This window comes from Mesorhizobium sp. Root695 (genome assembly GCF_001428185.1).
Classification (GTDB): domain Bacteria; phylum Pseudomonadota; class Alphaproteobacteria; order Rhizobiales; family Rhizobiaceae; genus Mesorhizobium.
The window spans coordinates 1-55,488 of sequence record NZ_LMHO01000042.1 but is presented as its reverse complement, the minus strand read 5'-3'; the positions used below and the strand labels follow the sequence as shown (position 1 = coordinate 55,488).

Here is a 55,488-nt window from a genome sequence, read left to right as displayed (position 1 = left end):
AGCAGTCGGCAACAATGCAACAAACAAGTTTGTCGCAGAAATGAACAAGCCTGAGGCATGACCGGGTTCGCCGAACACCGCCGTGTCGCGACCGTGGCCCTGGTCGTCGCCAGCTATGACGAGGCGATTGCCTGGTATGTTCAGCGGCTGGGTTTCCTGCTTGTCGAGGATGTCCATCTCGGCGGCGGCAAGCGCTGGGTCACCGTCGCGCCGGCCGACGGCCAAGGCGCCAGGCTGCTGCTGGCCGAGGCTTCCGACGAGGCACAAAGCAAAAGCATCGGCAACCAGACCGGCGGCCGGGTGTTTCTGTTCCTCGAGACTGACGACTTTGCCCGCGACCATGCGGCAATGCTGGAAAAGGGCGTCGAATTCCGCGAAGCACCGCGCTTCGAGCCCTATGGCACGGTGGCGGTTTTCGCCGATCTGCATGGCAATCTCTGGGACCTGATCGAGCCGAAACGGTAGGCCTGCGGCCGGCTTTTCCCCGACAAGGGAAAGCGGCCGAACCCCTGTTGCTTTTTCCCAGCCGTCAGCCTATATCGCCGGTTCTTGAACGCGCCCATCGTCTAGCGGTCAGGACACCGCCCTCTCACGGCGGGAACAGGGGTTCGATTCCCCTTGGGCGTACCAAGGATTTCAACGACTTAGTCGCACAGATCCAAAAACTATCGACTAAAGGTCAAATAAGCCGCCGCTGGGAGCGGTTAATAGCCGATGGCGACTTGCCCTCCCTAGGCCCGCGAAGTTCATTTCGCTCCCGACTTGTTCAGCGTGGGAGCAAGTTAGGTCGCCTGGCTGAAACGGCTAACGAATTGCTCGGCGGGTAGGTCGAAAGCGGCCTCTTCATGTTTGATCCGTTCGATCGGCCATTCCCACCAACGAATTTTCAGCATGGCCGCGATAGTATCTTCGGAGAAACGATGTTTGATAACCCGCGCAGGGTTGCCGGCGACTATCGCGTAGGGCGGCACGTCCTTCGTGACCACACTGCATGCCGCAACCACGGCGCCATCACCAATAGTGACGCCCGACATGATCGTCGCTCGTGCCCCTATCCAGACATCGTTTCCGAGAACAATCGGACCCTTGGTCCGCAGGTATTCCATCGTCTTCTTTGTCTTGAGTATCTGGTCCTGCAAGCCAAAGTTTGACGCTGTCTCGGTTGGATGGTCGGCATGGCATATGAACAGAACCTCCGCCGCGATGGCGCAGAATGCGCCTATATTCACGGGGGATTTGTCGGAGAGGAAGAGGAAAGACCCGCTATGGACTCCATGCGAGTATCGGCCCAGCGTTACAAATGGAGGCAGCGGGACTTTCGGCCCTAGAATCCCTTTTCCCCGAAGCCATATGGCTAATCTCGACATACAAACCCCCACATTCAGCTCTTAAAGTAGCCACTTCCAGGCTCGCCGGGTCGCAGCGAGTCTCTAGATATGGCCAACCAGCTGCCGGCGATATTTTTTATAGAGCCACTCCATGCGCTTGTACCAAAGCGGCCTTTGTTTGTCTGGGTTTATGGACGTCAAGAAGGCCCCAGTGTGGGTGCCCTGCTCAACAAAAGGCCTCTCGAACCAAAGCACCTCGACGCCAAGCGCCGCATCGGCATGATCGATCTCGTGACCGATCGGCCCGGACATCTTGCGTTCATCAAACCAGGCGCACCTCTCCGCTGCCACGGAGCGGGTGATGATATAGGAATCGGTGGCTTTGCCGTGAGGGGCCGGATAGAGATGCTTTCCGCGTTTCAACTTGAACGCCGAAATATAGTAGGTGCCAGCGTTGCCGATATAGATGGCGGCTTTGCGATTTGGATCGCCGAGCTCTACCAGAGCCGCGTTGAATTTTGTATTGAAATTGGTCGCCAGGAACACGTCGTCCTCTAAGACCAGACAGTAGGGCTTGTCGGTCTTCAGAAAATCACGCCAGATCCCAATGTGTTTCAAGGAGCAGGACAGTTCCGCCATCTTGAGAGCACCTGGCGTGGTAAGCTTTTCAACTTCTTCATCAGTAATATCCGAAATATCCCAGTTAAGATACCAAGTGGCGGGGATGCCATGGCGATCGACCTGCTTCGCGATGTGCTGTTCTCGGTCCTCATAGCCCTTCTTGACGTGGCAAACGCGCACATAGACTTGGTCGGCGGGAAATCTCGGCATATGACCCATATAGCCACTGGCGTTTTGGAAGTCTACGCGCACTGATCGTCCGCAATCACAAGGCGTATTTCGGCCTGCAGTGCTTGCGCTGCACGGCATGTTGCAGCAAGTTGGCTGCATGAAGCAACTGGCCTTGGCCCTCCTCGTCTCCGTGTCTCTGATTGCCCAGTGTGGTCCGTCCTTCTCCAAGGACAGGAAGATCACGGGCACAATCCGTGGCTTCGAATGCGGCGACAATTGCTACCTGACCATCGTCGACCGCAAGAAGGCCGAGCAAGTGGGCCTGTGTGCCGCGCCCGAGTGCGAAAGCTGGAACGAGCAAACCGTGATGCCGTCCCGCTACAAGGGAAAAAGCGTGACGGTTACAGTCGGGCAGGGACAGCAGGTCGATGACAGCGGCAACGTTATGGGAGAGATGATGGCCTTCAAGAAAATCAAATTTCTCGACTAGCGTGCTGGGATTGGACGCAATTCGGTTTCGACCGAAGACCGCTAATCTCTCAGGTCTCCCTCAATCGCCCGATCCGGGTCGCGTTCGTGACTTCTGGCGCTGCGGGGCCGATTGCATTAGCATCGCGTCATGGGTCCTGAGGCACGGCTCCAGCGGCGCGCAGAACGCCGGGTGTTGGGCGGATCCGGACGGGCAGTCGATGCCTCGGAGGGAGACCAATGCAGAAATTGCAATCGCAGGGCGTTCATCACATCACGCTGGTCGGCGCCGGGCGCCAGACCTCGATCGATTTCTGGGAGGGCGTGCTCGGCATGCCGTTCATCTTCGAGCAGCCCAACCTCGACAAGGCGAGCGAAAGCCATCTCTATTTCGATCCGGGCGACGGCCGGCTGATCACCATCTTCACCGATGAGAGCCGCACGCTGGAGAAGCGCCGCACGCCGACCGATCCGGGTTGCGTCCACCATATTGCCTTTTCGGTGTCGCGCGTCACCTTCTTGCAGGCGGTCGCCCGGCTTGACGAGCGCGGGATCAAGCACAGCGGCGTCAAGGATCGAGGCTTCATGGATTCGATCTATTTCGAGGATCCGCTCGGCCTGCTGATCGAACTCGCCTCCTACCGCTTCGAGCCGCCGGCGGGCTTCACCCATGCCGACGTGCTGATGGAAGCGCACCGACGGCGGGTCGCGCGCGGCGACTACAACATAGCGGAAGTGCATCTCGCCGATGCGATCCAGACGCTCGTCGAGCGTTCCCGCGCAACCCTGTCGGATGACCGGGCAGCGAAGAACCCATACTGAAGAGACCAGAGGAGGAACACATGGCCAAGACAGCGACGAAGAGTGCTAGGAAACCAGCGGCTAAAGCAGCCGCCAAGCCGGCGGCGAAAGCCGCGGCAAAGCCGGCGGCCAAGGCAGCCGCCAAGCCTGCCGCGAAGGCCAAGGCGAAGCCGGCGAAGAAACCTGCCGTGAAGCTCAGCATGCTGAAGCCCAGCGTCAACAACATGACTGTCCGGGTATTCGCGCGCGCGGCCGGGCTGGACACCGCCGAGACCGATGCCTGGGGCCACACCCGTTCGCCGGAATTCATGGCGCGAAACCCCGCCCATTTGACGCCGATGATCGAGGACAAGGGCCTTCCCAGAGGCGTGTTATGGGAAAGCTGCGCCATCATGCAATACCTCTCCAACAAGCATGGGCTGGAGAAATTCTATCCGAAGGCGCCGGCCAAGCGGGCGATGGTCGACAGCGCCATGTTCTACCTGGTCGGTACGCTCTACCCCTATGTGGCGCGGGCCACCTATCCGGCTCTCGGCTTCCCGCACTATGCCGGCGAGGTCGGCCACAGCGACGCCCACCCCGACAAGAAGTCGGAGGCCCAGAAGGCAGCCATGGCGGCGATTGCCGAGCCGCTGGAGGTGTTTCACAGCTTCTTCCGGGACGGCAAGCCGTTCATCGGCGGCACGCACCCGTCGATCGCCGATATCCGCCTGGCGGCGACGCTCGAATTCCTGGCGGTTATCGACTATCCCCTGCCCAAATGGGCGAAGGAGTATATGGCGGCGGTCGAGAAGAAGCTCGGCAACGCCTATAGCGAGCCGGCCGGCGACGTGCGCGGCTACATCGCCCATGTGAAGTCGCAGGCCAAGGCCTGAGCTTAAGGATTCGTTAACCTAAGCCCTGTCTACTGGAGGCAATTCGCTTTCGGGCCGCGACCACGGATGTACTGGCGCGGAACGTCGTAGCGATAGGAAAGGTCGGCGCAATGCCGGCCTTTTTGCTTTTCGAGCGCCACCTCTTTGTTTGACGCAATTCCGGGACGGAAAACCGTTTCGCCCTTTTCCTGGAATTGCTCTATCGCCGGGGCGGGGTCGAGCAGCGATCGGGCCACGCAGGCCTCGTCCGGTGTCGCCTTTTTTTGGCGTCAACTTTTGCCGAGAGAGATATTGTCATTGCCGGCATTGGCCCTACCATCCAGTTCGGCAAGGATGTCGGTCAGGCGTGAGACGAGGGTTGGCGATGAAAAGCGTTGCGAGGCGGGTTGCGGTTGCGGGCGTGATGCTGGCGGGCGCCGTTCATCCTTCAAATGCGGCCGAACTCAACACCATGAACGATGTCGGGGCCGCCATCCAGGCATGCTGGACACCGCCGGCGGACGCCGGAACTGCCAGCGTCACCTTGAGCTTCAGCTTCAAGCGGGACGGCACGCTGATTGGCCCGCCGAGGCCGACAGCCATCAAGGTGGATGGCGATGCCAAGGCGAAAAAATCGTTTGTCGACGCCGCGACAGCGACTTTGCAGAATTGCCTGCCCCTGACCTTCTCATCGAAGCTGGCGCAAGGGATCGCCGGCAACGTGTTCACGTTGCAATTCGCCTCTCCCAAATAACTCACGAGCGGCGCAAGCCGCATTGCCAAGGTGCGCTCGGCCCGTGCCGCACGGCTCAATGGTGACTGCGCCTTGCCTCGGCATGCCGGGCAAGGTCGGGCGTCTCGAAGACGTAGTCGTTCCAGGCCGATTCCGGAACCTGGCCAGCCAGATAGCATTCCAGCAACAGGCTTTGCTCGGGGTTGAGAGGCCGTGGCGCGCGCTCATGATCCAGCCCCAGCGAGTGAAAAAGGTTTCTTGTCAGGTCCGAGACCGTGAAGTGGATCGACATCTGTGTTCTCCTTTGGCCATTCAACGCCGGAGGCCGGGCAAAGGTTTCAAATGCGCCTGGCGGTAACGGGGGATTGATCCTGGGTTCGTCGCTGCGGACTCTCGACAATCGTCGTCGCATTGTTTTCGGGTTCGTCTCAATCTTGAAATAAAAATATAATATCGAATTTACAGGAGGTGACCTAATACAATATGTGAAGGTATATTTAGGTTCAAAATCTTGCAAAAATTAGACGTTACTCATTTGGTCTAAGCTCACCGAAGTCAATGTTCGCAATTCCAGGTTCTCAGCAAGAAGGACCAAGTCGTCCCGATGATCCGTTTCTGGCCTCTCATGATGATCGCTCTGATATCGGTGTCGGCGGTTTTGTTCGGCACGCTTTCGTCCTACGCGGACAGCTGCGGCGCAATCAGAAACCAGTTGCTTTCGGCCGGCCGCAGCGGCGGGGCGAGCCCGGAGCTTGCCCAGCTGCGCCGGCAACTCGCCGCCATCCAGAATATCGAGAGACAGCGACAGTGTACGGCGAAAAGTTCGCTCGGTGGCCTCTTCAATGCCTGCGCCGACCTCACCAGGAGCCGCACGGATGTGCAGCGCCGGATCGCTGCCGCGGCGAATTCGGGTGGGGATACAGCGGGCCTGCGAGCGCGGTTCGTTGCACTCGGCTGCGCGCCTTCGGCAAAGCAACAACGGCCCACACCCCCACACCAGGGACCCAATCGGCGGGTGCGGCGCGCAGCGGCAATGCGATGCTGTTTTGCGTGCGCCTGTCGGACGGGTACTTCTTCCCTGCGCCAAAGTCGCAATTCGCCGCCAGCGGCGATCTGAAGGAGACGGCCGATCAGTGCCGCTATATCTGCGATGATCCCAGCGTCGAGCTCTACACGTTGAGCGACGCCAGCCTCGAAACCGACCAGATGGTCGCGCTCGATACGCGCAAGCCCTATACCGAGCTGCCGGCCGCCTTCAGATACCGTGATGACGCGAATTTCAAGGCATGCGACGTCAAGCGCTACTACCAGCGGGTCACCGAACTGCGCGCCAGGACGGTGACGCCCGCCGACATGAGCAACGCCATCATTCCGCTGCCGACAGCAAAGCCGGATCTTGGCACCCCGGATCTCGGCACCCCAGATCTTGGCACCGTGGCAGCCGTTCCGGTGCCCGATGCCCAAGCCCCGGGCGCCGCCCAGCATCAGTCGATCGAGGCTGGCAAGCGGCCGGTGCGTGTGGTCGGCCCGGCCTTCTTCCCTGCCGACTGACCATCATTGACGGATGACCTGCTGCCGTAAGCCTTTTGCGATCCGGCTGGATCCTGAAATCTGCCTGGAACAGAGAGGCGCTCACGGCGTTGTGATCGACATCAGCCAGGAGAAACGCCATGGCCACGTTCAGGGAAATGCGGGTGCTGGAGATCGTCGAAGACGGCTCCCTGACCGCCGAACAGAAAATCGCTGAACTGCGCGAGATTGAATCCGAGGCGCGCGGGCTTCAGCGGGCTGCCTCGGAGAGCCCGATGGCCGACGATGACGGCTGGCAGGACGATCTGCGTCGAGTTCGTCTCGCACTCGACAAGCTCGGTGCGAAAGAGCCGAAAAAGGGCGCCGCCTCGCTGTGAACGCAGGTTCACCGAAAGCTAGTTACGAAAGCTATTTACCGATCGTTTTCCTGTAATCTTATCCGAAGGCGGTTCCCACTTTTAGGGATCATGCTTCTAGTCGCAGATCATCCGAGCTCTCTTGCCGGGTTCGCTGACGTTCCTGCATGTGAGTGGTTTCGCCGGGGCGGACAGGGACGCTGACGCGGGCGACCTCGTCTGGTGCCGCCTGGGCGGCGCGGCGTGCGTCATGACCCGGCGCTCTGAAGACCGCCCCGGCGGCTGTGGCGCCACCGGAAAGACGCCGTTTTCGACCTCGGATGGCCCATAGTCGACGTTCGGTGGCGGACGATCCCAAAAACGCCGGACATCGAGCGGTCTCGGGATGACGACGGTCCCGTCATAACTGCGCGAGCAGCCGCTGCCCAAAAGCAGCGCCAGCCCCATGAAAAAAGGCACAATCCGTCCACGCATCAGCAATACCCCTGCCGTTGCTTATATAGCGGCTTTGCTCCCGCCGACAACGGGTCGGAACAACGCATGCCGCGCCGGGCGATCTGTCTAACCGGCCGTTAAGGTTAGCGGGTCGTTAATGCTTCTCGGGCACATTCCGCCGACGAACCGCGGGGGGAGGGTTCGGCCTTGGTTTTCGGGGTGGGGACGGCATGGCGGAAGCAGACGAAACAATCGGCGCGCGCGGCAAGCGCGGGCCTCGCAAACCCACAGCGCATGGCGACGATGCATCGTCGTCCGCGACTTGCATGGATTCGACCGATACGCTTCGCCAACTTGTCGAAGCCGGTTCGGACTGGGTCTGGGAGACCGACGCCGAACTGCGCTTCTCCTGGCTTTCGGAAAACTATCAGGCAGCCACCGGCATCGATCCGGCAAACGTGCTTGGCCGGTTCCGCTTCGACTTCCTCAACCAGGTCCTGAACGGTGACCGCACTGGCGCCGCGCATCTGGATGACCTGCAGGCGCACCGGCCTTTTCGCGACTTCGTCTATGAGTTCAAGGGTGGCAGCGTCGATTGCCGCTGGGTTTTGACATCGGGCTTTCCAAGGTTCGACGGCGAGGGAAGATTTGCCGGCTATCGCGGCATCGGGCGTAATGTCACCGCACTGGCCGGCGCCTTCAAAAGTCAGGAGCAGGGACCATCGGCGGATGGCGAACCCGACCAGCATCTGGCCGATCTCGAGCGGACGATAGACGCCATGCACATGGGCGTCGTGCTTCTCGACGCCAGGCTCGACACGCTGATCGTCAACAAGGCCTATCGCGACCTCTCCAGGATTCCGGACGGTGCCGTGACCGTCGGCGCACCGTTCAGCCTGTTGATGGAACTCAACCGCCGCAACGGTATCTATGGCGACATCGGCGAACAGCAATGGCAGCGCTACCTCGCCGCCCGTACCGAGGAGATTCGCGCCGGCTCCGTCGCGCCGCGCGAGTTTGCACATGCCGACGGCCGGACGATGATGTTCTCGGTGACGGCGCTGTCCGGGGGCAAGCGGCTGTTGACCTATTATGAGGTCACCGAGATCAAGAATCGCGATGCCGAGATCGAGAGCGCCAACGCCAAAATCGCAGAGACCTTCGCCAATCTCCGCGCCATGGTCGACCAGATGCCGATCGGTGTCCTCGTCCTCGATGCCGATATGCGCGCCGAAGTCATCAACCGTGCCTTCTACGATTTCTGGCAGATCGACGCCCGGCGCGCCGTGATCGGCTGCAGCTTCCGCGATCTTATGGACGCCAGCCGCGATATCGACCCGTATGGTTCCGACGATGCGACATGGCAGCAGCACATAGCCGAGCGCGAGGCGGAAATCAGGGCGGGGACCACCGGATCGCGGCAGTTCCCGCGCAATGACGGCCGCACGCTGATCTCGTCGATGGCGCCGCTGGCCGGCGGCAGGCGGCTGATCTCCTATGTCGACGTCACCGATATGAAGGACCGCGAGGCCGAACTTGCCGACGCGCTGGAGAAAGCGCGACTGGCGGAAGCCGTGATCAACGCCGTCAAGGATCCGATCTTCGTCAAGGACGACCATCTGCGCTTCGTCTTCGTCAACGAGGCGTTCGCCGCCTTGTTTGGCCAGACGCCGCTAGCCATGCTCGGCAAGCCCGGCGGCGATTTCCTGTCAACGAACGACACCGCGCTTTTCGAGCAGAGCGAACGGGACGTTCTTGCCACCGGACGCGCTTACGAAGTGGAAGAGAATTTCGAGGCCGATGGCGCCAGCCGCTCGCGCATCGTCAGGAAGAGCCGCGTCGGCATGGCCAGCGGCCGCAACTACGTTGCCGGTTTCCTGTTCGACATTTCCGAAATGAAGCGCCGCGAGACGGAAGCCGAGGATGCTCGTAAGAACCTTGCAACCGTGCTGGAATCCCTGCCGGCCGCCGTCATCATCTACGACCGCGACGACAAGTTCGTCTTCGCCAACCGCAAGCTGCAGGACACGCTGCCGGCGCTGAAGCCGTTCTGGCAGCCCGGCCGCACCTTCCGCGAAGCATTAGAGTTCGGCCATTCGGTCGGCTATTTCCGCTCGTGTGGCGATCCCGAGCTCGACAAGCTCTACGAGGTCGATGCCGAACGTTGGTCGGACGGCGTGCTGGCGCGCTACCGTCTGCCAAATTCGTCCTACGAGCGCCTCAATGCCGATGGGCGCTGGTACCAAGTCTACGACATGCGCACCGATGACGGCACGTTCATCGGCGTGCGCGTCGACATCACGGATATAAAGAGCCGCGAGGCGGCATTGCGCGACTCGATGCGCCAGATCGATCTGTTCCGGCACGTGCTGGACGAGTTGCCGGTGGCCGCCTTCATCAAGGCGCAGGACCTCAGCATCGAATTCGTCAACAAGGCCTGGTGCGCGATAACCGGCTTCGCCAAGGAGGATGTCATCGGCCGCACCGACCGCCAGCTATTCGGCGCGCAGGACGCCGATGGCTACAGCCAGGACGACACGCAAGTCGCCCTGACAGGCGCCGGCAAGGAGGTCGAGGAACCCGTCACCCATCTCGACGGCACGGTTCGGCAATTGATGACGCGCAAGAGCCGTCTGGTGGCGCTCGACGGGTCAGTGCATCTGGTCGGCTCCAGCACCGACATCACCGACGTCAAGGCGCGCGAGCGCGCGCTTGAAGAGAGCATGCGCGAGAACGAGGTGTTCCGCAGCCTGATCGACAATGTGCCGGTGTCGATCTACGCCAAGCGCTCCGACCTCAGGCAGTTCTACGTCAACAAGGGCTGGTGCGATCTCACCGGCTTCAGCAAGGAAGAGGCTATCGGCAAGACCGACATCGAGATCTTCGGGCCGGATGGCCAAGCCTTCGTCGACAGCGACCTTGCGGTCCTGCGCACCGGTGAAACGCAAGAAGTCGAAGAGACGGTGACGGCGGCCGACGGCAGCGTGCGACATCAGTTTGCTCGCAAGGGGGCGATGATCGCCTCCGATGGATCGCTCTATCTGATCGGCTCGACCACCGACATCACCGAGTTGAAGACGCGCGAGGCCGAACTGCGCGAGGCCCGGCAGCGCGCCGTGCTCGCCGACCGCGCCAAGTCGGAATTCCTCGCCAATATGAGCCACGAGATCCGCACGCCGATGAACGGGGTGCTCGGCATGGCCGAACTCCTGGCCAAATCGGACCTCGACCCGAAGCAGAAGACATTTACCGACATCATCGTGAAATCGGGCAACGCGCTGCTCACCATCATCAACGACATCCTGGACTTCTCCAAGATCGATGCCGGTCAGCTGGTGCTCGATCCGGCGCCCTTCAATCTTGCCGAGGCGATCGAGGACGTCGCGACGCTGGTATCGACACGCGCCAAGGAGAAGGACCTCGAGCTCATCGTGCGCGTCGAGCCCGGGCTTGGCGACCATTTCATCGGTGACGTCGGCCGCATCCGGCAGATCGTCACCAACCTGCTCGGCAATGCGGTGAAGTTCACCGACGAGGGCCATGTGCTGGTCGACGTGACCGGCGAACGGGTTCCGACGGGAACCAAGCTGACCATCTCGGTCACCGATACCGGCATAGGGATCCCCGCGGAGAAACTGAAACTGGTGTTCGAAAAATTCAGCCAGGTTGACACCTCTTCGACGAGGCGGCATGAGGGCACCGGACTTGGTCTTGCCATCACCTCGCGGCTGGTCGAACTGATGGGTGGCGACATCGGTGTCGAGAGCGCCGAAGGCAAGGGCTCGACCTTCTGGTTCACGGTGACGCTGCCCAAGGCCGGACAACAGAATGCGCAGCGCATCATGCCGGTGGACGTGACCGGCGCGCGCGTGCTGATCGTCGACGACAATGCCGTCAACCGGGCCATCCTGACCGAGCAGATGACATCGTGGACCTTCGATTCCTGCGCCGCAGAGAGCGGCGCCGAGGGCCTCAAGGTGCTCGTCGCCGCCGCCGCCTATGGCGTGCCGGTCGACTGCGTCGTGCTCGACTACCAGATGCCTGAGATGAGCGGCGCCGAAATGGCGCGGGTCGTGCGCAACACCGCCGGCCTCGCCGAGACGCCGATCATCATGCTGACCTCGGTCGATCAGTCGCTCGCCAACACCAGCTATCGCGATCTTGGCATCGATGCCCAGCTGATCAAGCCGGCGCGCTCTTCGGTGCTGCTGGAAACGCTGGTCGCCACCATCCAGCGGCATCGCCACAACACGAGCGGCAGCGACGCGCTGCCGCTCGCAGCCGACGTCGCTGCGAGCAATGTTGCGCGGTCACAGCCCTCGGCGCCGTCCGAACAGCGGGCACTGCTGCAACCGCCTTCGATTCGCCCCCGGCCACCCGTGACGGGGGGCGGCGACAGGCTGGATATCCTGGTGGCCGAGGACAATGAGGTGAACCAGATGGTGTTCACCCAGATTCTCGGCGAGACCGGCTATGGTTTCGAGATCGTCGGCAATGGCCGCAAGGCACTGGACGCCTTCGGCCGGCTCAATCCGTGCATGATCCTGATGGACGTCTCGATGCCCGAGATGAACGGGCTCGAGGCAACCGCCGCCATTCGCCGGCTGGAGGAAGAGACCGGCACGCATGTGCCGATCGTCGGCGTCACCGCGCATGCCCTGAAGGGTGATCGCGAGCGCTGCCTGGAGGCCGGCATGGACGATTATCTGCCCAAGCCGATCAGTCCCCGCGCCCTGCTCGAGAAGGTCGAGCGCTGGATCGGCGTCAGCCGCCAGGCTCAGCGCAACGCCGGCTAAGGGCCGACGTCGCGCCGGTTCCGGCCGGTTGCGGGGAATGCGGCGAAGATTCGCGCCCCCGCCAGCGGCCAAGACTATGGCGCGATCGCACCATATCAAAGGCGGCAACCAGCCGAGACAATGGGGACATTCGAATTCCGCTCTTTCCAGTTACGGGCGGGAGCAGCGACCGCCGGCATGAGACAGCGTCAACCTACCCCAACGGACCTGTTTTCGGCGATGGCCCGGCCACGACACCGTCTGGCCGAGTGCAACGCGCTCCCGTCCGGATTTTCTTTGCCGAGGCGGCAGCCCCGAAACTTCAGGCCGGTCTCGGCCTGAAACGGCGCAAGTGCCTGATTCCGGGAGCAAAGCCGGGCTCAATCGGGAGTGCCGGCTGGCCGGCGTTTTCCCCACCCCGATGACGCGTTACCGGGGTGACATCAAACTGTCATGCGACTGTAATAATCGAAGGCTATTGGCCTCAGCGGGCGCCGAGAGGAATGGCGCCGAGAGACCATCTTCCGAACAGGAGCAGGCCACATGAGACATTTCATCCGCTCGGCGGCCGTTGCAATTGCAATGGCCGCGGCGTCCACTCTCACCCTTTCCGCTGCAATGGCCGCGGACATCTCCGGTGCTGGCGCTACTTTCCCCTATCCGATCTATGCGAAGTGGGCTGATGCCTACAAGAAAGAGACTGGCAACGGTCTCAACTACCAGTCGATCGGCTCTGGCGGCGGCATCAAGCAGATCAAGGCCAAGACTGTTACCTTCGGCGCCTCCGACGCGCCGCTGAAAGGCGAGGATCTCGAGTCTATCGGGCTTGTACAGTTTCCGATGGTGATGGGCGGTATCGTCCCCGTCGTCAATCTGAAAGGCATCAAGCCGGGCGAACTGGTTCTCGACGGCCCGACCCTCGGCGACATCTTCATGGGCAAGATCACGCAGTGGGACGACGCCGCGATCAAGAAGCTCAATCCGGATGCCAAGCTGCCTTCGCAGGCGATCGCGGTGGTGCATCGCTCCGACGGTTCGGGCACCACGTTCAACTTCAGCTACTATCTCGCCGACGCCAACGCCGACTGGAAGTCGAAGGTCGGCGTCAACACGGCTCTCGAGTGGCCGGTTGGCATCGGCGCCAAGGGCAATGAGGGCGTTGCAAACAACGTCTCGCAGACCGGCGGTGCGATCGGCTATGTCGAATACGCCTATGCCAAGCAGAACAAGCTCACCTACACTGACATGATGAACAAGGATGGCAAGAAGGTTGAGCCGACGGCGGCAGCGTTCTCGGCCGCGGCCGCCAATGCCGACTGGAGCTCGCAGCCGGGCTATGGCGTGATTCTCGCCAACCAGCCAGGTGCGGAATCCTGGCCGATGACGGCGGCGACATGGGTTCTTCTGTACAAGAAGCCCGATGATGCCGCTGCCACGGGTGAAGCGCTCAAGTTCTTCGCCTGGTCCTATGCCAAGGGCGACGAGATGGCCAGCGAACTCGACTACGTCCCGATGCCTGACAACGTGGTCAAGAGCATCGAGGACACCTGGGCCAAGGACGTCGTCGGCAGCGACGGCAAGCCGATCTACTCGGCCATGTAATCCTTGACGGGGAGGGCGCCTTCCAGGCGCCCTCCCGATTTTCTTTCGAACGCGAGGGCTAGATGACTACCGTTTCCGAAGCCATGCCATCGTTAGCCGCCATGCAGGCCAGGGAAGCAACGGTGCGGCGCTTCGCGCTCACGGATGCGATTTTCCGGGCGGCCACACGCTTCTCCGCCATTCTCGTTCTGCTGATCCTGGGTGGCGTCGCGATTTCGCTGTTCGTCGGATCATGGCAGGCGATGTCGACTTTTGGCGTGTCGTTTCTGACAACCGAGAGCTGGAATCCGGTTACCGAGAAGTTTGGCGCGCTGGCGCCGATCTACGGTACTGTCGTCACCGCAGCCATATCCATCCTGATTGCGGTGCCGATCGGCATCGGCATTGCGATATTCCTGACCGAGCTGTGCCCGCGGCCGCTGCGCCGGCCGATCGGCATCGCGGTGGAACTTCTGGCCGGCATCCCGTCGATCATCTATGGCATATGGGGCCTGTTCATCTTCGCTCCTTTCGTGCAGACCACGATCCAGCCTTTCTTCATCAACCTTTTCCATGACGTCCCGGTATTGTCGAGCCTGTTTGCCGGCCCGCCCTACGGCATCGGCCTGCTGACATCGTCGATGATCCTTGCCATCATGGTGCTGCCCTTCATCACCTCGATCACCAAGGACGTCTTCGACACGGTGCCGGCGGTGCTGAAAGAGTCCGCCTACGGCATTGGCTGCACAACCTGGGAGGTTACGCGCCGCGTCGTCATTCCCTACACCCGCGTCGGCATCATGGGCGGTGTCATGCTGGGATTGGGCAGGGCGCTTGGCGAGACCATGGCGGTGACCTTCGTCATCGGCAACGCGCATCGCATCAGCGCCTCGCTGTTCGCGCCCGGCACGACGATTTCGGCGACCATCGCCAATGAATTCACCGAGGCCGATGGCGAGCTTTACACGTCATCGCTGATTGCTCTTGGCCTGATCCTTTTCGTCATCACCTTCCTGATCCTTGCCATCGCACGCTACATGCTGATGCGCATCGATCGCCGCACCGGAGCCTGACCGATGTCGACAGCCACATCGCTTCACCGCCGTCGCAAGACGAGGAATTCCTTGATGATGACGCTTTGTCTGGTCGCGGCGGGCATCGGACTTGCTTGGCTGGCGCTCATTCTCGGCGCGCTTCTCTACAAGGGCCTCGCCGGCCTCTCGGTGTCGGTGTTCACCGAAATGACGCCGCCGCCCGGCGATGCCGGTGGCCTGCTCAACGCCATCTATGGCAGCGTGGTGATGACGGTCATCGCCGTCATCGTCGGCACGCCGATCGGCGTGCTGGCAGGGACCTATATGGCCGAGTATGGCCGCTTCTCACGCCTCACCACGATCGTGCGCTTCATCAACGACATCTTGTTGTCGGCGCCGTCGATCATCATCGGCCTGTTCGTCTACGAACTGCTGGTGCGGCCGATGGGGCATTTCTCGGCCCTTGCCGGTTCCGTCGCACTTGCCATCCTGGTCATCCCGGTTGTCGTGCGTACCACCGAGGACATGCTCAATTTGGTGCCGAACGCCTTGCGCGAGGCCGGCACCGCGATCGGCGCGCCGCGCTGGGTGGTCATCAAGTCGGTTGCTTACCGCGCCGCTCTTTCCGGTATCGTCACCGGCATATTGCTGTCGATCGCCCGCATCTCCGGCGAGACGGCACCGCTGCTCTTCACAGCGCTCAACAACCAATTCTGGTCTAGCAATCTCAACGCGCCGATGGCCAGCCTGCCTGTCACCATCTTCCAGTTCGCGCTCAGCCCTTACGAGGAATGGCAGCAACTGGCCTGGACCGGTGCACTCATCATCACATTGACGGTTCTCGCGCTCAGCATCGTTGCTCGCAGCCTGACCGGACGCAGAGAGGACAAATGAGCCAGATGTTGTCTCCAGACATGACGATCGCCGCCGAGGCCGCAGCCAAGGTCAAGATCGAGGTGAAGAACCTCAACTTCTACTACGGCCAGAGCAAGGCGCTGAAGGACATCACGCTGTCCTTGCCCGAGCGCAGCGTCACCGCCTTCATCGGGCCTTCGGGCTGCGGGAAGTCGACGCTGCTGCGCGTCTTCAACCGCATCTACGAACTCTATCCCAACCAGACCGCCGAGGGTCAGGTGCTGCTCGACGGCCAGAACGTTCTCGACCGCTCGCAGGATCTCAACCTGCTGCGGACCAAGATAGGCATGGTGTTCCAGAAGCCGACGCCGTTCCCGATGTCGATCTATGAAAACATCGCCTTCGGCATCAGGCTCTACGAGAAGCTCAGCAAGTCCGAGATGGACGGCCGTGTCGAGCAGGCGCTGAAGCGCGCGGCACTCTGGACCGAGGTCAAGGACAAGCTCAGCGCCAGCGGCCTCAGCCTCTCCGGTGGCCAGCAGCAGCGGCTCTGCATCGCCCGCACCGTGGCGGTGAAGCCGGAAGTCATCCTGCTCGACGAGCCGGCGTCGGCGCTCGATCCGCTGTCGACCGCCAAGATCGAGGAGCTGATCGACGAGTTGCAAGCCGACTACACGATCGTCATCGTCACCCACAACATGCAGCAGGCGGCGCGCGTGTCGAAGCAGACAGCCTTCATGTATCTGGGCGAACTGGTCGAGTTCGACCGCACCGAGAAGATCTTCACGTCGCCCCGCGAGAAGCGCACGCAGGACTACATCACCGGCCGCTTTGGCTGAGTTCAGGCATACGAGGGATAAGATCATGGGCGAACATACAGTCGCTTCTTTCGACGAAGATCTCGGTCAGATCAGCAGGCTCATCAGCGACATGGGCGATCTCGCCGGCTCGATGGTCGGCGGTGCGACCAAGGCGCTTTTGAATTCCGACAACGCCCTGGCACAGCGCGTCGTCTCCGACGATGCGATCATGGATGCGCGCCAGCGCGAGCTCGACGACCGCGCCATCACGTTGATCGCCAAGCGGCAGCCGATGGCCGACGATCTGCGCCATGTCGTCGGTTCGATCCGCATGGCCGGCGATCTCGAACGCATCGGCGACCTTGCCAAGAACATCGCCAAGCGCGTCGGTACCGTCGGCCTCAGCGTAACGCCGCGCGACCTGTCGCATTCGATCGACGGGATGGCGCAGCTGGTGCTGATCCAGGTGCAGGGCGTGATCGAGGAATATGCGGCGCGCGACGCCGCTGCCCTGGCGAAACTGCGTGCCGACGACGAACGCATCGACGTCAAGTACACTTCGGTGTTCCGCGAACTCCTGACCTACATGATGGAAGACCCGCGCAACATCACGGCCTGCACGCATCTGCTGTTCTGCGCCAAGAACCTCGAGCGCATCGGCGACCATGTGACCAACATCGCCGAAAATGCCTATTATGTTTTGACCGGTACGCAACTGCCCGCCAATCGTCCGAAGCAGGACGAAACGGCGATGTCCGCGCCGGCGGCATGACGACAGGGGTGACCAGTCGATGATCGCGCCACGCATCATGGTGGTGGAGGACGAGGAGCCGCTAGGCGTGCTGCTCCGCTACAATCTCGAATCCGAAGGCTACCAGGTCGAGGTGGTGACGCGCGGCGACGAGGCCGAGATCCGGCTGCAGGAGAACGTTCCCGACCTTCTCGTGCTCGACTGGATGGTTCCGGCGGTTTCCGGCATCGAACTCTGTCGTCGGCTGAGAATGCGCCCCGAGACCGAGCGGCTGCCGATCATCATGCTGACTGCGCGCGGCGAGGAGAGCGACCGCGTACGCGGCCTGTCGACCGGCGCCGACGACTATCTGGTCAAGCCGTTCTCGACGCCGGAATTCATGGCCAGGGTCAAGGCGCTGCTGCGCCGCGCCAAGCCGGAAGTGCTGTCCAGCGTGCTGAAGGTCGGCGACATCGTGCTCGATCGAGAATCGCACCGGGTCTATCGCAAGAAGAGCGAGATCCGACTCGGGCCGACCGAGTTCCGCCTGCTCGAGTTCATGATGCGCCATCCCGGCCGCGTGTTCTCGCGCAGCCAGTTGCTCGACAATGTCTGGGGCGAGACGATCTACATCGACGAGCGCACGGTCGACGTGCATGTCGGCCGGCTGCGCAAGGCGGTCAACAACGGCCGCATGCCCGACGTCATCCGCACCATTCGCGGGGCAGGTTACGCGATCCGCGAGGACTGAACCCGCCCGTCTGAATTCACGCCACGTTTTTGCCTGCGACGCTTCCTCTCGCCTGCGCGCCCGGCGCGAAAATCTCCTGGTCGACGAAGGTCAGCGCGCGCATGGCGCAGCCTTCGCGGATCAGCGGCAGTTCGTTCGGCTCGGTGTCGAAGGAAATCGATTTCGAGTGCTGGCCGCCGGCGGTCTGGGCAATCGCCTCGCGCAATGCGGGCTCGATCAGGTCGAAGGCGGCGGCGCTGACGCCGACCATGGCAACGGGCGCCGGATCGATCAGCGCGAACAGGCTGCCGAGGCCGTAACCGAGCGCTTCGCCAGCCTTGCGATAGGCCTCGCGCTCGGGGCCATCCTTTTCGCGGGCCGCGGTCGCCAGGGCGCGCATGTCGGCGTCGCTGACGTCGGCGACAGGTTCTGCGTCCTCGCCCAGCTGCCTTGCATTGCGCCAGATGGCGTAGTTGCCGGCATAGGCCTCGACGCAGCCACGCCGTCCGCAGCGGCACAGAGCGCCGTTCGGCTGATGGATCATGTGGCCGAACTCGCCGCCCGAGGAATGGGTGCCGGTGAACAGCTCGCCTTTCAGCACCAGGCCCATGCCGATGCCGTGCGACAAGAGGATGGCGATGAAATCGTCGCGGTAGCGATCAGGATCGCGCCAGCGCAGCGCTATCGCCATCATGTTGCAGTCGTTCTCCACGGTGGCGGGAATGCCGAACTCGTCTTCGAGTATGTCGGCGAAGGCGATGTCGGTGTGCGGCGTGATCGGCGACCAAAGCATCGCGCGAGCATGGGTATCGGTGATGCCCTGGATCGCCAGCGCGATACGGGCGACGCTGCGGACGTCAAGATCGGGATCTTCGAGGCGGCGCCGCACGATGCCGACGCATTCGCCGATCAGCGCGTCGCGCGACATTGTCTGCGTGTCCAGCCGGCGCTGTTCCTCTGATATCACCTGGCCGGCGTAGTCGATGACGGCGACGGAGAGGAAATTCAGCGACAGCACCACGGTCATCACCGCCGCCGCTTCCGGATTGAGGCTGAGGCCGACCTGCGGCCGACCGCGTCTGAGTGAGCCGGCTTCGCTTGGCTTGCTTTCGGTCAGGATGCCTTCACCGATCAGGTCGGACGAGATCGCCGAGATGGTCGAATGGCTGAGGCCCGTGGTCGCCGCGATCTCGGTGCGGGACGGCTGTCCGGCGCGGCGCACGGCCGCAATCACCATCGCCCGGTTGCGCCGGCGCAAATCGTCGTGGCGGATTCCGACCGACATGTTTCTTCACATCCTCCGGGTCGCCGCGGTTCTTTCCTGCTCCTGGAACGCTGCCGTCAACGCGGTCAAATACTGGCAGAAGCGGTCGGCCCTGTCATTTATTTATTCCGAGGCTCGAAAAAAATTCGGAAGGACATCAAAATCCATCAGAATCGATGTTGACAGCGTTCGGGTGTTGGACCAGTATTTTTTCGAGGCTCGAAAAAATAGAGCCTCTGTGCCGGCCTTAGGGTCAGTCTGGTCGCGCCATACGCGGCGCAGGGAGGATATTATGAAAAGATTCACAGCCGCCATCCTGGCGGGTGTCGCCATGTCGCTGACGCTCGCGTCGGTCGCGCAGGCGAAGGACAAGGTCATCGGCGTCTCGTGGTCCAACTTCCAGGAAGAGCGCTGGAAGACCGACGAGGCTGCCATGAAGACGGCGATCGAGGCAGCTGGCGACAAGTACATCTCCGCCGATGCGCAGTCCAATCCCGGCAAGCAGCTTACCGATGTCGAAAGCCTGATCTCGCAGGGCGCCAACTCGCTGATCATCCTGGCGCAGGATGCCTCGGCCATCGGCCCGGCGGTGCAGAAGGCGCTGGACGAAGGCATTCCGGTCGTCGGCTATGACCGTCTGATCGAGAACAAGGACGTCTTCTATCTGACCTTCGATAATAAGGAAGTCGGCCGCATGCAGGCCCGCGAAGTGTTCAAGGTCAAGCCGGAAGGCAACTATGTCTTCATCAAGGGCTCGGGTGCCGATCCGAATGCCGACTTCCTGTTCTCGGGCTCGATGGAAGTGCTCAAGGAAGCCATCGACAGCGGCAAGATCAAGAATGTCGGCGAGGCCTATACGGACGGCTGGCTGCCCGCCAACGCCCAGAAGAACATGGAACAGTTCCTCACCGCCAACGACAACAAGGTCGATGCCGTGGTCGCGGCCAATGACGGCACCGCCGGCGGCGTCGTCGCGGCGTTGACGGCCCAAGGGTTGGCCGGCACCGTGCCGGTCTCGGGTCAGGACGGCGACCACGCCGCGCTGAACCGCATCGCGCTCGGCACACAGACCGTGTCGGTGTGGAAGGACGCGCGCGAACTCGGCAAGAACGCCGCCGAGATCGCCTCACAGCTCGCCGATGGCAAGAAGACGAGCGACATTGCCGGCGCCAAGGACTTCACGACGCCGGGCGGCAACACCGTCAAGTCGCTGTTCCTGACCCCGGTTGCCATCACCAAGGATAATCTCAACGTCGTCATCGACGCCGGCTGGATCAAGAAGGACGAAGTCTGCGCGGGCGTCGCCGCCGGCAGCGTCGCGGCCTGCAACTGATCTGGATCACTTCGAAATATCTGAACGCCGCGGCCCAAAAGCCGCGGCGTTTTCTCAAATAGATTTGTGTTTCCGCATCACGCAGATAGCTTCTAGGCTGGGTCCGGCATCCGCGTCAGACGGCCAGCCGGTGGGAGGAAATCATGACCGACACGACGTCCAACCCGCAGGCCGACACAGCGCGTGCCTCGGAGCTCGGCGCGGTCGCCCGGTTCCTGAAGGCGACCGAGATCGATACCCGCATGCTCGGGATGATCGGCGCCCTGCTGATCATCTGGATCGGGCTACATGTCATTTCCAGCCTGCGCCTCGGCGTCAATCCTTTCGATTTCGACAGCCGCACCTTTCTCACGCCGCGCAATCTGTGGAACCTGTCGGTGCAGACATCGGCGGTCGCCATTATGGCCTGCGGCATGGTGCTGGTCATCGTCATGCGCAACATCGACCTGTCCGTCGGTTCCGCCGAGGGCCTGATCGGCATGGTGATGGGCTTTGCCCAGGTGCATTTCCTGGTGCGGTTTGTCGGGCTCGAACTCGGCAATCCGTGGATCTGGGTCCTGGCATTGGTCATCGGCCTGGCGCTCGGCCTGCTGATCGGAGCCTTTCAAGGCTTCGTCATCGCCTATCTCGAAGTGCCCGCCTTTATCGTGACGCTGGGCGGCCTGCTGGTCTGGCGCGGTGCCGCCTGGTGGGTCACGAGCGGCCAGACGGTGGCGCCGCTTGACGCCACCTTTCAGCTCATGGGCGGCGGGCCGGCGGGCTCGATCGGCGCGACCTGGAGCTGGGTCGTCGGGATCGTCGCCTGTCTTGCCGTGGTGTCTGCACTGTTCAACGGTCGAGTGCAGCGCAAGCGTTTCCGGTTTCCGCTACGTCCGATCTGGGCCGAAGCGCTGCTCGGCGTCGTCACCTGCGCCGTCATCATTGGCGCGGTCTGGCTCGCCAATTCCTATCCCTGGCCGATCGGCATCGTGAACAGGTATGCGGCCGCCAACAACATCACCGTTCCCGAAGGCGGCCTGTTCATCGCCCATGGCATCGCCATACCCGTGCTGATGGCGATCGCCGTCGGGCTGGTCATGACCTTCATCACAAACCGCACCCGGTTCGGCCGCTATGTCTTTGCCATCGGCGGCAATCCGGAGGCTGCCAATCTCGCCGGCATCAACACGCGCTGGGTCACCATGAAGGTGTTCATGATCATGGGCGTGTTGGCCACGATCGCCGCCGCGATCTCCTCGGCCCGGCAGAATTCGGCGACCAACGTGCTTGGAACGCTGGACGAGCTGCTGGTCATTGCAGCCGCCGTCATTGGCGGCACGTCGCTCGCCGGCGGCTCGGGAACGATCATCGGCGCCATGCTCGGCGCGCTGCTGATGCAGTCGCTGCAGTCCGGCATGGTGCTGCTCGGCGTCGATTCGCCGCTGCAGAGCATCGTCGTCGGCGCCGTGCTGGTTGTCGCCGTCTGGCTCGACACCGTCTATCGCAAGCGCGTCTAGGAGGCATGGCCATGACAGACAAGATTGCTCCTGCAGCCACCGCACTGATCGATATGCGCAACATCTCGATCGCGTTTGGCGGCATTCGCGCCGTCGACGACGCCTCGATCGATCTTTTCCCCGGCGAGGTCGTGGCGCTGCTCGGCCATAACGGCGCCGGCAAGTCGACGCTGATCAAGATCCTGTCCGGCGCCTACAAGCGCGACTCGGGCCAGATCTTCGTCAATGGCGAGGAGGCATCGATCTCCAACCCGCGCGACGCCAAGAAATACGGGATCGAGACGATCTACCAGACGCTGGCATTGGCCGACAATGTCGATGCCGCCGCCAATCTGTTCCTCGGCCGTGAGCTGATGACCGCCTGGGGCACGCTCGACGACGTCGCCATGGAGGCTGAGGCGCGCAAGGTTATGGGCCGGCTCAATCCCCGCTTCCAGCGCTTCAAGGAGCCGGTGATCAAGCTGTCGGGCGGACAGCGGCAATCGGTGGCGATCGCGCGCGCGATCCTGTTCAACGCACGCATCCTGATCATGGACGAGCCGACGGCAGCGCTTGGCCCGCAGGAAACGGCGCAGGTCGGCGAACTGGTCAAGCAGCTAAAGTCCGACGGCATCGGCATCTTCCTGATCAGCCACGATATCCACGATGTGTTCGAGCTTGCCGACCGGGTCTGCGTCATGAAGAACGGCCAGGTCGTCGGCACCGCGCGCACCACCGACGTGACCCAGGACGAAGTGCTCGGCATGATCATTCTGGGCAAATGCCCGCCCGGCGCCATTCCCGGACCAGGCGCGCTGAAGATCGCTGCCTGAAGCCTTCCGGCTGACGCCGCCCCTCTTGGCCAAACAGGGTGCAGGATCGCTGGTTGCCGCCCATGTGATATGCCAGCCGTCAGGATGGCTTGGCCTTGCCATTGTGTTGGCACGGCGAGTTGCTCATAAAGGCCCGACATGCTCAGGGACCGCATCATCCGTTGAAGAAGCTTTTTCCAATCGTCGCGTTCATTGCCGTTGCGCTGATCAGCATGACGATGGCCGGGTTCGCCTATTTTGCGACGCAGGAGGCCGCCCGCATCAAGTTCGATGCGACGGCCGACGACGCGCTCAACCGGATCGAGAGCCGCATCGACCTGCACTTGTCGCTGCTGCGCTCGATGCGAGCCCTGTTCGACGCCCGCAACGGCGATATTTCCGGCAACGAGTTCAAGGCGTTCTTCAAAGCGCTCGATGTCGACAACAATTTTGCCGGCTTGCGCGGTATCGGCTATCTCAGGCTTGCGAAGACCGGAGACGAGGCGGCGGTCGAGCGCGATATGCTGCACGACCATGGCGTCAACCATCCAATCTTTCCTGACACCACGCAGCCCTGGCGCGCGCCCATCGTGCTGTTCGAGCCGCTAGACCCGTCCAACCAGAGCTGCATCGGCTACGACATGTTCAGCGAACCGGTGCGGCGGGCGGCGATCGAAAAGGCAATGTCGGACGACGACCAGCACGCCAGCGGGCTGGTGCAGCTGGGCCAGGACACCGGTGCCGCGCAGACGTTCACCGGCTTCCTCGTCTTCGTGCGGCTCAATATTGAAACCGCACCCGACGTCATCAATGCGTCCAGATCCTCCACGGCCGGTTTTCTCTATGCGGCCTTTCGGGCTCGCGACCTTTTCCAGACCGCGCTCAGCCGGTCGCCGCTGCTGCCGGTCAACACCGAAATCTACGACGGCGACGGTGCGGTGAATGGCGATAATCTGTTGTTCCGGTCGGAGACGCCCCCGGCTTCGACCTTCGGGGACAGACTGCTGGTCGCGCGCAAGATCATGGTGGCCGGCCGGCCATGGACTGTCCTGTTCCGGCCGACGAGCGCCTTCTCGCAGCCGTCGTCGCGCGCCGTTCCGGTGATGCTGGGGCTATTCGGCCTGTTGCTGGCGGGCGCCATCGCGCTGGTGACGCGGTATCAGGAGCGGGCCTATGAGGCGGCGTCGCGCTTGCACGAAACGACGGAAAAGAGCCTGCTCGAAAAAGACCTGATGCTGCAGGAGATGAAGCACCGCATCAAGAATTCGATCACCAGGGTTCTGGCGATCGCACGCCAGACGGCATCGCGTGCCACCGACGTCAATGAGTTTTCCGAATCTTTCTCGGCCAGGCTGCAGGCGATGGCGGCGTCCCAGGACATGCTGACACGCTCGCGGTGGCAGAAGGCCGATCTTGGCGATCTCCTGCGCATCGAGTTGGGTCAGGTGTTCGGCAAGGAGTTGCCCGAAGGGCTGTTGTCGGGACCACAAGTGCTGCTCGACGAAACCACGACGCAAGCGCTCGGCCTGACATTCCACGAGCTGGCGACGAATGCGCTGAAATACTGCGAACCCGGCGATTCGCTCAAGGGAGATTGGTCTCTGAAGGTGGACTGGTCGCTGGAAGGGCGTGGGCGCGACAGGACGCTGGCTCTCAACTGGCGCGAAACCGGACAGAAGAAACTCGAAGCGCCCGCCAAGACCGGATTCGGCACCAAGCTGATCGATCTCAACGTCACGCGCGAATTGCGCGGCACGATCAAGCGTGATTTCCGGGCCAATGGGCTGAATGTGGAAATCAGAATCCCTCTGGCAAACTGACGGCGATCGTCAGGCGGCCAGCATCAAACATCGAAAATCCGGAGACCGGCGGACCGGTCTCCGGATCGACGTTTCGATTATCGCTCGAACTAGTTGCAGCGCGCCGTATAGATCCGGCCGCGATGATCGCGATACTGGCAATAGCCATTGCGCAGGTTGCGCACCAGCAGGCCGGAACCGGCACCGACTGCGGCGCCGATCAGCGCGCCCTTGCCGCCACCGACCAGACCGCCGACACCGGCGCCGATCAGGCCGCCGCCAACCACGTCCTGTTCGGTCGAGGTGCAGCCACTGACCGCGACCACAGCAACCATGGCGATAAGTATCTTCCGCATAGAGTCACTCCTCACTTTTTGTCCTCACTTTAAATAAGCTCCGACCGCGATTTAGCATGAAATGGCGCCCTTTGCCCGCCTGAATTTATTGTTGGCTAAGATAGTCTTTTTCGGGGCGCGTCAAGTTCGACGCAACCACGATATTCGAAATCTCCAAGGATGCGTCGAGACTACCGTCCCGGCCGACCTTCCACACCACCTGATCGTAGTCGTCTTCGAGCGCCGGGTCGACCGCAAGGCATTTGGCGACGATGTGCTGAGCCTGTCCTTCAACGTCGCCCATGGCGAACGGGCGTTCGGCGACACATTGGTCGGCGGTTTCGAAAACGCTGACAGGGATCTGCAACTCACGGCAATCGGCCATCGTGTTCGAGCAGCCGATGACCAGCAGCAATGCAGCAATGTGTTCCATGACGATAATGTCCTCTCGCCACGGTAACGGTCCACATTCCGCAAAGTTCCTGCGCTGCGAGACCTACCGGCGAATTAACATGGGATCGACCAAGGCCGCAGGTGGCGCGGACGTCAGTAAGCCAGTTGGAAGAGGACGACCGCGACGATAGCCGCGGCCAGACCCAGAGCGACAAGGTGCAACGAAGCGTGAGGAACAGGAGGCAGCGGTGGCGCGGATGCCTCGGAGTCTTCAAACTCGCCCATGGACATCCGAGCGGCCTGTTCCAGTCTGTTCATGCCGGCTACCGTCAAGGCATTCCTCCCGCACCATGCTGCAAGTCCTGCTGCGGAAATGTCCGAAGATGCAACAGGTTCCGGCGGTATTTGGGAAACACAGCATCGGCTTTTATGGTGAACCGCCGGTTAAGAAACTGGCGTAGATGCGGGTCGCTCAGTCCGTCTCGAAATTGCCGTGCGGAACGACAAGGCGGTATTCTAGGCGACCAGCCGCGATTTCAAGCGTCGCCTTACCATTCAGCGATGCCGGCACGACCCGTTCGAGTGTGACACTGCCAAAGCGCTTCTCGCTACGCCTGTTATCATTGGCTCCGATCGCTTCGGCCCATGTCAGAGACAGGGAGGTCCCAGTGTGGTCGGCGGTCAGGTTGGCTGTAACCTCGACGAATCCATCGGGCCGCGACAGGGCGCCATAGCTCACCGAGTTGACGGCGAGTTCATGCATGGCAAGGCCGATATGCAGGGCAGCGTTCGGATTGAGATAAGGGTTTGCCCCCTGAAAGCGCAGGCTTCTCACCGGATCCCCGCCGTAGCGGCCAACCTGGCCCGATACCAGTTCGCGAAGTGCGGCACCCCGCCAGTTGGAAGAGGTGACGAGATCCTGAGACGAAGCCAGCGATTGCAGCCGGCCGCGAAAGCGTGTCAGGAAATCACCAATGCCGTCGGAATAGCGCCCGGTCTGGGTGGCTATGCTTTGAATGATCGCCAGCAGGTTTTTCGAGCGATGGCTGACTTCGCGCAACAGCGTCGTCAGGGTCTGCTCACGACGTTTCTGCTCGGTCGTTTCGACCATCGTGGTGACGACGCCTTGCACCGTGCCGCCATCGCCATGGTCGGCATCGATCCAGACGTAAAACCAACGGATGCCATCCTCGACGGGAACGCTGATCTCGAGACGTTGCGGGTTGCCGGATGCGATGACGTCGCGCTTGGCTTCGCCAATGCGATCGGCCTGCGCCGCCGGCAGTATGCCGTTGCCGTCGGCAGTGTCCGAAACCCAGGGCGCGCGCATGTTGCGCGCCCATACGGTTTTCATCTCGCGATCCTGATAGAGAACAGAAATACCGGCATTGTGCAACGCATGGAGAAGAGCCCGTCCAAGCTGCATGCCGCTTTCGGCAGGATGCAGGGCGATGACTTCATCGCTTTGCACGTCGTCTTTCCTATCTCCGGTTCTGGAACGCATAGGCCAATCTGTCCACCCAACTCAGGCTGAACGGCTCACTGTTGAATGGGTTCCCAAAAGAGGTTTCCCGAAAATCAGCCGCCAAAAACGGTCCGCCGGACGGTGCCCTTTGCAGGATACCGCCCGGCGGTGGCTGGAAACCGTTTGAGGGGTGCGGCTTCCAGTGTTCGGTCGCCGTTCGTCCTCACGATGCCCGTTTGAACAGGCCCGCAAGAAGCGAAATGACCAGGAAAGCGAGAAAGATGAAAAACAATATCTGCGCTATGCCGGCAGACGTACCGGCGATGCCGCCGAAACCAAGCGCGCCGGCGATGATCGCCACGACGAGAAATACGAGCGCCCAGTAAAGCATGATCCATCTCCTTCGAATGGTGCGATGAAAACGTGAGTAGATGCGGTTTGTTCCACCCTTTGCGGAAAAAGACGATGCTTGCAAATCGTTCGGAGCAGGAGGGCGCATGAATTTCGCTGACGACGGTTCCGCTTTGCCAAAAGGCCGCCCGATGCATCGCATCGAGCGGCCTTCAATATCGTGTCGTGCTGTCAGGACGTACTGCGAGCCTATGCCGCGGCTTTGGCCTGACGGTCGAAGAACAGCGCCTGGCTGATCAGCGCCTTGACCATGTCGGGATTGAACGGCTTGGTAACCAGGAAGGCCGGCTCGGGACGCTCGCCAGTCAACAGACGCTCGGGAAAGGCGGTGATGAAGATGACCGGCACCGATGTCGACGACAGGATCTCGTTCACGGCCTCAATGCCCGAACTGCCGTCGGCAAGCTGGATGTCGGCGAGCACCATTTTCGGCCGTGTCTTGCCGAACATCATCACCGCCTCAGCATGGGTGCGCGCCGTTCCGACGACGCGGTGCCCGAGGCTCTCGACCATTTCTTCTATATCCATGGCGATCAGCGGTTCATCCTCGATGATCAGCACGTCGGTTGCCACCTGACGGGATATCTCGTTGCTTGCCTGGGCAAGCAACTCGGAAAACTCCTGGTCGCCGACGTCGAGAATTTCGGCCGCCTCGTCCTCGCTGAAGCCTTCGACGGCAACGAGCAGGAAGGCCTGGCGCGGGCGCGGCGCAATTGCATTCAGATTGGCCGCGGCGCGCTGTTCCCATGCCGATTGCGCGTGCTCCTGTGGGACGCGGATCGCCACCGATGTGAACAGCTTGGCAAAAACCTTGTACAGCGCGATGCGGTCGGTCGATGCCTCGGGAAAGATCTCGACATCGGCGATGATGGCTTCGAGCATTGCGGCGACCAGCGCATCGCCACTCTCCTGCGATCCGGAAACGGCCCGCGAGAAGCGGCGCAGGAATGGCAGGTTTGGTGCGATGGTGGCGGATAAACTCATGATAAGACGTCTCCCTCAGAATGACGTGATTGCATAGATTGCAGGTCAAGCTGATTGCAAGCCCGGTCAAACAACGCCGATCTTGAGAAAAAGTTCCGGCCTCGATGGAACTAATGCGTCGGGACTGCGTTTGAAGTCGGGATGGGCAACCAGACGAGGGTGTCGCTTGCGTTGTGTCGAGTAATATTGTGAGCGGCTTGGGCGCTGGGAATACAAGGGCAGAATGAAGGATATGACGAAAGATATTCTGGCTGGCGCCGAGAGCAGGCGCCGGAATGGTGCCGGTGACGCCCTTGGGCCGAACTCCGAAATCGGGCGCAAACTCAAACAATATTACGACGAGCTGGTCTCCGACGATGTGCCGGATCGCTTTTCCCAGTTGCTTAGCCAGCTGGAACAGGCCGAACCCACACAGAAGAAGGACTGAGGCATGGCAGCGGTCTCCCAAGGCTTCAAGACCGATCTGCTTGGGGCGATCCCAAGCCTGCGCGCCTTTGCGGTATCGCTGACGCAAAATGCCGACAAGGCCGACGACCTCGTCCAGGAAACGCTGGTCAAGGCGTGGGACAAGCATGAAAGCTTCCAGCCTGGCACCAATCTCAAGGCGTGGCTTTTCACCATCCTGCGCAATGAATTCTATTCGCAGATGCGCAAGCGTGGACGTGAAGTGCAAGATAGCGACGGCATCATGACGGCCAGGCTTGCCGTTCATCCGGCTCAGCATGGCCAGCTCGACCTGAAGGATTTTCGCGGGGCGCTGGAGCAATTGCCGGAGGACCAGCGCGAAGCCATCATCCTCATCGGTGCGTCGGGTTTTTCCTACGAGGAGGCCGCCGAGATTTGCGGTTGCGCGGTCGGGACGATCAAGAGCCGCGTCAGCCGAGCCCGCACACGCTTGCAGGAGATCCTGAAAATATCAGGCGAAGACGAGTATGGTCCGGATGCGATTTCGACCCAGGTAACGGGCTCGCCGGCCAGCTGACCTGCAATCGCCAGGCGCCATCCGCAATGATCGGGATCGCGCTCAACCGGGAGAAGCGCGTCCGCAGGCTGCCGCCACCGCTTGCACGAGGTCTTCACCCGAATAGGGTTTGCCGACCAGCCTGACGCCCGGAAAGGATGCCTTGATTTCATCGGCATCCGAATAGCCCGACGCAAACACGAAAGGTACGCCTGCCGCGCGCAGCCCCGAGGCGAAATCGAGTGTCGAGGTGCCTCCCAGCATGAGGTCGACAATGGCCGCGTCGAATTGCGTGGCGACTTCCCGGCCATCGACCTCGGTCAGATCGCGGGCGATGACCACCTCGCCGGCGCCGTGGTCACGGCAAAGCTGCTCGACATCCATGGCGATGAGAAATTCGTCCTCCAGGACGAGAATCCGCAATCCGTCAAGCAATGTGGGCACAGGCAAGGACTCCTTGAAACGTATGGAGTCATGATCGCTAATTGGCGTGCTGTCATTTAAAAAAGACATGTGGGCAGTGGCGGAACCTCAATCCTTGCAACGCGTTGAAACGCAGCTCCTCCAAAGAGCGGGCTTTCGAAGAGGGGTCGAAATGTCAGCCCAGAACAGTCGCCCCTTCTCCAGCCGCCAATATCCTTGCGAGAACTGCCCGTTGCGGCCGTTGCCGATTTTTCGCGACTTCGAAAAACAGGAGCTGGCCTTCATCAGTACATTCAAGAAGGGCGAACTCGCCGTCGACAAGGGGGCTACCGTGCTGGTCGAGGGTAGCCACAGCGCCCATCTCTACACCGTTCTCTCCGGCTGGGCATTCCGTTACAAGCTGTTGCGAGACGGTCGCCGACAGATCCTCAACTATCTCATGCCCGGCGATCTGATCGGCCTGCAGGGCAGTGTGATGGGCGAGATGCAGCATTCCGTAGAGGCCCTGTCGCCGATGCTACTGTGCGTTTTCGAGCGTGAGTATCTGCACGAGCTCTACCGCAATCATCCAGGGCTGGCCTACGACATCACCTGGATCGCCTCGCGCGAAGAGCGCATGCTGGATGAAAATCTGCTCAGCCTCGGGCGTCGCAGCGCGATCGAGCGCGCCGCCTATCTTATCGCCTTCATCGCCAGCCGGGCCAAGGTCGTCGGGCTGAACGGCAAGCAGTCCATCCAGATACCGATCACCCAACAACACATCGCCGACACCCTCGGCCTGTCGCTGGTTCATACAAACAAGACGATCCGCAAGCTGATGGATCGCAAGCTGATCGTCTGGCGCGACGGCGGTTGCGAGGTCACCGACATTGAAGGGCTCAAGCGGCTCGCTGGATGGGAAGGGCTGGGCGAGGCGCGCCGGCCGCTGATCTGACGAAGCGCCTTTTGCCAGAGCCGTCGGATCGGGTGCGCGCGGATGCGTTTTCGGCTACTTTGTCCCCCAATGCTGGAACCTTGAGGCGCACGGCGCGTTTGAAATCGAGCAATCACAAGGAGTTAAGCCATGGCAACTGCCGCAGGAAAGACCGCAAACGACGCCCGCGCGAATGCGGACCTGGAAGCCGACATCAGGCAATTGAAGGCCGACATCGACAAGCTCACCAAGCAATTGGCCAAGACCGGCGAGCATGGCTATGGCACTGCCCGTCGCGCGGCCACGGAAGGGGTCGAGCAGCTGCGCGCGCAGGGCGAAGCAGCCTTTGACAGTCTGCGCAGCAACGCCAAGGACATCGAAGCGCAGATGATGGCAAGCGTGCGTGAAAAGCCGGTGACGTCATTGGCGATCGCTGCCGGCGTCGGCTTCCTCTTCGCGCTCATCGCACGTCGCTAGTCGGTTCGCAGATGGGAATGCTCGCATCCCTGCTTTCAGGTCTCGCCTCGGGCGAAACCGTTGCCGCCATGCGCCGGGCGCGCACGGCGGCAATCGTTTATGGGCTCGCCCTGTCGGCAGCGCTTTGTGGTCTCGGCTTTCTGGTCGGGGCAGCCTATATCTGGGCGGCGATGCGCTACGGGTCGCTTGCCGCCGCACTGGGCTTTGGCGCCGGGTTCCTGGTGCTTGCCGGGCTGATCCTGCTGATTTACCAGATATCCGCAGGCTCGCGCGCCCGGCGTCGGGCGCAACGCCGCAATGCCGACATGAAGGCGATCGGCATCACCGCCGCACTCGCCGTGCTGCCGACGCTGCTCAAGGGAAAAGGCGGTCTCGGCGTCATTCTGGGTCCGGCCTTAGCGCTCGCGGCTTACGCGATCTACCGCGAGAATGTGAAATCTGACGATCCGGATGAGAGCGACCGGGAATAGAGCTGTGTTTCCTGGTCTACTACTTTGACAGATCTTCCAGCGGCATCGATATTTCGGCAAACACCCCTTCCGGCCGGAACTCATGGGTTACTTCGCTTGAAATGACCTTGGCAAGGCTGCGGCGGATGAGGATCGAGCCGAAGCCGTGCCGTTCCGGCGGGGTGACCTGCGGGCCGCCGCTTTCGCGCCAGGTCAGCACAAGGCGCCGGACACCCTTCCTGCCTTGCGTCTTCCAGCCGAGATCAACCTTGCCTGATACCACCGACAGCGATCCATATTGCAGTGCATTGCTGCCCAGTTCATGCAGGATCAGGCCAAGCCCGACGGCCTGGTCGGGCGACAGCAGCAAGTCGCCGCCGGAGATCGTCATGCGCGGCTGCTCGGCCGTTTCGAATGGCCTGACCTCAATCTGGACGAGTTCGCGGATGCCGATGCCGCGCCACTCGCGGTCCGACAACAGATTGTGGGCGATGCCCAAGGCCTGAAGCCGCGCGCCGAAGGCCTCGAGGAACTGGCTCGGCTGGCGGGCATGGCGCACGGTCTGCGTCGCCAGCGCCTGGACGGTCGCCAGCGTATTCTTGACGCGATGGTTGAGCTCACGCAGCAGCAGCCGTTGCCGCTCGTCGCCTAGCTTGCGCTCTGAGATGTCGTAGTTGACGCCGAAGATCAGCGTCGGCTTGCCGTCGCCGTCACGCTCGATGACACGGCCGCGCGTGGCGAGCCAGCGCGGCGGATGAAAGCCCTTCACCCGGTATTCGCCGAAATAGTCGTCGCTGCCGGTCAAGGCGTCGCGAAAGCGGGTTTCGGTCTGGTAGACGTCGCGCGGATCGATGGCGGTGAGGATGTCGCGCGCCCGCAGCCGGTTCGAGCGCGGCAGGTTGAACAGCTCCGCCAGCAAGGTGTCGCATTCGATGATGTCGGTGCGGATGTCCCACGCCCAGCTGGCGAGCGACGCCGCATCGAGCGCGATGGCGCGTCGTTTTTCCTCACGCACCAGTGCTGCCTCGGCGATGGCGCCGCTGCGGGTCGCGTCCTTCAAGGTAAACAGGCTGGCGGCAAGGCCGGCGAGCGCCTTCAACTGGTCGAGCTCGGTGCGGGATGGAAAGGCATGCGGCTTGCGGTCGAGCACGCAGAGCGTGCCGATGCGGGCACCTGCCACGACCATCGGCGCGCCGGCATAGAAGCGGACATGATGCTTGCCGGTGACCAGCGGGTTGGCCTTGAAACGAGGGTCCGTCGTTGCATCCGCCACCACCATCGGCTCGTCGCCGGCGGCAATCGCATGAGCGCAAAAGGAGATGTCGGTCGCGGTTTCGGTCTCGTCCAGCCCGAAGCAGGATTTGAACCACTGCCGCTCGTGGTCGACGAGCGTGACCAGGGCGATTGGCACCTGCATCACCGCTGCGGCAAGGCTGCTGATGCGGTCGAAATCCGGGTCTGCCGCCGTATCCAGCATCTCCAGCCCATGCAGCACGGCCAGCCGGTCTTCGGCGCTAACCGCCCGCGCAACGTCAGCCGGCAGATCCGGCACTCTTTCCGCCTTATTATTCACCCAGGTCCCCGTTGCCCCGTCTTCGTAGTCGCTTCGCCGGTCTGTCTGTCCAGAACCAGCCGGCCGGCCGGAACCATCCTAGCGACGAACCGTTACCCGACCATGTTGTTTTGCCCGACGCACCAGCTGGCGCAAAACGATCCGAGGGCCGACCATGATCAAGATCATTCCTGAGGACAAAGCCCGTCAGGGGGGGTGGGGCCGGCATGGCCTGCGCATTCTGATCGCTGCGCTGCTGCTGGCCTTTGTCGCTTGGGGTGCTGCCGAGATTTATGGCGAATTGATCAAGAAGGACACGACCCAGCAGGGCAGCGCTCCCGGCGGCTAGCTTGTCGGCTGCAATGGGTTCGAATCGCATCAAGCAGCCTTTGCCTCGGCGACGCTGGCCGGCACCAGGACATTGAGCGCGCCTGGCTGGATTTCGATCGTTGTTGCACGCTCAAGCCTGACCAGTTCGCCGTCCATGACGGCGCGGAACTTGCTGCTCCCAGAATGGATTTTCAGGACCGTCCTACGTGCCTGATGGATTTCGACATGTTCGTTGTCGCGCCATTTGCCGCGCGCCATGTTGAAGAAGAACTTGACCAGTTCGGCGCGCTGCTGCGCCACCGTGACATAGACGCCAAGCACGCCGCCCGCCGGGTTATCGGCGTACGGCAAGTGGCCTTCGCCGAACAAATTGTTGGTGATGCCGATGCCGGTAATGCGGGCCGCCATCTCGGCTTCGCCGATGCTAAGCGTCACGTGCATCGCCGGTGGATTGTTGATCGTCGCCCAAGCCGCCTTGGCCGAGGCACGGATCTTTCCCAGGCGAGAACCGAACTCCATCTTCTGGCGCAGTTGCACCATCTTCGCATGCATGCCGATCGAGAACTGGTGAACGAACGGCCGGCCGTTGGCCGTCGCGATGTCGACCGCGATGATTTCGCCGTCAGTGAAGGACTTCAGCGCGGCATCCAGGGACTGCGGAATGCCCAGCCCGCGCGCGAAGAGGTTCATGGTGCCGGCCGGCAATATGGCAAGCGTCTTCTTCGTCCCCATCAGCCGGGCGGCCGCGGCGGAAATGGTTCCGTCGCCGCCACCGGCCAGCACGACGTCGACGGAGCGGCGTGAAGCTACGCGGTCGAGCGTTTCCACCACATCCTTGCCGGCAACAATCTCGATGCTGAGAGAGTGACCTGCAGTCTCCAGCGCCTGACGCATCCTTTCGGAGAAAGCTGCAAGATCAGTGGTCCGCAAGGTGCCGCCGTCCCGGTTCAGCACCGCTGCGAATTTCATACCCCACTCCGTTATTCGACCATGGTCGGACCGGGACGAACCCAGCCGCAGGCTGCAACGCGGCGAGACCGGAAAGGTTCCGTGTGCGGCGAAACCCGCGATCGGTCTTACGGCTGCGGCGGAGACGCTTGTTGATTGCCACGGACTCCGCGCGCTTTTGTCGGAACAACAGCATGGTCGCGACGTTGTGAACATGTAGATGCCGCGTCCGATCTCCCCAGCGACGGTTCAACCGGGCGCGGCGTGCATGAGATCACGCACGAGGAGAGACTATCATGATCCGCAATCTTTTAGCCACGACCGCACTCGCAACACTGATCGCAACTGGCGCTTATGCACAGAGCGCGACAACCCCAGCACCTGCCGATGCCCCTGTCGTGCAGGAGCCCGCCGCAGCTCCGGTAACACGCGCCGAGGGCAGCATTGTCACCAACATTATCGGTGAGTCCGTCTACAACGGCACTGGCGGTGATGCCGAGAACATCGGCAAGGTCAGCGACGTGGTCTTCGACAAGGATGGCCAGGCGAAATCAGTGGTCATCGGCGTCGGTGGCTTCCTGGGCGTCGGAGCGAAGAACGTCGCTTTCGACTATGACAAGCTGAAATGGGCCGAGAAGAACGGCGACCGCTGGCTGATCGCCCTGACGACCAAGGACGAGCTGACGGCGCATCCGGAGTTCGACAGTAAGCCTTATGGCCCGGCTCCAGCCCCTGCAGCATCGACCGACGCAGCAGCTCCGACGGCACCCGCGACGACGGATACGGCGCAGAAGCCTGTCGATCTAAACGCCGCTCCGGCGGAACCCGTGAAGCGCGCCGACGGCAATCTCGCCACCAACATAATCGGCGAAACCGTCTACAACGGCACCGGCGATGACGCGCAGAACATCGGCAGCGTCAACGACATCGTTCTGACCAAGGAAGGCAAGGCCGAGTCGCTGGTCATCGGGGTCGGTGGTTTCCTTGGCCTAGGTGCCAAGAATGTCGCCTATGATTTCTCCAAGGCGCAATGGGCCGAGAAGAATGGCGACCGCTGGCTGGTGGCCCAGACCACCAAGGAAGAATTGCAGACGCAGCCGGATTTCAACCGCAAGGCCTATGATGCGGTACCCGCGACAACGGCATCCAATGAGCCCGCTGCAACCGTCCCGACCGCTGTGCCGTCCGATGCGACGGCTCCTGCTGTCGCAGACAAGACGACCGAGGCTCCCGCAGCGACGACCCCTGATGCCTCGGCTCCCGACCAGACGCAGACGGCAGCTATCGACAAGTCGACGCTGACGGAAATGCCGGTTGGCGAGATCCGTGCCGACGATCTGAAGGGCACCATTGTCTACGGCGCCAACGACGCCAAGGTCGGCGAAATCGGCGATGTCGTGCTCGCGCCCGACAACAAGACGGACGCGGTGATCGTCGATGTCGGCGGCTTCCTCGGCATCGGCGATAAGGAGGTCGCAGTTGGCATGGATAATCTCAAATTCATGACCGACAAGGACGGCAAGAAGTACCTGTACACGACCTTCACCAAGGAACAGCTCGAGGCTCAAACCGCCTATGAAAAGGGCAGTTATGCCGAGAAGCGGGATCAGCAGCGCTTGATTGTGAAGTAGGCAGTAGGCAGTAGGCAGTAGGCAGTAGGCAGTAGGCAGTAGGCAGTAGGGTCGGCCCGTCGTAGTACCGGTTCGGTGTTCCCCTACTGCCTTATTCGCTTGCGGCCCTGGCGACGTGGCCGACAACGCCGTGCTCCGTCAGTTCAGCCAGCGCCAGCGACTGGTCAAGATGCTCAGCCCGCCAGGCGAGAAGCCGCTCGGCGAACTCCAGCCGCACGCCCAGATAAGCCGGGTGCTTGGCCAGGTTGTTCAATTCACCCGGATCTGTTTCCAGGTCGAACAGCAGTGGAGGCAAGCCGCCGCTGAAATGCACATATTTGAGTTTTTCCGTGCGGATGACGGCGAGGTTGCATTGGCGTGAGTTGATGCCGAAATGGCGTTCGGCCTCGCCTTCGGCAATCGAGCGGAAATCGAACTCCCAATGGGCGGCATCGCGCCAGTCTGCAGGGCTCCCTCCGCTCAGGAACGGCTTCAGCGAGGTGCCGTCGAGGTGTGGCGCGGCATCGCCGCCGAGCAGGTCGAGTAGCGTCGGCACAATGTCCACCGCCTCGGTGAAGCGATCGACGCTGTCGCCGGCCGCCTGGCCGTGGCGCGGGTCGCGGATGATCAGCGGAATGTGGTAGCTGCCGTCGAAGTAGCCGCCCTTGCCCAGCATGAAATGGTCGCCCATCATCTCGGCGTGATCTGACGTCAGCACGATGATGGTGTCGTCCCATGCGCCCGCGGCCTTGACCGCTTGCCAGACGCGGCCGAGCTGCGCGTCGACCTCGGAGATCATGCCGTAATAGATCGCCCGGATGCGGCGGAAGTCGTCATCGCTCCAGTCGTGCACCTTGCCCCTGGCGTCGGGACGGAATTTGGCCTGCTTCTGCTGGCCGATGTCATAGGCGAGGTAAGGATGGCTTTGCGCCTCTTCCTGCCAGCTTGCCGCACGGTGGAACGCGGGGCCGTCAGCCGGATCATAGAGGGTGTTGTATGGCGCCGGGACGATGAAAGGCGGGTGCGGGCTGATGAAGGACAGATGCGCGAACCACGGTGCGTCCTGCTCCTGCTCGCCGAGCCAGCGAGTGAATTCGCTGGTCAGGAAGGCAGTGGGCGTTTCGTCCCTGGAATAAATGGGTGGGGAGTAGCTGACGGCACCGGCCGCGCCGCCATCGTTCACCGGGCGATGAATATCTGGAGATCCGGCGCTGACATCGATACCCCGCAGCTTCAGCCAGGACAACCACTGTTTCTGATGTTCGGGCAGCAACTGGCGCACCGTAAAGCCCGGCAGCACGCCCTCATAGCTTTGCAGCCGTGGGTCGCCCGGCGCCAGCAGGCGCGGGTCGAGCGAGACGTCGGTGTAGCCAAACAGCGTCGGATCATAGCCCAGGCCGCGCGCGTGCAGCGCGATGTTGCCGTGACGGGCATCGAGCGGTGTGCCATTGCGGCAGACGCGGTTGTTCATCTGGTAGAGGCCGGTGTAGAGGCAGGCCCGGGCCGGCGAGCAGGGCGCCGCAGCGCCATAATGCCGCTTGAACAGCACACCCTCCGCGGCCAGCGCGTCGGCATTCGGCGTCTTCACAACCGGATGGCCCGCGGACGACAGACAATCACCGCGCCACTGGTCGCATGTGATCAGCAAAATGTTAGGTCGCCTGGCTTTTCCAGTCACACGCGATACCCTTGTCCTGGGATGGTCGAACGCCCCTCATGGAACCGAATTCTGGGGCTGGCGCAAGCCTGTCATGCGAGGCGATTGGTGAACAAACCGCTTTCTATTGTTCATTTTTGTAGCACAGTCCATTCTGTGTTTGCCGCCTTTGCCTAGAGCGCTCGCGTCCTCATATTGGCGTGGACAGCGGCGAGGGCCGCACAAGCACCAAGGGAAGGAGCAAAGACAATGCTCGACCAGATCAAAGGCCTGCATCACGTCACATCGATGGCAAGGAATGCCCGCCAGAACAATGAGTTCTTCACCAAAAAGCTCGGCCAGCGCCGGGTCAAGAAGACCGTCAATTTCGACGCGCCTGATGTTTACCACCTCTACTATGGCGACGAGGCCGGGACGCCCGGTTCGGTGATGACCTATTTCCCGTTCCCCGACATCGGCAAGGGCCGGCATGGCGTCGGCGAAGTCGGTACCACGGTCTACTCGGTGCCGGAAGGCACGCTCGCCTACTGGGAAAAGCGTTTTGCCGATGAGGGTGTTACCGGCCTGTCGCGCGAAGAGACATTCGGCGAGAATCGCCTGGCCTTTGCCGGACCGGACGGCGACGGTTTCGCGCTGGTCGAGGATAAGGGTGACAGCAGAGCGCCATGGGCGAAAGGCGGTGTCCCTGTTGATGAGGCGATCCGCGGCTTTCATTCCGTGTCGCTCCGGTTGAAGGATGGCGGCGCCACCGAGGAGCTGCTGAAGTTCATGGGCTATGAGGAAGTCGACAGGTCCGGCCCTGTCAGGCGGCTGGCGCTGAAGAACGGCAACGGCGCCGATGTCGTCGACATCGAATCCCTACCGGCTGCTGCCTTCGCCGATCTCGGCGCCGGCTCCGTCCACCACGTCGCCTTCGCCGTCGAGAATCGCGCCAAGCAGCTCGAAGTGCGCAAGGCGTTGATGGATACCGGCTATGGCGTGACGCCGGTGATCGACCGCGACTATTTCTGGGCGATCTATTTCCGCACGCCGGGTGGCGTGCTGTTCGAAGTCGCCACCAACGAGCCGGGTTTCGATCGCGATGAGGACACCGCTCATCTCGGCGAGGCGCTGAAGCTGCCGACGCAGCACCAGCACCTGCGGCCCTATCTTGAACAGCATCTGCAGAAGCTGGAAGGCTGAGGCCATGAGCAAGGACGCTTACATCCACAAGCTGCTGCCCGGTTCGCCTGATGGCCCATTGCTGTTCGTCTTCCATGGCACGGGAGCCGATGAGAACCAGCTTCTGTCGCTGGGGCGCGATCTCGTGCCCCAGGCAACCATCATCTCGCCGCGCGGCGATGTGTCGGAACAAGGTGCCGCGCGCTTCTTTCGCCGCACCGGCGAGGGCGTCTACGACATGGACGATCTGGCACGGGCGACGGACAAGATGGCGGGCTTCGTCAAGGCCCATGTCGAGGCGGCGAAGCCGTCAGCCGTGCTGGGTCTCGGCTACTCCAACGGCGCCAACGTGCTGGCCTCGGTGGTATTTGTAGCACCGCTGCTGTTCGACGCCTCGGTGCTGATGCATCCGCTGATCCCGTTCGAACCGGAGGTGAAGGGCAGTCTCGCCGGCCGCCATATCCTGCTGACCGCCGGCCAGCGCGATCCGATCTGCCCGCCGAACCTGACCACGCGGCTCGAAGCCTATTTGCGTGCCGACGGCGCCGATGTCACAGTGGAATGGCATGAAGGCGGGCACGAGGTGCGGCCGAACGAAATCGAGGCGGCGCGGCGGTTCTTTGCCGATGCTGCCCAAGGAGCATAGCGATGCCTGACCAACTGCCTGAGATCGAACTTGAGGACCGCGGTTCCAAGGGTCGCTATGTCCTGCGCGGACCCGGCGGCGCCGAGGCCGAGATGAGCTTCACCAAGATCGGCGAGCACCAGATCATCATCGACCATACCGAGGTGCCGGACGTGTTTCGTGGCCAGGGTGCCGGGCTTCGGCTCGTCACCCGCGCCGTCGAGGATGCGCGGGCGGCGGGCAAGAAGATCATCCCGCTCTGCCCCTTCGCCAACGCCCAGTTCCGCCGCCATCAGGAATGGGCCGACGTGCTGAAGCAGTAGGATTTTCGTCGTCAGGAAGCGGCGCGGCAAGTGGCTGCCATCCACCGGGATGGCTTTGGCGTTTGCGCAGGTGGCACATCCTGCCTAAGTAGGTATGGTGTATCTCAGCCCCTTGCCGACAAACGAACCGAATGATCCCCGTATGACCGAAACCGACCTCGTTCCCGTCTTCGACGGCCACAACGATACGTTGCTCAGACTCTACCAGTCGAAAGACACGGACGTAGAAAAGCTGTTCATCGAGGGGAAATCGGGCGGTCATATCGACCTGCCGCGTGCCAAAGCCGGTGGCTTTGCCGGCGGCATGTTCGCTATCTTCCCGCCGCCGGTCGAGAAATCCAGGCGCAGCGCCGTGCCCCTGGCGCCGAGCGCTGCCGAGCCGCTGCCGCCCGAGGTTCCGCGCAATGATGCGCTGACCTCGACGATCGCGATGGCCTCGATCCTGTTTCGGCTGGAACGGGCCGGAGCGCTCACCCTCTGCCGCAGTGCCGGCGATGTGCGCAACGCCATGGCGCAAGGGTCGATCGCAGCTGTGTTCCACATCGAAGGGGTCGAGGCGATCGACACCGAGCTCACCATGCTCGACGTGCTGCATTCCGCCGGCCTGCGCTCGCTCGGCATCGTCTGGAGCCGGCCGAATGCTTTCGGCCACGGCGTGCCGTTCCGCTTTCCGTCCTCGCCCGACACCGGGCCCGGCCTGACCGATGCGGGCAAGGCGCTGGTCAAGATCTGCAACCAGTTGAAGATCATGATTGACCTCTCGCATCTCAACGAGAAGGGTTTTCGTGATGTCGCCGCGCTCAGCGATGCGCCGCTGGTCGCCACCCATTCCAATGTGCATGCGATTTGCGGCCATTCGCGCAATCTCACCGACTGGCAGCTCGGCGCGATCCGCGAGTCAGGCGGCATGGTCGGGCTGAACTTCGCCACCGGCTTCCTGCGTGAGGACGGGCGCATGAATGCCGACACCAGCCTCGATATCATGGTGCGCCATGTCGATTCGCTGCTGCAGGCTTTGGGTGAAGACGGTGTCGGCCTCGGCTCCGATTTCGACGGCGCCATGATCCCGGCCGTCATCGGCGACGTTGCCGGCCTGCCGAAGCTGATCGATGCCTTGGCGGCGCGTGGCTTTGGCCGCGCGCTGATCGAAAAGATCGCCTATCGCAACTGGCTGGGCATGCTCGAGAAAACGATAGGTTAGAACGGCTTATTGGAAGCCCATGCGTTTCAACCAGTCCTTACCGATACCGCGATCGCGGATGATCGGCAGCGGATCTTCGGAATCGAGCCGCGCGCAGATGCGGTAGACTTCGAGCGTCTCCGAGGTCATCTCGTCGCGCTTGTAGAAGAACATGGCGGCGGCATAGCGCGTGCGGCCCGACCATTTCTCGCCAAGCGGCGTGTTGACCAGCTCCCACTGTTCGGCGGCTTCCTCATCGTCTTGCTGTTTGTCGGCTTCGTCGGTCATGATCAGAAGTCCGCCGGCGGATTGGCCGTGCGGCGGTCGAGCTTGATGAACGGTCGCGCCACCACCTTGGCCCGCTTCATCAGCTTCTGATACTGCAGCTCGCGCATGGCGTAGATCTCAACCCAGAGGTCCTCGACCATTGTATCACCGTATGGCCGCGCCAGTGAGGCGATGGCTATGTTGCGCTTGGCCATCGGCGACCACATGGCGGCGCTGACCAGGCCAACCTCCTGGGCTTTCTTGTGGTAGACGATGGCGTGTTCGGCCGGGACGTTGCCGTCGATCTCCAGCCCGACCAGCACATGGCGTAACTTGCGTTTCGCTCTCGCCTCGAGGATGGCACGGCGGCCGTTGAAATGGCCCTTTTCCAGATCGATCATGAAGCCGAGCCCGATTTCGTCGGGCATGCGCAGGCGGTCGGCGCGGATGGCGTGCTCGGCGGTTGTGAAATCCGCATTGGCAACCATCAGCCCGGCCTCGAGCCGCGCGCGGTTGAGCGCGGTGTAGCCGATGGCGCGGATGCCGCGCAGTTCGCCTGATGTCATCAGCCGGTCCCACAGGCTCAGCGCCTTGTCGGCCGGCACGAACAACTCGTAGCCGAGATCACCGGTGAAGCCGGTGCGCGATATGCTGACGGTGCCGCCGCCATGCGGGAAGTCGGCAAGGTCGAATATTCTCAGCCTCTCGATGCCGGCGAAGCCGGCATCGCGCAGCACGGCGAAGGAGGTCGGGCCTTGCAAGGCGAGCCCGGCGACAGCTTCGGTTTCCTCCTCAACCTTGACATCGAAACCGACGGCGCTGTCGAGCAGCCAGGGCAGATGCCGCTCCTGCGAACACAGCCGGAAGCGGGTCTGCGACAGACGGAACAGTGTGCCGTCATCGAGGACGAAACCCTTGTCGTCGCACCACGCGGTGTAGTGGACGCGGCCGGGCCTGAGCTTGGTGACATCGCGCAAAGTGACGCGATTGAGCAAGGCTTCGGCGTCCGGTCCCTCGATCCGATATTTGGTCATCGGTGAAATGTCGAACAGCGCCGCCTGGCTGCGGATGGCGAAATATTCGAGCTCCTCGTCCCACAGCGAGTGGGGGGCGCGGTAGCCGGCCCAATTGTACCAGTCCTGGGTTTTGGCCAGCGCGTCGATGCGCGGCTGGAACGGTGTGCCCAGACGCAGCGTCTGGAAATGAGATTGGGCGGCGATGCGGGCGGAAACGGTCGCGCCGGCTGCCTTTGCAACAGGTTTCCTTCTGGTTGCCTGGGCCATGGCCTATCCCTTCATCGCGATGATGCGCCGCGCGGCGTTGAGGCCAGGCGCGCCGGAGACGCCACCGCCGGGATGCGAGCCGGCGCCGGCCAGGAACAACCCTTCGACCGGCGTATCGTAGCCTGACCAGCCCGAGACCGGGCGCGAGACCAGCATCTGGTCGGCCTGCAATTCGCCATGATGCCAATGGCCGCCCGGCATGCGATAGCGCGTCTCGATATCGGCTGGCGTCAGGAGCTCGGCGCGGACCACGCTCTTGCCGATGCCAGGCGTGTAAGCTTCGAGCTGCTCCATGATCGCCCTCAGGAATTTCGGCTTGCCGGCATCCCAACCCTCCTTCAGCGCATAGGGAGCGTATTGCACGACCGCGGACAGCACGCAGGCGCCGGCGGGGGCGAGCGATGGATCGGCGAGGCTTGGCAGCGTAACCTCCATCACCGGCTCGGGCGACAACTCTCCATATTTGCAGGGATTGAAGGCGCGCTCGACGTGATCGGGCGAGGGGGCGATGACCAGCCGGCCCTTGTGGCTGGCTGCATCGACACCGGTGAATTGCGGCGGCCGGTCGAGCGCCAGATTGAGCTTGGCGGCATCGCCCTTCATGCGGATGTTTTTCACCTTGCGCATGAAGCCGGTGTCGATCTCGCGCGGTCCGACGAGGTCGAGGAAAGTCGTCGCTGGGTTGATGGCGGAGACGATCGTGTTCGCGCGCAGCACTTCGCCATTGTCGAGCGCGACACCGACGGCGCGGCTTTTCTCGACGATGATTTTTGCTACGGGCGCCGATGTGCGGATTTCAACGCCAGCCTTCTCCGCCGAGGCACGAATGGCGGCGACGACCGCGCCCATGCCGCCTTGCGGCAGGACTTGAGCGCCGGCCGTACCACCGGTCTCGCCCGCCAGCCGATAGTAGAGGCCGAGCAGCGAGGTCGGCGAGCGCGGGCCGAGGTGACTGCCCAGCGTCGCATCGAAGGCGAGCAGGCCTTTCAGCCGATCATCTTCAAGCTGTTCGTCCAGCAAGTCGGCGACATTCATCAACAGCACACGCAGGAAGTCGCGCATGTCTTCCTTGCCGAGCTTCTTCAGCGCCAGTGCGGTCTGGCCGAGGGAAGCGGTCTCCAGCAGCGACATGCCGGCAAGATCGGGCGGCCGGCGAGAGAGGAAGGGCTTCAGGATGCCGGCATAGCGCAGCAGCTGCGCGCGCAGGTCCTTCCAGGCCGATTGCTCGGAGGAACTGGCGCCGGTCAGCACCTCGCCATAGGCTCCATGCAGGACAAGCGGCGGGCTGTCCTTCGACAAAGCCACCGACGGCACGAAGTCGGCGCGAGCAAATTGCAGTCCGTGCCTTTCCAGCTCCAGCGTCTTCACCACATCGGGATGCAGACGGTTCAGCAGATGAGCGACTGAGGAGGCGCGAAAGCCCGGCGCGAATTCTTCGGTGCGCGCGGCGCCGCCGATTTCGCCTCCGGCTTCCAGCACAAGCACCTTGCGACCGGCTTTCGCCAGCGTGGCCGCAGCGACGAGGCCATTGTGGCCGCCGCCAATGACGATTGTTTCAAATGACGTCATGGGCCGGGCTCATGTGGGAGGTCGACTTGGCAAGATCGCGCAGGATTTCCGCCGCGGCGTTGCGGCCGGGCGCACCCATGACGCCGCCGCCAGGGTGAGTCGAGGAGCCGCACATATAGAGGCCGCCTACCGGTGAGCGGTACTGCGCGTAGCCCGGTACCGGCCGGTTGAACAAAAGCTGGTCGAAGGTCAGTTCGCCCTGGAAGATGTTGCCTTCGGTGAGGCCGACCTCGGCCTCGATCTCGCGCGGCGTGCGCACCTCCATATGGACGATGCGGTCGCGGAAGCCAGGCGAGTATTCCGCGATCTGCGCAATCACGCTTTCGGCGAAGCCGTCGCGATCGGCATCGGTCCATTCGCGACCGCCGATCTTGGGCGGTGCGTATTGCACGAAGCAGCTCATGAAATGCTTGCCCGGCGGTGCCATCGTCGGGTCGAGCGTCGTCGGGATGACCATGTCGAGGAAGGGATCGGCCGACCAGCGGCCAGCTTTCCAGTCGTCATAGGCGCGCTCCATGCGCTCCATCGAATCGGTGAAATGCATGTCGCCGCGATAAACCGGCGAATCCTTCGGCAACGCCGGGAATTCCGGCAGCGAATTGAGCGCGATGTTGACCTTGCCGGAGGAGCCTCGGATCTTGAAGTTCCTGACCCGGCGCAGGAAGATGTCGGGCAGTTCCTTCTCCTCGACCAGCTTGAGGAAGGTGCGCTTCACATCTGCGTTGGAGACGACGAGCCTGCCGTAAATCTCCTCGCCACCGACCAGCACCACGCCTTTGGCCTTGCCGCGTTGGATGAGCACATGGTCGACCTCGGCGCCGGTGCGGATGGTTCCGCCCGACGCCTTGAAGGATGCGGCCAGTGCCTTGGTCACCGCGCCCATGCCGCCACGCGCGTAGCCCCAGGCGCCGACCGAGCCGTCGACCTCGCCCATATAGTGGTGCAGAAGAACGTAAGCCGTGCCCGGCGACATCGGCCCGAGCGCGGTGCCGATGATGCCGGACAAAGCGAAGTTCGCCTTGATGACGTCGGTCTCGAAATATTCGTCGAGGAACTCCGAGATCGACATGGTCCAGAAGCGCAGCGTCAGCGCCATTTCCTCAGCCGACAGGCCGGCGAATTTCTTGCCGAGATAGAGCAGCTCGCCGAGGTCGCGGGGCCGCAGGCTGGTCGGGTCGGGTGCGGTGCGCATCAACAACGGCTGGATGAAGCGGCACTGCCGAGTCACGTCGCGGGCGTAGCGGTCATAGGCTTCGGCGTCGCGCTTGGAGAAGCGGGCGAATTCGCGCCGGTGCGCATCGTGATCGCGGTAGTTGGCGAGGTAGTCGCCGTCGCGCGTGAACACCGCGCCGCCCTCGTAGGAGATGACCTGCAGGCCGAAGCGCGGCAGCTCGAGGTCGCGCATGATCTCGGGGCGGAACAGCGAGCAGACATAGGAGCAGTTGGAGTAGAGGAAGCCCGGCGTCAGTTCCCTGCTGGTGGCGGCACCGCCGACCCAGTCGTTCTTCTCGACCACCAGCACGTCAAGACCGGCGCGCTGCAAGTAGCAGGCGTTGACCAGTCCGTTGTGTCCGCCGCCGATGATGATCGCATCCCAAGCTTTCATTTTGGCCCAGTCTTCCCGTACGACCGCTCTTCATTTTTGCGTGATCTGTTCCCGAATGCGGAGAATTTGGCACGGCATCAGTCATTCTGTCCAGCCATACTGAATGAATGTTCAACAAATGGTGTTGCGTTTTCTCATCCTTGAGATACGCTTTGCCGGCATTCTAAGGTGCTTAAATCGGCTGACGGGGACGACATCCGATGATTGAGACGGCAGGTGCCGAGCCGGAGTATGACGATACTGCCATCCGCTTCCTCGAGGCGCTGTGGGGCGACGGCTATCTGTCGCCGGGCGGGCCCGACGAGGTCGACCGGGTGGTCGAAGGACTTTCACTCAAGGGCAAGGTGATACTCGATATCGGTTGCGGCTCCGGCGGCATCACGCTGCATCTGGTCGAGCGCCACGGTGCCGCCCACGCCACCGGCTTCGATGTCGAACAGCCGGTGGTCGAGACGGCGAGGCAGCGAGCCGCTGCGCGAGGGCTCGCGGATCGTGTCAGCTTCATCCAGGCGCCACCGGGATCACTGCCTTTCGCCGATCGCGCCTTCGATGTCGTCTTCTCCAAGGATGCGCTGCTGCACGTGCCGGACAAGGACGCGCTGTTTGCCGAGATTTTTCGCGTGCTCAGGCCGGGGGGCGTCTTTGCCGCCTCCAACTGGATGATCTCGCATGACGGCGAACCATCGCCCGAGATGAAGGCCTATATCGCGGCGGAAGGGTTGTCCTTCGCCATGGCTTCACCGGTGCGCTATGCGCAGGCGATGCGTAGCGCCGGCTTTACCGATGTCGCCGTTAGGGACCGCAATCCCTGGTACCGCGACGTCGCGCGCGGCGAACTGGAAAGGCTGAAGGGGTCACTCTACCCGACGGTCGCGGCCGCAGTCGGCGCGGCATATGTCGACAAGAACATACGAACTTGGGAAGCCATGCAGAAGGTGCTTGACAGTGGCGAACACCGTCCCACTCATCTTCGCGGTCGAAAGCCGGTTGGATAGCCGGCGATGCTGGAGACCATCAGACCCATGAAGACAGCAGTCGTCAAGGAAGCCCTCCTTGAATCGGTGCGGAAAAGCGAGGCCGAGAAGCGTGGACGCAAGGCCTCGAAGGAGGTCAGGCAGCTTCAGCTCATCGAGGCGACGATCGATTCGCTCGCCAAGCGCGGCTATTCGGAAACGACGATGGCCGATGTCGCCGACGGCGCCGGCCTGTCGCGCGGCATCGTCAACTTCCATTTCGAAAGCAAGGAAAAGCTGCTCATCGCGACCTTGCAGCATATGTATGACGAGTACTCGGCGCATTGGCGCAACGCCTTGTATAAGGCAGGCGATGACCCCGCCGATCAGCTTCACGCGCTTGTCTCCGCCGATTTCGACCGGTCGATCTGCAACAAGCGCAAGCTGGCCGCCTGGTGCGCCTTCTGGGGCGAGGCCAAGTCGCGGCCAACCTACCAAGCGCTGAGCAGCGCGCGCGACGCCGTCTATCAAACCATCTTCATCGACCTGTGCGCGACGCTGAAGCTGAGTGGCTCCTATGCCTATGAGCCACAGGTCATGGCGCTGGCGCTCAGTGCGATGCTGGAAGGGCTGTGGCTGCGGTTGATGATGGGGACCGAGGACACCACCCGTGAGACCGCCTTGCAGGCGGCCAATGAATTCCTGTCGGTGGCCTTCCCGAAACACTATCCGTCGAAGGCCGGCGGCGCGACAAAACCATAAGAACACCAGAACGGACAGAGGATGGAACAATGAAGAAACTGACCCGACACCTGACATTGACCCTGGCGCTGACTGGCGCGCTGGCGGCTTCGGCCGCGGCACTTGCGGTCGCCGCCGACAAGGACCTGATCGTGTTCGACTGGTCCGGCTACGAGGACCCCAGCTTCCACCCGAAATATGTCGAGAAGAACGGCGACTCGCCGACCTTCGCCTTCTTTGGCGACGAGGACGAGGCGTTCGAGAAGGTGCGCTCCGGCTTCAAGGCCGATCTCGGCCACCCCTGCTCGCAAAGCGTGGTCAAATGGCGCGAAGCCGGTTTGTTGCAGCCGCTCGACACGTCGAAGATCACGGGCTGGAAAGACCTCAATCCCGGCATCATGGCGATGAAGGATCTTGCCACCACGCCGGATGGCAAGGCGTGGTTCATGCCCTGGGACTGGGGCAACACCCAGCTCACCTATAACACCTCCAAGATCGACCCCAAGGACGTGCAATCGTTGAAGGCTTTTGCCGACCCCAAGTTCAAGGGCAGGGTGTCGATCGGCGACAATGTCGACGATGCCTATGCGCTGGCCAGCCTCGCCATCGGCCTCAAGGACTGGACCAAGATGACCGACGACCAGTTCAAGCAGGCGTCCGACTTCCTGCGCCAGGTGCACAAGAACATCCGCTCCTACTGGACCGACACCACCGATGTCGTGCAACTGCTGAGCGGCGGCGAGGTCGACCTCGCCTGGGCCTGGAATGACGCCACCGTGCAATCGGTCGCCGCCGGCGTGCCGATCATGGCGAAGAAGGACACCGACGAAGGCATCTCGACCTGGGTCTGCGGCTATGTGCTGTTCAAGGACGCGCCCGGCAATATCGACAAGGCCTATGACTACCTGAACGCCGTCAACGATCCCGAGACTGCCAAGGTGCTGGTCAAGGACTGGGGCTATGGCCAGGCCAATGCCAAGGGCATGGCTGGCGTCGACCAGGCGGTGCTGAAGGAAAAGGGCTATGACGACGTGCAGAAATTCGTCGACAAGACGCTGTTCCAGTCGCCGGTGCCGTCCGACCTCAAGCTCAAGATGATTGCCGAGTTTGAGAAGATCAAAGCAGGGTACTGAGTATGATCCCGAAAAGTGGACTCCGGTTTTCGGAAGAGATCATGCTCAAATAAATTTGAGTCCTGTTTCGACTGCCCGCCCGCCGCCTAGATGGCGGTGGACGGGCTCGCCAATCGAGCCGAATTCTCCTAACCTCACCGCAGCTTTTTTCGCGACCCGGGGGAATTCTCAGCCATGAAATCGATGCTACGCCGCCTTACCCTTGCCGCCGCATGCACGATCGGCGCAGGCGCGATCCACGCCTTGGCCGAAGGCGGCGGTGATCTCGTTGTGTTCGATTGGTCGGGCTATGAGGATCCGCTGCTGCATCCCGCCTACACCGCCAAATACGGCGCCGAGCCCACCTTCGCTTTCTTCGGCGACGAGGACGAAGCCTTTGAGAAGATGCGGGCTGGCTTCAAGGCCGACATCGCCCACCCCTGCTCGCAAAGCGTGGTCAAATGGCGCGAGGCCGGCATGCTGCAGCCGCTCGACACCTCCAGGATATCAGGCTGGAAGGACCTCAATCCCGGCATCATGGCGATGAAGGATCTCGCTACTACAGCCGACGGCAAGGCCTGGTTCATGCCGTTCGACTGGGGCAACACATCGCTGCTCTACCGCACCGACAAGGTGACGGCTGAAGAGGCGCAGTCGCTCAGGATCTTCGCCGATCCCAAGTTCAAGGGCCGTGTCACCATCGGCGACAATGTCGATGACGCCTATGCGCTGGCAAGCCTGGTGGTCGGCCTCAAGGACTGGACCAAGATGACCGACGCGCAGTTCCAGGAGGCGTCCGCCTTCCTGCGCGACGTGCACAAGAACATCCGCTTCTACTGGACCGACGACACCGACCTCAACCAGGCTTTTATCGGTAATGAGGTCGATCTCGTCTGGGGCTGGAACGAGACCTTTGTGACGCTCAAGGGGCAAGGTATGCCGATCGCCATGAACCGCGACACCAAGGAAGGCATTTCGACCTGGGTGTGCGGCTACGTGCTGATGAAGGACGCGCCTGATAAGCTCGATGAAGCCTATGAATTCCTGAGTGCCGTCAATGCACCCGGCGTCTCGGACTACATGGTCAAGACCTTCGGCTATGGCCATGGCAATGGCGCCGGCATGGCAGCGATCGACCTGAAGGTGCTGGTCGAGCGCGGCTTCGACAATCTCGACACATTCCTCGACAAGACCCTGTTCCAGCAGCCGGTGGCGCCAGAACTCAAGCAGCGGATGGTGGCCGAGTTCGAGAAGATCAAGGCTGGCTATTGACGGGTGAACCGGAAAAAACCGATGTCGTCATAGTCGGCGCCGGCTTCACCGGCCTGTCGGCAGCGCTTGAGCTGAAGGCAGCCGGCATCGACTTTCTGTTGCTTGAAGCGCGCGACCGCGTCGGCGGGCGGGTGGAGGCCGTTCTGGACGGGCTTGGTGAGCGGCTCGATAGCGGCGGTCAGTTCTTCTGCGAAGACATGCCCGAGGTGATGGTGCTGGCCGAGGCGCGCGCCAAGACCTTCGTTGAGACCTATGTGAATGGCGATTTCATCACCCATCCATCGATGTCGGTCGAACAGGCCGAGCGGACCTATCATGGCGCGATGGCAATCCGCGAGCGCATGAACAGGATCGAGCCGGACGATCCCTCGATAGCAGGGTTGACCGTCAAGGTCTGGCTCGATCGTCAGAAGGACGCAACCGATGCCAAGGCGGCCTTCCGGTCGATGATCGAAGGCCTGTGGTGCCTGGCGCTCGACAAGGTGCCGCTGTGGCACCTGATCGACAATGACCGGCGCATCACCAACGAGGTGCCGGAGCTGCAATACTTCCTGCGCGACACCATGCAGTCGCTGGCCGAGGATCTGGCCGGGGAACTCGTTGGCCGGGTGCGGCTGAACGAACCGGTCACGCACATCGAACATGGACAATATGGTGTTCGCACCGTCTCGCTCAACGGCATTGTCGAAGCACGGGCGGCGTTGATTGCCGTGCCGCCGGCAACGGCCGCGAAACTCGATTTCGCACCTGCCTTGCCGGCGCTGCTTAGGAAAGCACTTGGCGTGTGGGAAAGCGGAGCGGTGATCAAGATCCAGGTGCGCTATGCTAGGCAGTTCTGGCGCGATCGCGACTTGTGCGGCATGGTGATGTGGCTCGATCTGCCTGGCCTGTTTGCCTGCGATGCCAGCAAGGATGTGGACCATGCCGCGCTTGTCGTCTTCGTCGGTGGGCCGCTGGCGCTGCGTTGGCATGCGCTTGACGAAACGGCGCTGCGCGCCGAAGTGACGGCAAGGCTGAAGGACGCCCTTGGCCAGGAGGCGGCGGACGTCCTGGATTTCAGCTATCGGGACTGGACGGATGATCGCTGGAGTGGCGGCGCCTACAGCGACCTCATCGTCGATGTGACGGCTGTCGATGCCGAGTCGACAATCCGGGCCGGCTCACCACCCCTGCATTTCGCCAGTTCGGAACTGTCGCCGTCATTTCCGGGCTATGTCGAAGGCGCCATCGTCGCCGGGCGCATCGCGGCGCGCAAGATGATCGTCGCGCTTCAGATTCTTAGCTGAGCATGATCTCTGCACAAAACGGTTCCCGTTTGTCCGAGAAAACCGGTTTCCACTTTTCGGGATCATGCTCTAGTCGGCCATCGCCACCAAAGCCTCGGGATCGTAGGCGAGGCGGATCGAGGTGCCGACCGGGATGTCGTCGGCGCCGAAATCGTTGGTTTCGGTCACCGACAGCGGTTTTTCCAGCCCCGGTATCTCGACGATCAGATGAGTGATCTCGCCGAAATAGTGGCGTTCGACCACCTTGCCGGCGACCTCGAACTTGGCCGTCGCATTGTCCCACAGCACGCGCAGCCGCTCCGGCCTGATGCCGAGGGTCGCGCCGCCGCCATTGCGGACGAAAGCCTTCGGCTTGTCAGTCTTGATGCGGCCGAAGCCAAGCGTGTCGACGACCAGCGAGGCGCCATCCTCCTCGACGATCTGCGCCTTGACGAAATTCATGCCGCCGAGGAAGTCGGCGACCTGGCGGGTGACCGGCCGCTGGTAGATTTCCTTGGGCGAGGCGACCTGCGCGATCCTGCCGCCGAACATCACGGCGATGCGGTCGGACATGGCGAGCGCTTCATATTGGTCGTGCGTGACCAGCACGAAGGTGATGCCAACAGCCTGTTGCAGACGGCGCAATTCGACCTGCATCTGCTCGCGCAGCTTCTTGTCCAGCGCCGACAGCGGTTCATCGAGGAGCAGCACCTTGGGCCGCATCACCAGCGCGCGGGCGAGCGCCACGCGCTGCCGCTGGCCGCCGGAGAGTTCGGTGGCTAGGCGCTTGCCGAGGCCCGTGAGTGACACCTGCGCCAGCGCCTCCTCGACACGGCGCTTTTCCTCACCGCCCTGCAGCTTCAGCCGCTTCAGTCCATAGGCGACGTTCTGTTCAACATTGAGATGCGGGAAGATCGCATAGCTCTGGAAGACCATGTTGGTCGGCCGGCGATTGGCCGGGATGCCCTCCATCGGCTGACCGCCGACAGAGATCGAGCCGCTGGTCGGATTGTCGAAGCCGGCGATCATGCGCAGCAGCGTGGTCTTGCCGCAGCCGGACGGGCCGAGCAACGAGAAGAACTCGCCTTCCCGGATGGTTAAGGAGGCGTCGTCGAGCGCCTTGAACGCCCCATAGCTGCGGGTGACATTCTTGATCTCGATCATGGATCGGTCGGATTGGGGGCGCAAGATTTGGGGCTGCTCAGGCATAGAGGCCTCCCTCGTTCTGGGTGCGTCCGGCCGCGCGGCGACGCAGGATTTCAGCGACGGTCATCAGCAGGAAGGAGGCGACCAGCAGCAGCGTGCCCAGCGCCAGCACGCCGGGCAGCTTGGCCGCGAAGCGCAATTGGCCCCAGATGTAGATCGGCAGCGTCGCCTCGGTGCCGGTCAGGAAGAAGGCGATGATGAACTCGTCGAGCGAGATGGTGAAGCAGACCAGCAGGCTGGAGATGATGGCCGGCGCCACCATCGGCAACGTCACCCGCCGGAAGGTGCCGAAGGCGCTTTCGCCGAGGTCGGCGGATGCCTCTTCCAGGCTGCGGTCGAAGCCCTCGAAGCCGGAGGTCAGCACCGTCATCGAATAGGGAATGCAGACCAGCACATGGCCGAGCACGACCGTGAACAGCGATAGGCTGAGGCCAAGCTGCAGCATCACCAGCAGCATCGAGATGGCGACGATCACCTCCGGAAGCACCAGCGGCGCCATGATCAGCCCATGGATGGTGCTGCGGCCGGGATAGCGATAGCGGGTGATCGAACGGGCGGCGAGGATGCCGAGCAGGGTGGACAGGACAGCGGCCGAGACGCCGACGATCAGGCTGTTCCAGGCGGCGTCGAGCAAAGCCGGCGTGCGCGGCAGGTCCTGGTACCAATGCAAGGTGAAGCCGGTGAGCGGAAATTTCGGTGTCGCCGCCGTGTTGACCGAGAAGATCGGCAGGAAGATGACGGGCAGATAGAGGAAGACGACGTAGAGAAACGCATAGGCCCTCAGCCAGCCGCCGGACAGGAAGCGTCGCAGCGCGATCATCGCGCCAGCCTCTGCAGGGCACGGATGATCAGCACCGTAGCGCCCGCCATCAGCGTCACGACCAGCATGGTGGTGACGGAAAGTGCGGCACCCAGCGGCCAGTTGGAGGCCTTGCCGAACTGCGCCTGGATGGCGTTGGCGATCATTACGCCATCCTTGCCGCCAACCAGCTTCGGCGTGACATAATCGCCGACGGTCGGGATCATGACGATCAGAGACGCCGAGATGATGCCTGGCGCCGAAAGCGGCAAGGTCACGCGCAGGAACGAGCGCAGCGGGCCGTCGCCGAGATCGGTGGCCGCTTCGACCAGCGTGCGGTCGACCTTTTCCAGCGAGACGAAGATCGGCAGGATGGCGAAGGCCGCCCAGGCATGGGTGAGCGTGATGATGACGGCGCTCGAGTTGTAGAGCAGCGCGGTCGACGGTTCGTCGATGACGCCGAGGCCCATCAGGCCGGAATTGAGCACGCCATTATAGCCGAGGATGACCTTCCATGACATCACGCGCAGCAGGTAGCTGGTCCAGAACGGGATGGTGATGAGGAACAGCCACAGGCTCTTGTGGCGGCCGCCGTGGAAGGAAATGAAATAGGCAATTGGATAGGCCAAAAGGACGGTGAGCAGGCTGACCGTCAGGGAAATGTAGAGCGAACGCCACAGGAGATCGCGGTAGATCGGCTCGGTCAGCGCGACGCGGTAGTTTTCCAGCGTGAAGGTGCGGTCGATGGTGAGATAGTGCTGCGTCCAGAAGGAATGCGCGATGACCACCAGGATCGGCAGAACCAGAAGGATGAGCGCGTAGATGAAGGTCGGGCTGATCAGGGCAAGACCCTGTACGGGTTCGGACTGCAGAAGGGCATTTCGTCTGGCCCGCGTCATGCGCAACGGGGGCGACCCTTCCACGGCCGCCGTCATTGCAGGGCTCCGGGTGTGATCTCGGTTGCTGGCCTGGACTGTCCCGCCATGCGGTATCCCATTGTGCTGGCGCCAGCTGCTTGTTCCCCTTGCCGGCTTTCTTTCATCATGCGCGCATCCTTGGATTGAAATCAAGCGCTAATTCTGTAATATTGATTGAACGGACATTCAAAATGAAGTGAAGAAAGCCGCTGTTTCCGGTGCTTGGCATCGCACTTCATGTCCGATGAAATTTGTGAAGCAATGTGAGGCGATGATGGCTGCGGCAAGAGACCTGAAGGCGACCGAGATGGGCGGCGCGGAGTCCGGCGACGATGCCGTCGAACTGGCCAAGCGCCATCTTATCCAGCCCTGGCCGTTCGCCGGTTCGGTCGGTGCCGAAGCACGCGCGCTGATCGGCGAGGGCGACGGCATCTACATCACCGACAGCACCGGCAAGCGGCTGATCGACGGCCCGGCCGGCATGTGGTGCGTCAATGTCGGCCATCGCCGCGAGGAGCTCGCCAAGGTGATGTACGATCAGGCGATAGCGCTGTCCTACAACACGCCGTGGTACACGATGAACGCGCCGTCGGCCGAACTCGCCAAGCGCATCGCCGGCCATGCGCCGGGCGATCTCAGCCATGTCTTCTACACGACCGGCGGCTCTTCGGCCGTCGAGACGGCGCTGCGCTTCATGCAGTTCTACAACAATGTGCGCGGCCGGCCGGAAAAGAAGCTGATCCTGAGCCGAGGCGGCGCCTATCACGGCTCGACCTACCTGTCGGCCTCGCTCAACGGCCGTCCGCGCGACCGCGACTGGATGGATGGTGCCGACGAGCTGGTCATCAAGCTGTCTTCGCCCGATCCGTTCCGCCGCCCGCGCGGCATGGGCCTTACAGCCTTCACCGATTTCCTCGTCGATCAGTTCCGCGACACGATCGCCCGTGTCGGCGCTGAGCGGATCGGTGCTTTCGTCGGCGAGCCGGTGCAGGCATCCGGTGGCGTCGTCGTGCCGCCCGATGGCTACCTCAAGCGCATCCGCGAGATCTGCCGCGACAACGACATCCTCTATGTCTCCGATGAGGTGGTGACGGCATTCGGTCGGCTTGGCCATGTCTTCGCCTCGGGCGACGTGTTCGGCATCGATCCCGACATGATCACCTTCGCCAAGGGCGTCACCTCAGGCTATTTCCCGCTCGGCGGCGTCATAATTTCGGAGCGGCTGCTGGAAGAGCTACGCCGGTCGAACCATCCCGACGCGATGTTCGGCCATGGCCTGACCTACACCAGCCATCCGATCGGCTGCGCCGTGGCGTTGAAAAACCTCGACCTGCTGGAGGGGGGCGTGCTTGCCCACACGCAGGCGGTCGCGCCCTATTTCCAGGCGCAGCTGAAGACGTTGGAGGAGCTGCCGCTGGTCGGCGAGGTGCGCGGGATGGGGTTGATGGGCTGCGTCGAATGTGTGGCGGACCGCGAAAACAAGAACCCTCTGCAACTCGACAAGGACGTCGGCAAGCGCATCGACGCCCATTGCCACGAACTTGGCCTGCTGGTCCGGCCGCTGATCAATATGTGCGTGATGTCGCCGCCGCTGATCATCACGCGCGAGCAGATCGACGACATGGTCGGCATCCTGCGCGAAGGCATTTCAAGGACGATGGATGATTTGCGGAAAGAAGGGGTGTGGCGGGGATGACAGTCAATCTCCCCCCCTCGTGGGCAGGGCTATCGCATATGAGCGATTGCCTGGATGAGATAGTCGTCATTCCAAGCGCATTTCTTGATGCGGTGGCTGATGGGGACTTTGTCGATGTCG

General features: G+C 62.3%; 56 protein-coding genes, 1 tRNA gene and 1 pseudogene (1 of these 58 only partly in view). 37 read left to right on the top strand and 21 right to left on the bottom strand.

The genetic code is table 11. The annotated features are described in order from the left end of the window. The 3 genes from ASD99_RS25560 to ASD99_RS25550 all read left to right on the top strand — a co-directional run. Window position 1 carries a 1-nt sliver of a hypothetical protein gene (locus tag ASD99_RS25560; RefSeq protein ID WP_056586745.1) on the top strand. The gene continues 383 nt to the left of window position 1, outside the view, so a 1-nt sliver of its 384-nt coding sequence is all that appears in the window; its start codon lies beyond the left edge, outside the window; only part of the stop codon is in view: it crosses the left edge, with 1 base visible at window position 1. A gap of 56 nt (window positions 2-57) precedes the next feature. Next, complete coding sequence (locus tag ASD99_RS25555) at window positions 58-465, top strand: VOC family protein (RefSeq protein ID WP_057145301.1); 408 nt, start codon at window positions 58-60, stop codon at window positions 463-465. Between the two features lie 90 nt (window positions 466-555). Next, window positions 556-630: transfer RNA gene (locus ASD99_RS25550), tRNA-Glu, on the top strand. A 152-nt stretch (window positions 631-782) separates the two neighbouring features. Here ASD99_RS25550 and ASD99_RS34990 read toward each other — a convergent pair. Both ASD99_RS34990 and ASD99_RS25540 read right to left on the bottom strand, forming a co-directional pair. Continuing rightward, window positions 783-1,109: pseudogene (locus ASD99_RS34990) on the bottom strand (CatB-related O-acetyltransferase); the annotation flags it as partial. A gap of 321 nt (window positions 1,110-1,430) precedes the next feature. Continuing rightward, window positions 1,431-2,201 (bottom strand): glycosyltransferase family 25 protein, encoded by a 771-nt coding sequence (locus tag ASD99_RS25540; RefSeq protein ID WP_244497899.1) that lies wholly within the window; start codon window positions 2,199-2,201, stop codon window positions 1,431-1,433. Between the two features lie 76 nt (window positions 2,202-2,277). Here ASD99_RS25540 and ASD99_RS25535 point away from each other — a divergent pair, with 76 nt between their 5' ends. The 3 genes from ASD99_RS25535 (at window position 2,278) to ASD99_RS25525 (ending at window position 4,264) form a co-directional block, all read left to right on the top strand. Beyond that, window positions 2,278-2,610 (top strand): hypothetical protein, encoded by a 333-nt coding sequence (locus ASD99_RS25535; protein WP_244497897.1) that lies wholly within the window; start codon window positions 2,278-2,280, stop codon window positions 2,608-2,610. Between the two features lie 218 nt (window positions 2,611-2,828). Continuing rightward, complete coding sequence (locus tag ASD99_RS25530) at window positions 2,829-3,410, top strand: VOC family protein (protein WP_057145298.1); 582 nt, start codon at window positions 2,829-2,831, stop codon at window positions 3,408-3,410. A gap of 20 nt (window positions 3,411-3,430) precedes the next feature. Further along, window positions 3,431-4,264, top strand: a complete 834-nt coding sequence (locus ASD99_RS25525) for a glutathione S-transferase family protein (RefSeq protein ID WP_057145297.1) — start codon at window positions 3,431-3,433, stop codon at window positions 4,262-4,264. 29 nt (window positions 4,265-4,293) lie between these two features. Here ASD99_RS25525 and ASD99_RS33670 read toward each other — a convergent pair whose 3' ends face one another. Next, a complete protein-coding gene (locus ASD99_RS33670) occupies window positions 4,294-4,500 on the bottom strand; it encodes a hypothetical protein (RefSeq protein WP_156389080.1) in 207 nt (68 codons plus the stop codon). A 128-nt stretch (window positions 4,501-4,628) separates the two neighbouring features. Here ASD99_RS33670 and ASD99_RS25520 point away from each other — a divergent pair, with 128 nt between their 5' ends. Beyond that, a complete protein-coding gene (locus tag ASD99_RS25520; RefSeq protein ID WP_056587444.1) occupies window positions 4,629-4,997 on the top strand; it encodes a hypothetical protein in 369 nt (122 codons plus the stop codon). 55 nt (window positions 4,998-5,052) lie between these two features. Here the strand turns inward: ASD99_RS25520 and ASD99_RS25515 are convergent, their stop codons facing one another. Further along, the gene (locus ASD99_RS25515) at window positions 5,053-5,268 is read right to left on the bottom strand and encodes a hypothetical protein (protein ID WP_056587441.1); all 216 of its coding nucleotides are present in this window, start codon (window positions 5,266-5,268) and stop codon (window positions 5,053-5,055) included. 746 nt (window positions 5,269-6,014) lie between these two features. Between ASD99_RS25515 and ASD99_RS34985 the strand changes: the two genes are divergently transcribed. From ASD99_RS34985 to phoB, 9 genes are all read left to right on the top strand, one after another. Then, window positions 6,015-6,527: a DUF2865 domain-containing protein gene (locus tag ASD99_RS34985; RefSeq protein WP_244497896.1), complete on the top strand. Its 513-nt coding sequence runs from the start codon at window positions 6,015-6,017 to the stop codon at window positions 6,525-6,527. Window positions 6,528-6,646: 119 nt separating this feature from the next. Further along, window positions 6,647-6,883 (top strand): hypothetical protein, encoded by a 237-nt coding sequence (locus ASD99_RS25505; protein WP_056587438.1) that lies wholly within the window; start codon window positions 6,647-6,649, stop codon window positions 6,881-6,883. A 644-nt stretch (window positions 6,884-7,527) separates the two neighbouring features. Further along, complete coding sequence (locus ASD99_RS25500) at window positions 7,528-12,093, top strand: PAS domain-containing protein (RefSeq protein WP_057145296.1); 4,566 nt, start codon at window positions 7,528-7,530, stop codon at window positions 12,091-12,093. Window positions 12,094-12,615: 522 nt separating this feature from the next. Next, a complete protein-coding gene (gene pstS / locus ASD99_RS25495) occupies window positions 12,616-13,674 on the top strand; it encodes a phosphate ABC transporter substrate-binding protein PstS (protein WP_057145295.1) in 1,059 nt (352 codons plus the stop codon). Between the two features lie 62 nt (window positions 13,675-13,736). Further along, complete coding sequence (gene pstC / locus ASD99_RS25490; RefSeq protein ID WP_056587429.1) at window positions 13,737-14,726, top strand: phosphate ABC transporter permease subunit PstC; 990 nt, start codon at window positions 13,737-13,739, stop codon at window positions 14,724-14,726. A 3-nt stretch (window positions 14,727-14,729) separates the two neighbouring features. Beyond that, window positions 14,730-15,581, top strand: a complete 852-nt coding sequence (gene pstA / locus ASD99_RS25485; protein ID WP_057145294.1) for a phosphate ABC transporter permease PstA — start codon at window positions 14,730-14,732, stop codon at window positions 15,579-15,581. After that, the gene (gene pstB / locus ASD99_RS25480; RefSeq protein ID WP_056587423.1) at window positions 15,578-16,381 is read left to right on the top strand and encodes a phosphate ABC transporter ATP-binding protein PstB; all 804 of its coding nucleotides are present in this window, start codon (window positions 15,578-15,580) and stop codon (window positions 16,379-16,381) included. The genes pstA and pstB overlap by 4 nt, the downstream gene beginning before the upstream one ends. 25 nt (window positions 16,382-16,406) lie before the next feature. Next, window positions 16,407-17,114, top strand: a complete 708-nt coding sequence (gene phoU, locus ASD99_RS25475; protein ID WP_056587420.1) for a phosphate signaling complex protein PhoU — start codon at window positions 16,407-16,409, stop codon at window positions 17,112-17,114. 19 nt (window positions 17,115-17,133) lie between these two features. Beyond that, the gene (gene phoB / locus ASD99_RS25470) at window positions 17,134-17,823 is read left to right on the top strand and encodes a phosphate regulon transcriptional regulator PhoB (RefSeq protein ID WP_010911896.1); all 690 of its coding nucleotides are present in this window, start codon (window positions 17,134-17,136) and stop codon (window positions 17,821-17,823) included. A gap of 16 nt (window positions 17,824-17,839) precedes the next feature. Here the strand turns inward: phoB and ASD99_RS25465 are convergent, their stop codons facing one another. Beyond that, window positions 17,840-19,087 (bottom strand): ROK family protein, encoded by a 1,248-nt coding sequence (locus ASD99_RS25465; RefSeq protein WP_057145293.1) that lies wholly within the window; start codon window positions 19,085-19,087, stop codon window positions 17,840-17,842. Window positions 19,088-19,358: 271 nt separating this feature from the next. On the opposite strand from ASD99_RS25465, the gene xylF reads away from it, so the two are divergent. The 4 genes from xylF (at window position 19,359) to ASD99_RS25445 (ending at window position 24,506) form a co-directional block, all read left to right on the top strand. Continuing rightward, the gene (gene xylF / locus ASD99_RS25460) at window positions 19,359-20,399 is read left to right on the top strand and encodes a D-xylose ABC transporter substrate-binding protein (RefSeq protein ID WP_056587413.1); all 1,041 of its coding nucleotides are present in this window, start codon (window positions 19,359-19,361) and stop codon (window positions 20,397-20,399) included. Window positions 20,400-20,542: 143 nt separating this feature from the next. Then, on the top strand, window positions 20,543-21,895 hold the full coding sequence (locus ASD99_RS25455) for a sugar ABC transporter permease (protein WP_057145292.1): 1,353 nt from the start codon (window positions 20,543-20,545) through the stop codon (window positions 21,893-21,895). Between the two features lie 11 nt (window positions 21,896-21,906). Next, window positions 21,907-22,707: an ATP-binding cassette domain-containing protein gene (locus tag ASD99_RS25450; RefSeq protein WP_056587463.1), complete on the top strand. Its 801-nt coding sequence runs from the start codon at window positions 21,907-21,909 to the stop codon at window positions 22,705-22,707. A 161-nt stretch (window positions 22,708-22,868) separates the two neighbouring features. Further along, complete coding sequence (locus ASD99_RS25445) at window positions 22,869-24,506, top strand: CHASE domain-containing protein (RefSeq protein WP_057145291.1); 1,638 nt, start codon at window positions 22,869-22,871, stop codon at window positions 24,504-24,506. An 89-nt stretch (window positions 24,507-24,595) separates the two neighbouring features. Here ASD99_RS25445 and ASD99_RS25440 read toward each other — a convergent pair whose 3' ends face one another. The 5 genes from ASD99_RS25440 to ASD99_RS25420 form a co-directional block, all read right to left on the bottom strand. Next, on the bottom strand, window positions 24,596-24,841 hold the full coding sequence (locus ASD99_RS25440) for a YMGG-like glycine zipper-containing protein (protein WP_015315393.1): 246 nt from the start codon (window positions 24,839-24,841) through the stop codon (window positions 24,596-24,598). 85 nt (window positions 24,842-24,926) lie between these two features. Then, window positions 24,927-25,253, bottom strand: coding sequence for a hypothetical protein (locus tag ASD99_RS25435; protein WP_056587405.1), 327 nt, complete (start codon window positions 25,251-25,253; stop codon window positions 24,927-24,929). Window positions 25,254-25,685: 432 nt separating this feature from the next. Then, the gene (locus ASD99_RS25425; RefSeq protein ID WP_056587400.1) at window positions 25,686-26,717 is read right to left on the bottom strand and encodes a sensor histidine kinase; all 1,032 of its coding nucleotides are present in this window, start codon (window positions 26,715-26,717) and stop codon (window positions 25,686-25,688) included. A 184-nt stretch (window positions 26,718-26,901) separates the two neighbouring features. Beyond that, complete coding sequence (locus tag ASD99_RS32760) at window positions 26,902-27,069, bottom strand: DUF1328 domain-containing protein (RefSeq protein WP_013529282.1); 168 nt, start codon at window positions 27,067-27,069, stop codon at window positions 26,902-26,904. A 209-nt stretch (window positions 27,070-27,278) separates the two neighbouring features. Further along, window positions 27,279-28,073, bottom strand: a complete 795-nt coding sequence (locus ASD99_RS25420; RefSeq protein ID WP_056587396.1) for a response regulator — start codon at window positions 28,071-28,073, stop codon at window positions 27,279-27,281. Between the two features lie 223 nt (window positions 28,074-28,296). On the opposite strand from ASD99_RS25420, the gene ASD99_RS25415 reads away from it, so the two are divergent. Then, window positions 28,297-28,500 carry a NepR family anti-sigma factor gene (locus ASD99_RS25415; RefSeq protein ID WP_056587395.1) on the top strand — a complete coding sequence of 68 codons (204 nt, stop codon included), beginning with the start codon at window positions 28,297-28,299 and terminating at the stop codon, window positions 28,498-28,500. A 3-nt stretch (window positions 28,501-28,503) separates the two neighbouring features. Beyond that, window positions 28,504-29,055, top strand: a complete 552-nt coding sequence (locus tag ASD99_RS25410; protein WP_056587392.1) for a sigma-70 family RNA polymerase sigma factor — start codon at window positions 28,504-28,506, stop codon at window positions 29,053-29,055. A 42-nt stretch (window positions 29,056-29,097) separates the two neighbouring features. Here the strand turns inward: ASD99_RS25410 and ASD99_RS25405 are convergent, their stop codons facing one another. Further along, window positions 29,098-29,547, bottom strand: a complete 450-nt coding sequence (locus ASD99_RS25405) for a response regulator (RefSeq protein WP_082525450.1) — start codon at window positions 29,545-29,547, stop codon at window positions 29,098-29,100. A gap of 82 nt (window positions 29,548-29,629) precedes the next feature. Between ASD99_RS25405 and ASD99_RS25400 the strand changes: the two genes are divergently transcribed. From ASD99_RS25400 to ASD99_RS25390, 3 genes are all read left to right on the top strand, one after another. After that, window positions 29,630-30,391 (top strand): Crp/Fnr family transcriptional regulator, encoded by a 762-nt coding sequence (locus ASD99_RS25400; RefSeq protein WP_057145289.1) that lies wholly within the window; start codon window positions 29,630-29,632, stop codon window positions 30,389-30,391. A 129-nt stretch (window positions 30,392-30,520) separates the two neighbouring features. Continuing rightward, on the top strand, window positions 30,521-30,847 hold the full coding sequence (locus ASD99_RS25395) for a DUF883 family protein (protein ID WP_023811001.1): 327 nt from the start codon (window positions 30,521-30,523) through the stop codon (window positions 30,845-30,847). 11 nt (window positions 30,848-30,858) lie between these two features. Continuing rightward, window positions 30,859-31,317, top strand: a complete 459-nt coding sequence (locus tag ASD99_RS25390; RefSeq protein ID WP_057145288.1) for a hypothetical protein — start codon at window positions 30,859-30,861, stop codon at window positions 31,315-31,317. A gap of 19 nt (window positions 31,318-31,336) precedes the next feature. Here the strand turns inward: ASD99_RS25390 and ASD99_RS25385 are convergent, their stop codons facing one another. Next, window positions 31,337-32,848, bottom strand: a complete 1,512-nt coding sequence (locus tag ASD99_RS25385; RefSeq protein WP_057145287.1) for a sensor histidine kinase — start codon at window positions 32,846-32,848, stop codon at window positions 31,337-31,339. Window positions 32,849-33,023: 175 nt separating this feature from the next. On the opposite strand from ASD99_RS25385, the gene ASD99_RS34170 reads away from it, so the two are divergent. Further along, window positions 33,024-33,197: a hypothetical protein gene (locus tag ASD99_RS34170; protein ID WP_082525448.1), complete on the top strand. Its 174-nt coding sequence runs from the start codon at window positions 33,024-33,026 to the stop codon at window positions 33,195-33,197. A gap of 29 nt (window positions 33,198-33,226) precedes the next feature. Here the strand turns inward: ASD99_RS34170 and ASD99_RS25380 are convergent, their stop codons facing one another. After that, entirely contained in the window at window positions 33,227-34,147 is a 921-nt protein-coding gene (locus ASD99_RS25380) for a diacylglycerol/lipid kinase family protein (RefSeq protein ID WP_057145286.1), read from the bottom strand. A 275-nt stretch (window positions 34,148-34,422) separates the two neighbouring features. On the opposite strand from ASD99_RS25380, the gene ASD99_RS25375 reads away from it, so the two are divergent. Beyond that, a complete protein-coding gene (locus ASD99_RS25375; protein ID WP_057145285.1) occupies window positions 34,423-35,757 on the top strand; it encodes a PRC-barrel domain-containing protein in 1,335 nt (444 codons plus the stop codon). A 91-nt stretch (window positions 35,758-35,848) separates the two neighbouring features. On the opposite strand, the gene ASD99_RS25370 is transcribed toward ASD99_RS25375, so the two are convergent. Beyond that, window positions 35,849-37,414: an alkaline phosphatase family protein gene (locus tag ASD99_RS25370; protein ID WP_057145284.1), complete on the bottom strand. Its 1,566-nt coding sequence runs from the start codon at window positions 37,412-37,414 to the stop codon at window positions 35,849-35,851. A gap of 228 nt (window positions 37,415-37,642) precedes the next feature. On the opposite strand from ASD99_RS25370, the gene ASD99_RS25365 reads away from it, so the two are divergent. From ASD99_RS25365 to ASD99_RS25350, 4 genes are all read left to right on the top strand, one after another. Beyond that, a complete protein-coding gene (locus tag ASD99_RS25365; protein WP_056587371.1) occupies window positions 37,643-38,575 on the top strand; it encodes a VOC family protein in 933 nt (310 codons plus the stop codon). Between the two features lie 4 nt (window positions 38,576-38,579). Next, window positions 38,580-39,200 (top strand): alpha/beta hydrolase, encoded by a 621-nt coding sequence (locus ASD99_RS25360; protein WP_056587369.1) that lies wholly within the window; start codon window positions 38,580-38,582, stop codon window positions 39,198-39,200. Between the two features lie 2 nt (window positions 39,201-39,202). Further along, entirely contained in the window at window positions 39,203-39,502 is a 300-nt protein-coding gene (locus tag ASD99_RS25355) for a GNAT family N-acetyltransferase (protein WP_057145283.1), read from the top strand. Between the two features lie 142 nt (window positions 39,503-39,644). Continuing rightward, window positions 39,645-40,703 carry a dipeptidase gene (locus ASD99_RS25350; protein WP_057145413.1) on the top strand — a complete coding sequence of 353 codons (1,059 nt, stop codon included), beginning with the start codon at window positions 39,645-39,647 and terminating at the stop codon, window positions 40,701-40,703. Window positions 40,704-40,709: 6 nt separating this feature from the next. On the opposite strand, the gene ASD99_RS25345 is transcribed toward ASD99_RS25350, so the two are convergent. The 4 genes from ASD99_RS25345 to ASD99_RS25330 are packed head-to-tail and all read right to left on the bottom strand — an operon-like array spanning window position 40,710 to window position 45,407. After that, window positions 40,710-40,970, bottom strand: coding sequence for a hypothetical protein (locus ASD99_RS25345; protein ID WP_056587359.1), 261 nt, complete (start codon window positions 40,968-40,970; stop codon window positions 40,710-40,712). Between the two features lie 2 nt (window positions 40,971-40,972). After that, window positions 40,973-42,232 (bottom strand): aminomethyltransferase family protein, encoded by a 1,260-nt coding sequence (locus tag ASD99_RS25340; protein WP_057145282.1) that lies wholly within the window; start codon window positions 42,230-42,232, stop codon window positions 40,973-40,975. A gap of 3 nt (window positions 42,233-42,235) precedes the next feature. Then, on the bottom strand, window positions 42,236-43,801 hold the full coding sequence (locus ASD99_RS25335; protein WP_056587353.1) for a phytoene desaturase family protein: 1,566 nt from the start codon (window positions 43,799-43,801) through the stop codon (window positions 42,236-42,238). After that, a complete protein-coding gene (locus ASD99_RS25330; RefSeq protein ID WP_056587350.1) occupies window positions 43,788-45,407 on the bottom strand; it encodes a phytoene desaturase family protein in 1,620 nt (539 codons plus the stop codon). Before ASD99_RS25330 ends, ASD99_RS25335 begins: the two co-directional genes overlap by 14 nt. 200 nt (window positions 45,408-45,607) lie before the next feature. Between ASD99_RS25330 and ASD99_RS25325 the strand changes: the two genes are divergently transcribed. The 5 genes from ASD99_RS25325 (at window position 45,608) to ASD99_RS25305 (ending at window position 50,771) form a co-directional block, all read left to right on the top strand. Then, entirely contained in the window at window positions 45,608-46,402 is a 795-nt protein-coding gene (locus ASD99_RS25325; protein ID WP_057145281.1) for a class I SAM-dependent methyltransferase, read from the top strand. 6 nt (window positions 46,403-46,408) lie between these two features. Then, on the top strand, window positions 46,409-47,122 hold the full coding sequence (betI, locus tag ASD99_RS25320; RefSeq protein ID WP_056587344.1) for a transcriptional regulator BetI: 714 nt from the start codon (window positions 46,409-46,411) through the stop codon (window positions 47,120-47,122). A 29-nt stretch (window positions 47,123-47,151) separates the two neighbouring features. Then, complete coding sequence (locus ASD99_RS25315) at window positions 47,152-48,234, top strand: ABC transporter substrate-binding protein (protein ID WP_056587341.1); 1,083 nt, start codon at window positions 47,152-47,154, stop codon at window positions 48,232-48,234. Window positions 48,235-48,408: 174 nt separating this feature from the next. Beyond that, on the top strand, window positions 48,409-49,485 hold the full coding sequence (locus ASD99_RS25310) for an extracellular solute-binding protein (protein WP_057145280.1): 1,077 nt from the start codon (window positions 48,409-48,411) through the stop codon (window positions 49,483-49,485). Next, complete coding sequence (locus tag ASD99_RS25305) at window positions 49,482-50,771, top strand: flavin monoamine oxidase family protein (RefSeq protein ID WP_057145279.1); 1,290 nt, start codon at window positions 49,482-49,484, stop codon at window positions 50,769-50,771. The genes ASD99_RS25310 and ASD99_RS25305 overlap by 4 nt, the downstream gene beginning before the upstream one ends. A gap of 69 nt (window positions 50,772-50,840) precedes the next feature. On the opposite strand, the gene ASD99_RS25300 is transcribed toward ASD99_RS25305, so the two are convergent. Genes ASD99_RS25300 through ASD99_RS25290 form a run of 3 tightly spaced genes read right to left on the bottom strand, consistent with a single transcriptional unit; the run spans window position 50,841 to window position 53,690 of the window. Beyond that, complete coding sequence (locus ASD99_RS25300) at window positions 50,841-51,914, bottom strand: ABC transporter ATP-binding protein (RefSeq protein ID WP_056587331.1); 1,074 nt, start codon at window positions 51,912-51,914, stop codon at window positions 50,841-50,843. Between the two features lie 37 nt (window positions 51,915-51,951). Continuing rightward, window positions 51,952-52,776 (bottom strand): ABC transporter permease, encoded by an 825-nt coding sequence (locus tag ASD99_RS25295; protein ID WP_056587328.1) that lies wholly within the window; start codon window positions 52,774-52,776, stop codon window positions 51,952-51,954. Further along, window positions 52,773-53,690 (bottom strand): ABC transporter permease, encoded by a 918-nt coding sequence (locus ASD99_RS25290; protein ID WP_057145278.1) that lies wholly within the window; start codon window positions 53,688-53,690, stop codon window positions 52,773-52,775. The genes ASD99_RS25295 and ASD99_RS25290 overlap by 4 nt, the downstream gene beginning before the upstream one ends. A 256-nt stretch (window positions 53,691-53,946) precedes the next feature. On the opposite strand from ASD99_RS25290, the gene ASD99_RS25285 reads away from it, so the two are divergent. Next, window positions 53,947-55,368, top strand: coding sequence for an aminotransferase (locus ASD99_RS25285; protein WP_057145412.1), 1,422 nt, complete (start codon window positions 53,947-53,949; stop codon window positions 55,366-55,368). Window positions 55,369-55,488: the final 120 nt, after the last annotated feature.

Bases quoted from the DNA above. Each gene is read 5' to 3' on its own strand.
- ASD99_RS25330 (WP_056587350.1), bottom strand. From the start codon at position 45,407: ATGAAAGCTTGGGATGCGATCATCATCGGCGGCGGACACAACGGACTG.
- ASD99_RS25380 (WP_057145286.1), bottom strand. From the start codon at position 34,147: ATGAAATTCGCAGCGGTGCTGAACCGGGACGGCGGCACCTTGCGGACC.
- ASD99_RS25395 (WP_023811001.1), top strand. From the start codon at position 30,521: ATGGCAACTGCCGCAGGAAAGACCGCAAACGACGCCCGCGCGAATGCG.
- ASD99_RS25520 (WP_056587444.1), top strand. From the start codon at position 4,629: ATGAAAAGCGTTGCGAGGCGGGTTGCGGTTGCGGGCGTGATGCTGGCG.
- ASD99_RS25440 (WP_015315393.1), bottom strand. From the start codon at position 24,841: ATGCGGAAGATACTTATCGCCATGGTTGCTGTGGTCGCGGTCAGTGGC.
- pstB (WP_056587423.1), top strand. From the start codon at position 15,578: ATGAGCCAGATGTTGTCTCCAGACATGACGATCGCCGCCGAGGCCGCA.
- ASD99_RS25360 (WP_056587369.1), top strand. From the start codon at position 38,580: ATGAGCAAGGACGCTTACATCCACAAGCTGCTGCCCGGTTCGCCTGAT.
- ASD99_RS25335 (WP_056587353.1), bottom strand. From the start codon at position 43,801: ATGACGTCATTTGAAACAATCGTCATTGGCGGCGGCCACAATGGCCTC.
- ASD99_RS25390 (WP_057145288.1), top strand. From the start codon at position 30,859: ATGGGAATGCTCGCATCCCTGCTTTCAGGTCTCGCCTCGGGCGAAACC.
- ASD99_RS25340 (WP_057145282.1), bottom strand. From the start codon at position 42,232: ATGGCCCAGGCAACCAGAAGGAAACCTGTTGCAAAGGCAGCCGGCGCG.
- phoB (WP_010911896.1), top strand. From the start codon at position 17,134: ATGATCGCGCCACGCATCATGGTGGTGGAGGACGAGGAGCCGCTAGGC.
- ASD99_RS25405 (WP_082525450.1), bottom strand. From the start codon at position 29,547: ATGTCTTTTTTAAATGACAGCACGCCAATTAGCGATCATGACTCCATA.
- ASD99_RS34170 (WP_082525448.1), top strand. From the start codon at position 33,024: ATGATCAAGATCATTCCTGAGGACAAAGCCCGTCAGGGGGGGTGGGGC.
- ASD99_RS25535 (WP_244497897.1), top strand. From the start codon at position 2,278: ATGAAGCAACTGGCCTTGGCCCTCCTCGTCTCCGTGTCTCTGATTGCC.
- ASD99_RS25500 (WP_057145296.1), top strand. From the start codon at position 7,528: ATGGCGGAAGCAGACGAAACAATCGGCGCGCGCGGCAAGCGCGGGCCT.
- betI (WP_056587344.1), top strand. From the start codon at position 46,409: ATGCTGGAGACCATCAGACCCATGAAGACAGCAGTCGTCAAGGAAGCC.
- ASD99_RS25410 (WP_056587392.1), top strand. From the start codon at position 28,504: ATGGCAGCGGTCTCCCAAGGCTTCAAGACCGATCTGCTTGGGGCGATC.
- ASD99_RS25365 (WP_056587371.1), top strand. From the start codon at position 37,643: ATGCTCGACCAGATCAAAGGCCTGCATCACGTCACATCGATGGCAAGG.
- ASD99_RS25315 (WP_056587341.1), top strand. From the start codon at position 47,152: ATGAAGAAACTGACCCGACACCTGACATTGACCCTGGCGCTGACTGGC.
- ASD99_RS25450 (WP_056587463.1), top strand. From the start codon at position 21,907: ATGACAGACAAGATTGCTCCTGCAGCCACCGCACTGATCGATATGCGC.
- ASD99_RS25435 (WP_056587405.1), bottom strand. From the start codon at position 25,253: ATGGAACACATTGCTGCATTGCTGCTGGTCATCGGCTGCTCGAACACG.
- phoU (WP_056587420.1), top strand. From the start codon at position 16,407: ATGGGCGAACATACAGTCGCTTCTTTCGACGAAGATCTCGGTCAGATC.
- ASD99_RS25420 (WP_056587396.1), bottom strand. From the start codon at position 28,073: ATGAGTTTATCCGCCACCATCGCACCAAACCTGCCATTCCTGCGCCGC.
- ASD99_RS25350 (WP_057145413.1), top strand. From the start codon at position 39,645: ATGACCGAAACCGACCTCGTTCCCGTCTTCGACGGCCACAACGATACG.
- ASD99_RS25285 (WP_057145412.1), top strand. From the start codon at position 53,947: ATGGCTGCGGCAAGAGACCTGAAGGCGACCGAGATGGGCGGCGCGGAG.
- ASD99_RS25555 (WP_057145301.1), top strand. From the start codon at position 58: ATGACCGGGTTCGCCGAACACCGCCGTGTCGCGACCGTGGCCCTGGTC.
- ASD99_RS25310 (WP_057145280.1), top strand. From the start codon at position 48,409: ATGAAATCGATGCTACGCCGCCTTACCCTTGCCGCCGCATGCACGATC.
- ASD99_RS25375 (WP_057145285.1), top strand. From the start codon at position 34,423: ATGATCCGCAATCTTTTAGCCACGACCGCACTCGCAACACTGATCGCA.
- ASD99_RS32760 (WP_013529282.1), bottom strand. From the start codon at position 27,069: ATGCTTTACTGGGCGCTCGTATTTCTCGTCGTGGCGATCATCGCCGGC.
- ASD99_RS25515 (WP_056587441.1), bottom strand. From the start codon at position 5,268: ATGTCGATCCACTTCACGGTCTCGGACCTGACAAGAAACCTTTTTCAC.
- ASD99_RS25400 (WP_057145289.1), top strand. From the start codon at position 29,630: ATGTCAGCCCAGAACAGTCGCCCCTTCTCCAGCCGCCAATATCCTTGC.
- pstS (WP_057145295.1), top strand. From the start codon at position 12,616: ATGAGACATTTCATCCGCTCGGCGGCCGTTGCAATTGCAATGGCCGCG.
- ASD99_RS34985 (WP_244497896.1), top strand. From the start codon at position 6,015: ATGCTGTTTTGCGTGCGCCTGTCGGACGGGTACTTCTTCCCTGCGCCA.
- ASD99_RS25455 (WP_057145292.1), top strand. From the start codon at position 20,543: ATGACCGACACGACGTCCAACCCGCAGGCCGACACAGCGCGTGCCTCG.
- ASD99_RS25425 (WP_056587400.1), bottom strand. From the start codon at position 26,717: ATGCGTTCCAGAACCGGAGATAGGAAAGACGACGTGCAAAGCGATGAA.
- pstA (WP_057145294.1), top strand. From the start codon at position 14,730: ATGTCGACAGCCACATCGCTTCACCGCCGTCGCAAGACGAGGAATTCC.
- ASD99_RS25295 (WP_056587328.1), bottom strand. From the start codon at position 52,776: ATGATCGCGCTGCGACGCTTCCTGTCCGGCGGCTGGCTGAGGGCCTAT.
- ASD99_RS25415 (WP_056587395.1), top strand. From the start codon at position 28,297: ATGAAGGATATGACGAAAGATATTCTGGCTGGCGCCGAGAGCAGGCGC.
- ASD99_RS25325 (WP_057145281.1), top strand. From the start codon at position 45,608: ATGATTGAGACGGCAGGTGCCGAGCCGGAGTATGACGATACTGCCATC.
- ASD99_RS25530 (WP_057145298.1), top strand. From the start codon at position 2,829: ATGCAGAAATTGCAATCGCAGGGCGTTCATCACATCACGCTGGTCGGC.
- ASD99_RS25525 (WP_057145297.1), top strand. From the start codon at position 3,431: ATGGCCAAGACAGCGACGAAGAGTGCTAGGAAACCAGCGGCTAAAGCA.
- ASD99_RS25300 (WP_056587331.1), bottom strand. From the start codon at position 51,914: ATGATCGAGATCAAGAATGTCACCCGCAGCTATGGGGCGTTCAAGGCG.
- ASD99_RS25465 (WP_057145293.1), bottom strand. From the start codon at position 19,087: ATGTCGGTCGGAATCCGCCACGACGATTTGCGCCGGCGCAACCGGGCG.
- ASD99_RS25505 (WP_056587438.1), top strand. From the start codon at position 6,647: ATGGCCACGTTCAGGGAAATGCGGGTGCTGGAGATCGTCGAAGACGGC.
- ASD99_RS25355 (WP_057145283.1), top strand. From the start codon at position 39,203: ATGCCTGACCAACTGCCTGAGATCGAACTTGAGGACCGCGGTTCCAAG.
- ASD99_RS25345 (WP_056587359.1), bottom strand. From the start codon at position 40,970: ATGACCGACGAAGCCGACAAACAGCAAGACGATGAGGAAGCCGCCGAA.
- ASD99_RS25290 (WP_057145278.1), bottom strand. From the start codon at position 53,690: ATGACGGCGGCCGTGGAAGGGTCGCCCCCGTTGCGCATGACGCGGGCC.
- pstC (WP_056587429.1), top strand. From the start codon at position 13,737: ATGACTACCGTTTCCGAAGCCATGCCATCGTTAGCCGCCATGCAGGCC.
- xylF (WP_056587413.1), top strand. From the start codon at position 19,359: ATGAAAAGATTCACAGCCGCCATCCTGGCGGGTGTCGCCATGTCGCTG.